Source organism: Serratia sp. Ae19-1 (genome assembly GCF_059801225.1).
Genome location: NZ_JBCHWD010000008.1, coordinates 57,672 through 113,828 on the forward strand (window position 1 = coordinate 57,672; position 56,157 = coordinate 113,828).

Annotated in this window: 57 protein-coding genes (2 of these 57 running past the window's edge); 18 read left to right on the forward strand and 39 right to left on the reverse strand. The window is 60.9% G+C overall.

Annotation, left to right across the window (positions count from 1 at the left end):
* Positions 1-787, reverse strand: the 5' portion of a protein-coding gene (gene lrhA / locus AAIE04_RS20535) for a transcriptional regulator LrhA (protein ID WP_498577615.1). 158 nt of this gene lie to the left of the window's left edge; the window shows 787 of its 945 coding nt (coding positions 1-787); it begins with the start codon at positions 785-787; the stop codon falls past the left edge of the window.
* Between the two features lie 856 nt (positions 788-1,643).
* Between lrhA and AAIE04_RS20540 the strand changes: the two genes are divergently transcribed.
* Both AAIE04_RS20540 and yfbR read left to right on the forward strand, forming a co-directional pair.
* On the forward strand, positions 1,644-2,858 hold the full coding sequence (locus AAIE04_RS20540; protein WP_019453720.1) for a pyridoxal phosphate-dependent aminotransferase: 1,215 nt from the start codon (positions 1,644-1,646) through the stop codon (positions 2,856-2,858).
* Between the two features lie 107 nt (positions 2,859-2,965).
* A complete protein-coding gene (gene yfbR, locus AAIE04_RS20545; RefSeq protein WP_015378582.1) occupies positions 2,966-3,565 on the forward strand; it encodes a 5'-deoxynucleotidase in 600 nt (199 codons plus the stop codon).
* 27 nt (positions 3,566-3,592) lie between these two features.
* On the opposite strand, the gene AAIE04_RS20550 is transcribed toward yfbR, so the two are convergent.
* The 4 genes from AAIE04_RS20550 to yfbV all read right to left on the reverse strand — a co-directional run bounded on the left by AAIE04_RS20550 (position 3,593) and on the right by yfbV (position 7,290).
* Positions 3,593-5,443: an SLC13 family permease gene (locus tag AAIE04_RS20550; RefSeq protein WP_498577616.1), complete on the reverse strand. Its 1,851-nt coding sequence runs from the start codon at positions 5,441-5,443 to the stop codon at positions 3,593-3,595.
* A gap of 79 nt (positions 5,444-5,522) precedes the next feature.
* Positions 5,523-6,179, reverse strand: a complete 657-nt coding sequence (locus tag AAIE04_RS20555; RefSeq protein WP_063919782.1) for a sugar phosphatase — start codon at positions 6,177-6,179, stop codon at positions 5,523-5,525.
* Positions 6,180-6,196: 17 nt separating this feature from the next.
* Positions 6,197-6,691 (reverse strand): YfbU family protein, encoded by a 495-nt coding sequence (locus tag AAIE04_RS20560; protein ID WP_019453723.1) that lies wholly within the window; start codon positions 6,689-6,691, stop codon positions 6,197-6,199.
* Between the two features lie 143 nt (positions 6,692-6,834).
* Positions 6,835-7,290, reverse strand: coding sequence for a terminus macrodomain insulation protein YfbV (yfbV, locus tag AAIE04_RS20565; protein WP_004936061.1), 456 nt, complete (start codon positions 7,288-7,290; stop codon positions 6,835-6,837).
* A gap of 358 nt (positions 7,291-7,648) precedes the next feature.
* Here yfbV and ackA point away from each other — a divergent pair, with 358 nt between their 5' ends.
* The 3 genes from ackA to AAIE04_RS20580 all read left to right on the forward strand — a co-directional run bounded on the left by ackA (position 7,649) and on the right by AAIE04_RS20580 (position 11,937).
* Positions 7,649-8,851, forward strand: a complete 1,203-nt coding sequence (gene ackA / locus AAIE04_RS20570) for an acetate kinase (RefSeq protein ID WP_004936063.1) — start codon at positions 7,649-7,651, stop codon at positions 8,849-8,851.
* Between the two features lie 74 nt (positions 8,852-8,925).
* Positions 8,926-11,088: a phosphate acetyltransferase gene (gene pta / locus AAIE04_RS20575; protein ID WP_025160167.1), complete on the forward strand. Its 2,163-nt coding sequence runs from the start codon at positions 8,926-8,928 to the stop codon at positions 11,086-11,088.
* Positions 11,089-11,418: 330 nt separating this feature from the next.
* Positions 11,419-11,937: a hypothetical protein gene (locus AAIE04_RS20580; protein WP_498577617.1), complete on the forward strand. Its 519-nt coding sequence runs from the start codon at positions 11,419-11,421 to the stop codon at positions 11,935-11,937.
* 79 nt (positions 11,938-12,016) lie between these two features.
* Here AAIE04_RS20580 and AAIE04_RS20585 read toward each other — a convergent pair whose 3' ends face one another.
* The 5 genes from AAIE04_RS20585 to AAIE04_RS20605 form a co-directional block, all read right to left on the reverse strand.
* Positions 12,017-12,979 (reverse strand): transketolase family protein, encoded by a 963-nt coding sequence (locus AAIE04_RS20585; RefSeq protein ID WP_498577618.1) that lies wholly within the window; start codon positions 12,977-12,979, stop codon positions 12,017-12,019.
* Complete coding sequence (locus tag AAIE04_RS20590) at positions 12,972-13,823, reverse strand: transketolase (protein ID WP_198636296.1); 852 nt, start codon at positions 13,821-13,823, stop codon at positions 12,972-12,974. The genes AAIE04_RS20585 and AAIE04_RS20590 overlap by 8 nt, the downstream gene beginning before the upstream one ends.
* Positions 13,824-13,836: 13 nt before the next feature.
* A complete protein-coding gene (locus AAIE04_RS20595; protein ID WP_019453728.1) occupies positions 13,837-15,216 on the reverse strand; it encodes a PTS ascorbate transporter subunit IIC in 1,380 nt (459 codons plus the stop codon).
* 23 nt (positions 15,217-15,239) lie between these two features.
* Positions 15,240-15,521, reverse strand: coding sequence for a PTS sugar transporter subunit IIB (locus tag AAIE04_RS20600; protein WP_019453729.1), 282 nt, complete (start codon positions 15,519-15,521; stop codon positions 15,240-15,242).
* A gap of 92 nt (positions 15,522-15,613) precedes the next feature.
* The gene (locus AAIE04_RS20605; RefSeq protein ID WP_498056761.1) at positions 15,614-16,057 is read right to left on the reverse strand and encodes a PTS sugar transporter subunit IIA; all 444 of its coding nucleotides are present in this window, start codon (positions 16,055-16,057) and stop codon (positions 15,614-15,616) included.
* Positions 16,058-16,367: 310 nt separating this feature from the next.
* Between AAIE04_RS20605 and AAIE04_RS20610 the strand changes: the two genes are divergently transcribed.
* Positions 16,368-17,387: a LacI family DNA-binding transcriptional regulator gene (locus tag AAIE04_RS20610; RefSeq protein WP_025160165.1), complete on the forward strand. Its 1,020-nt coding sequence runs from the start codon at positions 16,368-16,370 to the stop codon at positions 17,385-17,387.
* 54 nt (positions 17,388-17,441) lie between these two features.
* On the opposite strand, the gene yfcD is transcribed toward AAIE04_RS20610, so the two are convergent.
* Both yfcD and yfcE read right to left on the reverse strand, forming a co-directional pair.
* Positions 17,442-17,987, reverse strand: coding sequence for an NUDIX hydrolase YfcD (gene yfcD, locus AAIE04_RS20615; RefSeq protein ID WP_019453732.1), 546 nt, complete (start codon positions 17,985-17,987; stop codon positions 17,442-17,444).
* Positions 17,988-18,086: 99 nt separating this feature from the next.
* Complete coding sequence (gene yfcE, locus AAIE04_RS20620; RefSeq protein WP_154746569.1) at positions 18,087-18,638, reverse strand: phosphodiesterase; 552 nt, start codon at positions 18,636-18,638, stop codon at positions 18,087-18,089.
* Between the two features lie 233 nt (positions 18,639-18,871).
* On the opposite strand from yfcE, the gene yfcG reads away from it, so the two are divergent.
* The 3 genes from yfcG (at position 18,872) to AAIE04_RS20635 (ending at position 20,915) form a co-directional block, all read left to right on the forward strand.
* Positions 18,872-19,501, forward strand: coding sequence for a GSH-dependent disulfide bond oxidoreductase (gene yfcG, locus AAIE04_RS20625; protein ID WP_063919785.1), 630 nt, complete (start codon positions 18,872-18,874; stop codon positions 19,499-19,501).
* A gap of 111 nt (positions 19,502-19,612) precedes the next feature.
* Positions 19,613-19,984 (forward strand): dihydroneopterin triphosphate 2'-epimerase, encoded by a 372-nt coding sequence (folX, locus tag AAIE04_RS20630; protein WP_019453735.1) that lies wholly within the window; start codon positions 19,613-19,615, stop codon positions 19,982-19,984.
* A gap of 16 nt (positions 19,985-20,000) precedes the next feature.
* A complete protein-coding gene (locus tag AAIE04_RS20635) occupies positions 20,001-20,915 on the forward strand; it encodes a TIGR01777 family oxidoreductase (RefSeq protein ID WP_498577619.1) in 915 nt (304 codons plus the stop codon).
* A 7-nt stretch (positions 20,916-20,922) separates the two neighbouring features.
* On the opposite strand, the gene hisP is transcribed toward AAIE04_RS20635, so the two are convergent.
* The 15 genes from hisP to AAIE04_RS20710 form a co-directional block, all read right to left on the reverse strand.
* Positions 20,923-21,696 carry a histidine ABC transporter ATP-binding protein HisP gene (hisP, locus tag AAIE04_RS20640; RefSeq protein WP_019453737.1) on the reverse strand — a complete coding sequence of 258 codons (774 nt, stop codon included), beginning with the start codon at positions 21,694-21,696 and terminating at the stop codon, positions 20,923-20,925.
* Positions 21,697-21,717: 21 nt separating this feature from the next.
* Positions 21,718-22,422, reverse strand: coding sequence for an ABC transporter permease (locus AAIE04_RS20645; protein ID WP_019453738.1), 705 nt, complete (start codon positions 22,420-22,422; stop codon positions 21,718-21,720).
* A complete protein-coding gene (locus tag AAIE04_RS20650; protein WP_019453739.1) occupies positions 22,419-23,105 on the reverse strand; it encodes a histidine ABC transporter permease HisQ in 687 nt (228 codons plus the stop codon). The genes AAIE04_RS20645 and AAIE04_RS20650 overlap by 4 nt, the downstream gene beginning before the upstream one ends.
* Before the next feature lie 82 nt (positions 23,106-23,187).
* On the reverse strand, positions 23,188-23,970 hold the full coding sequence (gene hisJ, locus AAIE04_RS20655; RefSeq protein ID WP_019453740.1) for a histidine ABC transporter substrate-binding protein HisJ: 783 nt from the start codon (positions 23,968-23,970) through the stop codon (positions 23,188-23,190).
* Between the two features lie 303 nt (positions 23,971-24,273).
* Complete coding sequence (locus AAIE04_RS20660; protein ID WP_019453741.1) at positions 24,274-24,846, reverse strand: UbiX family flavin prenyltransferase; 573 nt, start codon at positions 24,844-24,846, stop codon at positions 24,274-24,276.
* A 131-nt stretch (positions 24,847-24,977) separates the two neighbouring features.
* The gene (purF, locus tag AAIE04_RS20665) at positions 24,978-26,495 is read right to left on the reverse strand and encodes an amidophosphoribosyltransferase (RefSeq protein WP_019453742.1); all 1,518 of its coding nucleotides are present in this window, start codon (positions 26,493-26,495) and stop codon (positions 24,978-24,980) included.
* 21 nt (positions 26,496-26,516) lie between these two features.
* A complete protein-coding gene (cvpA, locus tag AAIE04_RS20670) occupies positions 26,517-27,017 on the reverse strand; it encodes a colicin V production protein (RefSeq protein WP_004936119.1) in 501 nt (166 codons plus the stop codon).
* 234 nt (positions 27,018-27,251) lie between these two features.
* The gene (dedD, locus tag AAIE04_RS20675) at positions 27,252-27,995 is read right to left on the reverse strand and encodes a cell division protein DedD (protein ID WP_498577620.1); all 744 of its coding nucleotides are present in this window, start codon (positions 27,993-27,995) and stop codon (positions 27,252-27,254) included.
* Positions 27,996-29,261: a bifunctional tetrahydrofolate synthase/dihydrofolate synthase gene (gene folC / locus AAIE04_RS20680; protein ID WP_498577621.1), complete on the reverse strand. Its 1,266-nt coding sequence runs from the start codon at positions 29,259-29,261 to the stop codon at positions 27,996-27,998.
* A 191-nt stretch (positions 29,262-29,452) separates the two neighbouring features.
* Positions 29,453-30,361: an acetyl-CoA carboxylase, carboxyltransferase subunit beta gene (gene accD / locus AAIE04_RS20685; RefSeq protein ID WP_004936126.1), complete on the reverse strand. Its 909-nt coding sequence runs from the start codon at positions 30,359-30,361 to the stop codon at positions 29,453-29,455.
* A 232-nt stretch (positions 30,362-30,593) separates the two neighbouring features.
* Positions 30,594-31,256 carry a DedA family protein gene (locus AAIE04_RS20690; RefSeq protein ID WP_019453745.1) on the reverse strand — a complete coding sequence of 221 codons (663 nt, stop codon included), beginning with the start codon at positions 31,254-31,256 and terminating at the stop codon, positions 30,594-30,596.
* 78 nt (positions 31,257-31,334) lie between these two features.
* On the reverse strand, positions 31,335-32,156 hold the full coding sequence (gene truA, locus AAIE04_RS20695; RefSeq protein ID WP_019453746.1) for a tRNA pseudouridine(38-40) synthase TruA: 822 nt from the start codon (positions 32,154-32,156) through the stop codon (positions 31,335-31,337).
* Positions 32,156-33,166 (reverse strand): aspartate-semialdehyde dehydrogenase, encoded by a 1,011-nt coding sequence (locus AAIE04_RS20700; RefSeq protein WP_063919787.1) that lies wholly within the window; start codon positions 33,164-33,166, stop codon positions 32,156-32,158. The genes truA and AAIE04_RS20700 overlap by 1 nt, the downstream gene beginning before the upstream one ends.
* A 124-nt stretch (positions 33,167-33,290) precedes the next feature.
* Entirely contained in the window at positions 33,291-34,412 is a 1,122-nt protein-coding gene (pdxB, locus tag AAIE04_RS20705) for a 4-phosphoerythronate dehydrogenase PdxB (protein WP_019453748.1), read from the reverse strand.
* 53 nt (positions 34,413-34,465) lie between these two features.
* Positions 34,466-35,239, reverse strand: coding sequence for an AraC family transcriptional regulator (locus AAIE04_RS20710; protein WP_019453749.1), 774 nt, complete (start codon positions 35,237-35,239; stop codon positions 34,466-34,468).
* A 117-nt stretch (positions 35,240-35,356) separates the two neighbouring features.
* Between AAIE04_RS20710 and AAIE04_RS20715 the strand changes: the two genes are divergently transcribed.
* The gene (locus AAIE04_RS20715) at positions 35,357-36,277 is read left to right on the forward strand and encodes a DMT family transporter (protein ID WP_498577622.1); all 921 of its coding nucleotides are present in this window, start codon (positions 35,357-35,359) and stop codon (positions 36,275-36,277) included.
* On the opposite strand, the gene AAIE04_RS20720 is transcribed toward AAIE04_RS20715, so the two are convergent.
* From AAIE04_RS20720 to AAIE04_RS20730, 3 genes are all read right to left on the reverse strand, one after another.
* The gene (locus AAIE04_RS20720) at positions 36,274-37,692 is read right to left on the reverse strand and encodes a sensor histidine kinase (RefSeq protein WP_498577623.1); all 1,419 of its coding nucleotides are present in this window, start codon (positions 37,690-37,692) and stop codon (positions 36,274-36,276) included. The two genes, AAIE04_RS20715 and AAIE04_RS20720, sit on opposite strands and share 4 nt — an antisense overlap.
* Positions 37,679-38,353, reverse strand: a complete 675-nt coding sequence (gene tctD / locus AAIE04_RS20725) for a transcriptional regulator TctD (RefSeq protein WP_019453752.1) — start codon at positions 38,351-38,353, stop codon at positions 37,679-37,681. Before tctD ends, AAIE04_RS20720 begins: the two co-directional genes overlap by 14 nt.
* 167 nt (positions 38,354-38,520) lie before the next feature.
* Entirely contained in the window at positions 38,521-38,850 is a 330-nt protein-coding gene (locus tag AAIE04_RS20730; RefSeq protein WP_198636287.1) for a hypothetical protein, read from the reverse strand.
* A gap of 275 nt (positions 38,851-39,125) precedes the next feature.
* Here AAIE04_RS20730 and AAIE04_RS20735 point away from each other — a divergent pair, with 275 nt between their 5' ends.
* Genes AAIE04_RS20735 through AAIE04_RS20745 form a run of 3 tightly spaced genes read left to right on the forward strand, consistent with a single transcriptional unit; the run spans position 39,126 to position 42,082 of the window.
* Complete coding sequence (locus AAIE04_RS20735; RefSeq protein WP_498577624.1) at positions 39,126-40,106, forward strand: Bug family tripartite tricarboxylate transporter substrate binding protein; 981 nt, start codon at positions 39,126-39,128, stop codon at positions 40,104-40,106.
* Between the two features lie 15 nt (positions 40,107-40,121).
* Positions 40,122-40,553, forward strand: a complete 432-nt coding sequence (locus tag AAIE04_RS20740; RefSeq protein WP_019453755.1) for a tripartite tricarboxylate transporter TctB family protein — start codon at positions 40,122-40,124, stop codon at positions 40,551-40,553.
* 11 nt (positions 40,554-40,564) lie between these two features.
* On the forward strand, positions 40,565-42,082 hold the full coding sequence (locus AAIE04_RS20745; protein ID WP_004936157.1) for a tripartite tricarboxylate transporter permease: 1,518 nt from the start codon (positions 40,565-40,567) through the stop codon (positions 42,080-42,082).
* 34 nt (positions 42,083-42,116) lie between these two features.
* On the opposite strand, the gene AAIE04_RS20750 is transcribed toward AAIE04_RS20745, so the two are convergent.
* A complete protein-coding gene (locus AAIE04_RS20750; RefSeq protein WP_498577625.1) occupies positions 42,117-42,746 on the reverse strand; it encodes a CatB-related O-acetyltransferase in 630 nt (209 codons plus the stop codon).
* Positions 42,747-42,902: 156 nt separating this feature from the next.
* Positions 42,903-43,898 carry a DMT family transporter gene (locus tag AAIE04_RS20755; RefSeq protein WP_498577626.1) on the reverse strand — a complete coding sequence of 332 codons (996 nt, stop codon included), beginning with the start codon at positions 43,896-43,898 and terminating at the stop codon, positions 42,903-42,905.
* Between the two features lie 172 nt (positions 43,899-44,070).
* Here AAIE04_RS20755 and pdxR (AAIE04_RS20760) point away from each other — a divergent pair, with 172 nt between their 5' ends.
* Positions 44,071-45,537, forward strand: coding sequence for a MocR-like pyridoxine biosynthesis transcription factor PdxR (pdxR, locus tag AAIE04_RS20760; RefSeq protein WP_498577627.1), 1,467 nt, complete (start codon positions 44,071-44,073; stop codon positions 45,535-45,537).
* Here pdxR (AAIE04_RS20760) and AAIE04_RS20765 read toward each other — a convergent pair.
* Genes AAIE04_RS20765 through AAIE04_RS20780 form a run of 4 tightly spaced genes read right to left on the reverse strand, consistent with a single transcriptional unit; the run spans position 45,534 to position 49,188 of the window.
* Positions 45,534-46,034 (reverse strand): protein disulfide oxidoreductase, encoded by a 501-nt coding sequence (locus AAIE04_RS20765; protein ID WP_019453759.1) that lies wholly within the window; start codon positions 46,032-46,034, stop codon positions 45,534-45,536. The two genes, pdxR (AAIE04_RS20760) and AAIE04_RS20765, sit on opposite strands and share 4 nt — an antisense overlap.
* Positions 46,027-46,743 (reverse strand): DsbA family protein, encoded by a 717-nt coding sequence (locus AAIE04_RS20770; RefSeq protein WP_019453760.1) that lies wholly within the window; start codon positions 46,741-46,743, stop codon positions 46,027-46,029. Before AAIE04_RS20770 ends, AAIE04_RS20765 begins: the two co-directional genes overlap by 8 nt.
* Entirely contained in the window at positions 46,740-48,776 is a 2,037-nt protein-coding gene (locus tag AAIE04_RS20775) for a protein-disulfide reductase DsbD family protein (protein WP_498577628.1), read from the reverse strand. The genes AAIE04_RS20770 and AAIE04_RS20775 overlap by 4 nt, the downstream gene beginning before the upstream one ends.
* Positions 48,777-48,825: 49 nt before the next feature.
* The gene (locus AAIE04_RS20780) at positions 48,826-49,188 is read right to left on the reverse strand and encodes a hypothetical protein (protein WP_019453762.1); all 363 of its coding nucleotides are present in this window, start codon (positions 49,186-49,188) and stop codon (positions 48,826-48,828) included.
* A 205-nt stretch (positions 49,189-49,393) separates the two neighbouring features.
* Between AAIE04_RS20780 and flk the strand changes: the two genes are divergently transcribed.
* A complete protein-coding gene (gene flk / locus AAIE04_RS20785) occupies positions 49,394-50,422 on the forward strand; it encodes a flagella biosynthesis regulator Flk (protein ID WP_498056770.1) in 1,029 nt (342 codons plus the stop codon).
* A gap of 4 nt (positions 50,423-50,426) precedes the next feature.
* Here the strand turns inward: flk and AAIE04_RS20790 are convergent, their stop codons facing one another.
* Positions 50,427-50,882 (reverse strand): rhodanese-like domain-containing protein, encoded by a 456-nt coding sequence (locus tag AAIE04_RS20790; protein ID WP_019453764.1) that lies wholly within the window; start codon positions 50,880-50,882, stop codon positions 50,427-50,429.
* A 93-nt stretch (positions 50,883-50,975) separates the two neighbouring features.
* Between AAIE04_RS20790 and pdxR (AAIE04_RS20795) the strand changes: the two genes are divergently transcribed.
* Positions 50,976-52,412 carry a MocR-like pyridoxine biosynthesis transcription factor PdxR gene (gene pdxR / locus AAIE04_RS20795; RefSeq protein WP_498577629.1) on the forward strand — a complete coding sequence of 479 codons (1,437 nt, stop codon included), beginning with the start codon at positions 50,976-50,978 and terminating at the stop codon, positions 52,410-52,412.
* A gap of 26 nt (positions 52,413-52,438) precedes the next feature.
* Here the strand turns inward: pdxR (AAIE04_RS20795) and AAIE04_RS20800 are convergent, their stop codons facing one another.
* The gene (locus tag AAIE04_RS20800; protein WP_498577630.1) at positions 52,439-53,335 is read right to left on the reverse strand and encodes an endonuclease/exonuclease/phosphatase family protein; all 897 of its coding nucleotides are present in this window, start codon (positions 53,333-53,335) and stop codon (positions 52,439-52,441) included.
* Positions 53,336-53,552: 217 nt separating this feature from the next.
* Between AAIE04_RS20800 and pepT the strand changes: the two genes are divergently transcribed.
* The gene (gene pepT / locus AAIE04_RS20805; RefSeq protein WP_498577631.1) at positions 53,553-54,800 is read left to right on the forward strand and encodes a peptidase T; all 1,248 of its coding nucleotides are present in this window, start codon (positions 53,553-53,555) and stop codon (positions 54,798-54,800) included.
* Here pepT and AAIE04_RS20810 read toward each other — a convergent pair.
* Entirely contained in the window at positions 54,797-55,909 is a 1,113-nt protein-coding gene (locus AAIE04_RS20810) for an SLC13 family permease (RefSeq protein WP_197668088.1), read from the reverse strand. The two genes, pepT and AAIE04_RS20810, sit on opposite strands and share 4 nt — an antisense overlap.
* A gap of 154 nt (positions 55,910-56,063) precedes the next feature.
* Here AAIE04_RS20810 and apbE point away from each other — a divergent pair, with 154 nt between their 5' ends.
* A protein-coding gene (gene apbE, locus AAIE04_RS20815; protein WP_063919796.1) for an FAD:protein FMN transferase ApbE crosses the window boundary here: on the forward strand, positions 56,064-56,157 show its 5' end (the start). 938 nt of this gene lie beyond the right edge of the window; only the first 94 of its 1,032 coding nucleotides appear in the window; it begins with the start codon at positions 56,064-56,066; its stop codon lies off the right edge, out of view.

Consider the following 56,157-nt stretch of genomic DNA (forward strand, 5'->3'; position numbering starts at 1 on the left):
GGGTATCCGGCAACGCCGGCAACCCTTCCGCCGCGCCCAGCACCCGCAGGTCGGGGCTCATCATCTCGATAGGCCGCGCGGTGACGCCCAGACCGGCCTTGCAGGCCGCCCGCACTGCGGACAACGTAGAGGCGACGTAGGCGATGCGCCACGGAATACCGGCTTCGTCCAACTGTTTGATCGCCAGCGCGCGGAACGGGCTTGGCTCGTCCATCACCACCAACGGGATCGGCTCGCCGGCCTGGTAGTGGTAATCAGCGGCGCAGTACCACAGCGTCGGCGACGTGCGCAGCACAATGTGCGGATGCCCTTCGGGATCGGCCGTGGTCACTGCCAGATCGATCTGCCCTTCTTCCAGCAGGTCGACCATCGTCGTGCTGCGCTTCACGCGCACGTCAATAGCCAGCTTGGGATAGATGGCGGTCACGCGGTTCAACAGGAAAGGCAGAATGGTATCGGCGGTGTCGTCGGAAGCGCCGATGGTCAGAACACCTTTAATATTGTTGTACATCAGAGAGGTACAGGCTTCATCGTTAAAGCGCAGGATCTTCCTGGCATAACCGAGAAGCTGAATACCGTGCTCAGTCAGGAGTTTGTTACGCCCATGGCGGGCAAACAGTTCTTTGCCGACCAGTTGCTCTAATCGCTGCATTTGTTGGCTGACGGCTGATTGAGTACGGCAAACGGCGACGGCCGCCGCCGCGAAGGTATTCAAATCAGCAACAGCAACAAAAGTTCTTAGCAGATCGAGGTCGAGATTAAGTATCGGACGATTTGCAGTTGTCATAGTGTATTCTTCACTTTTTTAAATTCTAATTTACGAACTACTACCCTGGTGTGTTTCTCAGACGCCGTTGAAAAAGGGCGGCGCCTGTTATGACAGTACCCCACTCATAAGTGGAGGGCAAAAAAATTACTTATGTTTCGTTACCTCTATCGCTTTTTAAAATGCAACCTATCGATAATGCTTATAGGACGCAGGGAGTTAAATACCGATGGAAAGGGCTTATTCCCACCGAACCTAAGATTTTACTCATTCATACTGCCTGATTTCCACTCCATTCGTGCTACTGAGAACCCTTATCAACGGGGGTTTAGACAGCATTTCAGAGCAAAAAAGATAAATAATTAACAGCGCCGGCTTCGTAGCCCTACTCAATGAATTTAATAAATTCAATCAGTAAGATTTTTACTTTAAATAATAATCTCATACCCACATTAACAATGCTTAAGACAAAATATAAAGTAAAGCTAATGTAAATATGCCTTTTTCTTAGTGTGGTGCGCCATCCGACAACCGGCTATCAGACAAGTCCGGTATTATCGTTCCTTTACAGTTTATTGACACCCATCCTTCCTTCCCGCTTATCAGTTCTCTGCCGCCGGCCGCGCTCGCCGGCGCATCGCGTTTCCCGGCTCACATTTTTTCAGAACAAAACCCTACTAAAATTATAGTTCATGACATTATGAACCACAAAATAACTTTACCTTTACTTATCATAACTAAAATCCCCCGTTACGACATGCGTTTGCACCAAAGGCGTGCAAAACCCTTCAAAAGCAACTACGCCAGGAGTACATTGGGCGGGTTGCGGCGTTCCACGGTAGGAGCGCCCCTATCCCAGCAAAAGGCTCAACTTTTTATGTCCCCCATTGAGAAATCCAGCAAACTGGACAACGTCTGCTATGACATTCGCGGCCCGGTGCTTAAAGAAGCTAAACGTCTTGAAGAAGAAGGCAACAAAGTCCTGAAACTGAACATCGGCAACCCCGCCCCGTTCGGCTTCGACGCCCCGGACGAAATCCTGGTCGACGTGATCCGCAATCTGCCCACGGCGCAAGGTTACTCCGATTCCAAAGGCCTCTTCTCGGCGCGTAAAGCGATCATGCAGCACTATCAGGCGCGCAACATGCGTGACGTGACCGTTGAGGATATCTACATTGGCAACGGCGTCTCGGAGCTGATCGTCCAATCCATGCAGGCGCTGCTCAACAGCGGCGACGAAATGCTGGTGCCGGCGCCGGACTACCCGCTGTGGACCGCCGCGGTCTCGCTGTCCGGCGGCAAGGCCGTGCACTACCTGTGCGATGAGCAGGCCGGCTGGTTCCCGGATCTGGACGACATCATCAGCAAGATCACTCCGCGCACCCGCGGCATCGTGATCATCAACCCGAACAACCCGACCGGTGCGGTTTACAGCAAAGCGCTGCTGGAGCAGATCGTCGAGATCGCCCGTCAACACAACCTGATCATCTTCGCCGACGAGATCTACGACAAGATCCTGTATGACGAAGCCGAGCACCACTCGATCGCCGCACTGGCGCCGGATCTGCTGACAGTGACCTTCAACGGCCTGTCGAAGACCTACCGCGTGGCCGGCTTCCGCCAGGGCTGGATGGTGCTGAACGGGCCGAAAAAGCACGCCAAAGGCTATATCGAAGGGCTGGAGATGCTGGCTTCGATGCGCCTGTGCGCCAACGTGCCGATGCAGCACGCCATTCAGACCGCGCTGGGCGGTTATCAGAGCATCAGCGAATTCATTCAGCCCGGCGGGCGTCTGTATGAGCAGCGCAACCGCACCTGGGAACTGCTCAACGATATCCCTGGCGTCTCTTGCGTGAAACCGCAGGGCGCGCTGTACATGTTCCCGCGCATCGACGCCAAGCGCTTCAACATCCATGACGACCAGAAGCTGGTGCTGGATCTGTTGCTGCAGGAAAAAGTGCTGCTGGTGCAGGGTTCCGCATTCAACTGGCCTTACCCGGATCACGTGCGCATCGTCACCCTGCCGCGCGTAGACGAGCTGGAAATGGCGGTCGGCAAGCTGGGCCGCTTCCTGGAAGGCTACCACCAGTAATCGCCTGAGGCGCAGCGGCTTGCTGCGCCCTTCCCTCACAGGCCGGTTGCAAAATTCGCCGTCACTGCTTCACAATGGGGCCCTCACTTGCCGTTAAAGAGAGCACCATGAGCCAGAGCCATTTCTTCGCCCATCTGTCCCGCCTGAAACTGATCAACCGCTGGCCGCTGATGCGCAACGTGCGTACCGAGAACGTCTCCGAACACAGCCTGCAGGTGGCTTTTGTCGCCCACGCGTTGGCGGTGATCAAGAACCGCAAATTCAACGGCAACCTCAACGCCGACCGCGTTGCGCTGCTGGCGATGTACCACGACGCCAGCGAAGTGATCACCGGCGACATGCCGACGCCGATCAAGTACTACAACCCGCAGATCGCCCACGAGTACAAGAAGATCGAAAAGATCGCCCAACAAAAGCTGCTGGACATGATCCCGGCGGAGCTGCGCAACGACTTCCGCACCATTCTCGATGAGCATTACTACAGCGAAGATGAAAAGCAGGTGGTGAAACAGGCGGACGCACTGTGCGCCTACCTGAAATGCCTGGAGGAGCTGTCCGCGGGCAACAACGAATTCACCCTGGCCAAGGCGCGGCTGGATAAAACGCTGGAGCAGCGCCGCAGCCCGGAAATGGACTACTTCATGGAGGTGTTCATTCCCAGCTTCAGCCTGTCGCTGGACGAAATCAGCCTCGACAGCTCGCTGTAACCCGCCGGCGCAGCCTTCGCTGCGCCGTTAAAATCCGTAAAGCCACGGCACCACCAACACGCTGACCGCCATCACCAACAGGGTGAACGGCACGCCAAGACGCACGAAATCGCCGAACTTGTAATTGCCCGGCCCCAGCACCAGCGTGTTGACCGGCGAAGAGACCGGCGTCATAAAGGCGGCGGACGCGGCGATAGCGATAATCATCGCGAACGGGTACGGCGAGACGCCCATTTCGCGCGCGGCGGCGATGGCGATCGGCGCCATCAGCACCGCCGTCGCGGTATTGGAAATAAACAGGCCGATGGTGGCGCACAGCACGAACAGGCACAACAGCATCACGCGCGGCCCCGCGCCGCCGGCGACGTCCATCAGCCCGCGGACGATCAGATCGACCCCGCCGGTCTTTTGCAGCGCCTGCGCGAACGGCATCATGCCGACGATCAAAATGATGCTCGGCCAGTGGATCGATTTATAGGCGCTCTCCATGTCGATGCAACGGAACTTGCCCATCAGCAGGCAGGCGATCAGCGCCGCGATCGGGTTGGGGATTTCGTCGGTCAGCATCATCGCCACCATCAGCGCCAGACAAAACAGCGCGTGCGGCGCCTGGGTGATGGCCGGCGCCACTTCATCCACTTCGGCCGGCAGATTGAGCACGATAAAGTCGTGGGTTTTGGCCTGCAGCTGACGGATGGCCTTCCAGTCGCCGATCACCAGCAAAATGTCGCCCAACTCCAGCGGTTCGTCCACCAGCTTGCCGCTCAGCGTCTCGCCGTGGCGCCGGATGCCCACCACGTTCAGATCATAGCGGCTGCGGAACGCCGCTTCGCGCAGGCTTTTGCCCAGCAGCGCCGAGTCCGGGATCAGCGAGACCTCCGCCATGCCGACGTTGCGCGACTGTTCAGAGAAATAATCACCACGCAGCACCATTGGCTCCAGCTGCTGCTCGCCGCAGAATTCACGCAGATCGACCTGGCTGTCCGACATGTCGATCAGCAGGACATCGCCCTCGCGCAGTTCGGTGCTGCCGGAAGCGCTGACCATCACTCGCCGGAAGCGTTTCCAACGCTCGATGCCCACCACGTTGGCGCCATAGCGCGCGCGCAGGTGCAGCTCATCCAGAGAACGCCCGATCAGCGGCGAAGCGCTACGGACAGCCAGCCGCCGCGCGCGGCCGGTCAGTTTGTAATCGCGGATCAGATCGCGGAAAGTGCGCCGCCGCCAGTCGTCGCCGGCTTTGCCCGTTTCACCGCTGCCCAGCCAACGGCGGGCGATCAGCATGTAGCCGACGCCCAGCGCCAGCACCGCCAGGCCGATGGGCGTCACGCTGAAGAAGCCGAAACCATGAATGCCTTCGCGCACCAGTTCGCTGTTGACCACCATGTTGGGCGGCGTGGCCACCAGCGTCATCATGCCGCTGATGAGCCCGGCGAAGCTGAGCGGCATCATCAGCCGCCCCGGTGCGATCTTCATTCTCGCCGTCACGCTGAGCACCACCGGGATAAAGATCGCCACCACGCCGGTCGAGCTCATGAACGCTCCCAGCCCGGCGACCGTCACCATCAGCAGCATCAACATTTTGGTTTCGCTGCTGCCGGCCACTTTCACCAGCCAGTCGCCGACCTGATAGGCCACGCCGGTGCGCACCAGCCCTTCGCCGATCACGAACAGCGCGGCGATCAAAATCACGTTGGGATCGCTGAAACCGACCGTCGCCTCCTGCAGGCTGAGCGTGCCACTCAACACGAAAGCGATGATCACCAAAAGCGCCACCACGTCCATGCGCAGCTTGTTGGTGGTAAACAGCACAATGGCAATCAGCAGTAAACTCAGCACCCACAGTAATTCGCTGTTCAAAACGCCCTCATCCGGCAAATGTCCAAGGGGTTAAAAAATAGCATAAAAAAACCCCGCCGAGGCGGGGTCTAATCAATTAGGGTGAAGATAATGCCGCTCAGGCCAGCCGGCGAACGATCGCCCCGTGCGCCGTTTTCTCGACGGCGATCTGTTCCAGCGACCCCAGCCGCAGGTCGACCTGATCCAGCTTCGGCGCATCCGCCGGCGCGTTGACCGCGATCACCTGGCAGCCCGCCGCCAGACCGGAAAGAATGCCGGCCGGTGCGTCTTCGACCACCACGCACTCGTGCGGCGCCAGGCCCAGACGCTCGGCGCCCAGCAGATAGGCGTCGGGCTGCGGTTTACCGTGTTTAACCTGCTCGGCGGTGATAAACACCGCCGGCTGCGGCAAACCGCCGGCCTGGCGACGGGCGCCCGCCACCGGCACCGAACCGGAGGTGACGATCGCCCAGGGAATGTCGAGCGCGTTCAGGCGATCCAGCAATGCAATGGCGCCAGGCAGTGCGCGAACGCCATCGGTATCCTGCGCTTCCCTCTGCTCCAGCAGTTGGAACTCGCGCTGAATTTCCGCTTCGCTTTCGCCCGGCATGAAGTGGCGCAGAGAAGTAATGGCCTGTTTACCGTGAATGAAGTCCAGCACGGCTTGCGGGTTGACGCCGCGGCGCTCGGCCCAGTGCGTCCAGGCGCGCTCTACCGCCGGCAGCGAATCCACCAGGGTGCCATCAAGATCGAACAGAAAACCCTTACACTCCACAGAAAACCTCTTTTTAATCAAGCATTGATGATTTGCGCTATCTCAACGGCGCTCAAGTGATACTGGCGCGGGCAGGCCAGCCAGATCGCCAGCATACGCTGGTATTTCTCCCACATTTTGGTCTGGGCGTTGAAACCGTGGCTGCCGGAATCGAAGTGAGTATAACGCCCCTCGGTGCTGACCAGGAAACGCACGTAGCTCAGGTAGCGCGCCTCGGTGGCGGCATCGAAACCGAGAAACGCCAGGCGGCGTTCGTCCAGATCCTGTTTCTCTTTCAGGTTGCCCCAGGAAACCTGCAGCGCATGATGCATCTCCATCACGTTGATGATGGTGCGGCACACCTCTTCGCTCAGTTCGCCGAAGTCGCGATCCAGCTCGCGCATTTGCAAACCGAAGCCGCGTTCGACGATGGTTTGCAACCGGCGATAACGATCGCTGTTGTCCGGATCGAGCAGGGTCATCATCTTGTACTGATTCGACAGGATCAGCCGCTGGGCGTTGGTCATTTCCATCAGGATTTCCTCATTTCTGTGTGATGGCGGGAGCATCGCACAGCGCAAGAACGCAGGAAATCACAACTCGACCGTTCTTTGATTTAAACCGGGGTTATTGGCGCTTAGACGAAAAAGGCCGCATCAACGCGGCCTTTTTTCAGTTACAGATCGTCAAGGAAGGTTTTGTCCAGCTGCTTGAACGCGCGCTTGAGCAGATCGGCCAACGTCTGATAAGTCGGCGTACCTTCGAGCGGCGCCACCGCCTGCCCCGCTTCCGTCAGCTTGTTGCGCACCTCGTGGAACCATTGCAGCAGCGTCGGCGGCAGTGGCGTGACCGAACGGCGCCCCAGCCACCACAGCCCCTGCATCGGCAGGCTGCAGGCGAACAGCGCGGTGGCGATCGCCGGGCCGAGCTGGCCGCCGAGCGCGATCTGCCAGGTCAGCGTGAAAATCGCCAACGGCGGCATGAAGCGGATGGCGAAACGGGTAGCACGCGCAACGCGGTTCTCCGGAAAGACCGGTGCCAGACGTTTGTCTGACGGCCAGGTTTTCATATAATGCTGCCCGCGCTGGAAGACCTGAAACCAGCTTACGGAACCGGACGGTTTGCTCGTCATTGCGTACCTCAACGTCACGTAAAGAAACTCACAGCGTGCTGCCAGAGACAATACTAAAAAATTTGAAGCTTTAAATTTATTTTGTGTTTGCACCGGGCTATCGGTATCCTAAGCCGGCCTTGTGGCCGGTAGAAGATGACGTAAATTTTGTCAACTTTTAGCCCTATAAAAATCAAGATTATTTAAACCGCAGAGAAATCATCGGTTTTTCCATCATCCTGTGATTTGTGCACTTCACATGATGTTAATCATAAATGTCATCGGCACTATGCGCTACGCTTGTTGTCTGATTGACGATTAATTCACCACGTGTGTTCGATTTTCTTTTAACAACACGACTATTTAAGTAGGTACTTCCATGTCGAGTAAGCTAGTACTGGTTCTTAACTGCGGCAGTTCTTCTCTGAAATTCGCCATCATCGATGCCGTTAACGGCGACGAATTCCTCTCCGGTTTGGCCGAGTGTTTCCACCTGCCTGAAGCTCGCATCAAGTGGAAAATGGACGGCGCCAAACACGAAGCTGCCCTGGGGGCCGGCGCTGCACACAGCGAAGCGCTGAACTTCATTGTTAATACTATTCTGGCACAAAAACCAGAGCTTTCCGCGCAGTTGACCGCTATCGGCCACCGCATCGTGCACGGCGGCGAGAAGTTCACCGCCTCCGCCGTGATCAACGACGAAGTTCTGCAGGGTATCAAAGATTCCGTACCGTTTGCACCACTGCACAACCCGGCTCACCTGATCGGCATCGCGGAAGCGCTGAAATCCTTCCCTCACCTGGCTGACAAGAACGTTGCCGTGTTCGACACCGCGTTCCACCAGACCATGCCGGAAGAATCCTACCTGTACGCCCTGCCGTACAGCCTGTACCGCGACCACGGCGTTCGCCGCTACGGCGCGCACGGCACCAGCCACTTCTACGTGACTCAGGAAGCCGCGAAGATGCTGAACAAGCCGGTGGAAGAAGTGAACGTGATCACCTGCCACCTGGGCAACGGCGGTTCCGTTACCGCAGTGCGCAACGGCCAGTGCGTTGACACCTCCATGGGTCTGACCCCGCTGGAAGGCCTGGTGATGGGCACCCGCAGCGGCGACATCGATCCGGCTATCATCTTCCACCTGCACGATTCTCTGGGCATGAGCGTTGACCAGATCAACAAAATGCTGACCAAAGAATCCGGCCTGCTGGGCCTGACCGAAGTCACCAGCGACTGCCGTTACGTTGAAGACAACTACGACAGCAAAGCCGACGCCAAACGCGCAATGGACGTGTTCTGCCACCGTCTGGCCAAATACGTCGGCGCCTACAGCGCGCTGATGGAAGGCCGTCTGGACGCGGTGATCTTCACCGGCGGCATCGGCGAGAACGCCGGCATGGTGCGCGAGCTGACCCTGAACAAACTGGGCCTGCTGGGCTTCGAAATCGACCACGACCGCAACATGGCCGCTCGCTTCGGCAAATCCGGCGCCATCACCAAAGACGGCAGCCGCCTGGCGCTGGTGATCCCGACCAACGAAGAGTTGGTCATCGCGCAGGACGCATCCCGCCTGACCGCGTAATGCTCTCAAAACACCGTCAGCCCAGGCTGACGGTGTTGTTTTAGCCTCATGTTAATCGTGAAGAGGACTATTCTGTGTCACGTACTATTATGTTGATCCCCACCGGCACCAGCGTCGGCCTGACCAGCGTCAGCCTGGGTGTCATCCGCTCCATGGAGCAAAAAGGCGTTCGTCTGAGCGTGTTCAAGCCTATCGCTCAACCGCGCTCCGGCGACAATGCGCTCGACCAGACCACCACCATCATCCGCAGCAGCAACTCTACCATTACGGCGGCCGAACCGCTGCGCATGGACTACGTTGAGGGCCTGCTGAGCTCCAACCAGCAAGACGTGCTGATGGAAGAGATCGTGGCGCGCTACCACGAGAACACCAAAGACGCGGAAGTGGTGCTGATCGAAGGCCTGGTGCCGACCCGCAAGCACCAGTTCGCCAACGCGCTGAACTACGAGATCGCCAAAACCCTGAACGCCGAGATCGTCTTCGTGCTGGCGCTGGGCAACGACTCCCCGGCACAGCTGAAAGAGCGCATCGAACTGGCGCGCACCAGCTTCGGCGGCAGCAAGAACAAGAACATCACCGGCGTTATCATCAACAAGCTGAACGCACCGGTCGACGATCAGGGCCGCACCCGTCCTGACCTGTCCGAAATCTTCGACGACTCCACCAAAGCCAGCATCGCCCATGTCGATCCTGCGCAGCTGTTCGCCAACAGCCCGCTGCCGGTTCTGGGCTGCGTGCCATGGAGCTTCGATCTGATCGCCACCCGCGCCATCGACATGGCTCGCCACCTGAAGGCCCGCGTGGTCAACGAAGGCGACATCATGACCCGCCGCGTGAAGTCCGTGACCTTCTGTGCGCGCAGCATTCCGCACATGCTGGAACACTTCCGCCCTGGCTCCCTGCTGGTGACCTCCGCAGACCGCCCTGACGTGCTGGTCTCCGCCTGCCTGGCGGCGATGAACGGCGTGGAAATCGGCGCCATTCTGCTGACCGGCGGCTACGCCATCGACGAGCCGATCAAGAAGCTGTGCGAACGCGCCTTCCAGACCGGCCTGCCGGTGTTCATGGTCGACACCAATACCTGGCAGACCTCGCTGAGCCTGCAGAGCTTCAACCTCGAAGTGCCGGCGGACGACCACCAGCGCATCGAGAAAGTGCAGAACTACGTGGCCAGCCACATCAACACCGAGTGGATCGACTCGCTGACCGCCACCTCCGAGCGTTCACGCCGCCTGTCTCCACCGGCGTTCCGTTACGAGCTGACCGAGCTGGCGCGTAAAGCCGGCAAGCGCATCGTGCTGCCGGAAGGCGACGAGCCGCGCACCGTGAAAGCGGCGGCCATCTGCGCCGAACGCGGCATTGCGGAATGCGTGCTGCTCGGCAACCCGGACGAGATCCAGCGCGTAGCGGCAGCGCAAGGCGTTGAGCTGGGCAAAGGCATCGAAATCGTCGATCCGGTCGCCGTGCGTGAAAACTACGTGCCGCGTCTGGTTGAACTGCGCAAGAGCAAGGGCATGACCGAAGTGGTCGCGCGCGAGCAGTTGGAAGACAACGTGGTACTCGGCACCCTGATGCTGGAACAAGGCGAAGTCGACGGTCTGGTTTCCGGTGCGGTTCACACCACCGCCAACACCATCCGTCCGCCGTTGCAGCTGATCAAAACCGCGCCGGGCAGTTCGCTGGTGTCCTCCGTGTTCTTCATGCTGCTGCCTGACCAGGTTCTGGTCTACGGCGACTGCGCGATCAACCCGGATCCGACCGCCGAGCAGCTGTCTGAAATCGCCATCCAGTCTGCGGATTCCGCCGCCGCCTTCGGTATCGAGCCGCGCGTAGCGATGATCTCCTACTCCACCGGCAACTCCGGTGCGGGCAGCGACGTAGAGAAAGTGCGCGAAGCGACCCGTCTGGCGCAGGAAAAACGCCCGGACCTGATCATCGACGGCCCGCTGCAGTACGACGCCGCCATCATGGCCGACGTTGCCAAGTCCAAGGCGCCGAACTCACCGGTAGCCGGCCAGGCGACCGTGTTCATCTTCCCGGATCTGAACACCGGCAACACCACTTACAAAGCGGTGCAGCGTTCCGCTGACCTGGTCTCCATCGGGCCGATGCTGCAAGGCATGCGCAAGCCGGTGAACGACCTGTCGCGCGGCGCGCTGGTAGACGATATCGTCTACACCGTCGCACTGACGGCGATCCAGTCTTCCCAGGCTGACGCTGCCGCCGCCAAGGCCTGATAGCCCATTGACGCCCCGTCCCGGACGGGGTGGTGGATAATGAGTATTGGCGTAAACAATAAAGCACCGCTCAAGCATATTGAGCGGTGCTTTTTTTATTCTCAAGAGAAGGTCATGTCTCTCTCAAGCGGGCGAAGCTCGCTGCCTTCCCCACGCTGAATGCGCACCAATTTCCGTAGAAACAAACAAATAGCCGCAATATCGCCAGCGAGACACTCCTGTTCCGCCGCAAGATAAGAATACTCTCAATTAAAGGCCCGCCTTATTCTGATGACTGGGTTTTGTGCTAGACACTATGCACACTCATAAAAAAACCTGAAGGTTTACCCTATGGCACACACTGGTCAGTCCGTTGAGAAAATAGCCAAAACGCTCATTGACAATGCCATTAATTACGATTCCTACCTCTGGAAGATCGACCGGCTCGGCCCCACAACGAACAGAATGCTGGCGCTGGCTTTCTCTCTGACGAGGGGAAAAAGAGAGGTATCGGGATTAACCCGCTTCGTGGGCCACAGCGCAGGCATCACGCATGACGCCTCCCTATTTGACCGATATATTGCAGAACTGCAGGCGAAAGAGAAAAAAAGCCAGCGGCTGATTCTGCCGTGGAGCGGTAAAAAGGAAGTTGAAGCGCGGCCTTTTACCGCATGTGCCGAAGCCCATGTATGGCTTGAGCTTTATGCTCGCAATCTGCACCCGCGTCATTACTACTGCGTTGCTTTCAACGGGGATGGGAGGATCGCGCCGTGTTGCAATAACTGCAAAATGTGGGTCCACAACGCGTTTTTCGGCGTTGTCACGCCCAATACCGAATATAACAATCGACACACCTATTCTCCGCGTTAAGGTGCGCGTTGCCTCGGCGACGTTTCATGGCCTTATCCATCAGGCAACGCCGGTCATTGACCGGCGTCTTGGCCCTTTTCTAATGCTGCGCCAGCAGCTGCTTGGCGGCCTCCAGAATATGCTCCGCGGTCAGGCCATACTCCTGCTGTAAAAACGCCTGGGTGCCCACCTGGCCGTAACGCTCCTTCACCCCCACGCGCCGCATCGGTGTCGGGCACTCCTCCGCCAGCACCTCCGCCACCGCCGACCCCAGCCCGTTATGAATGCTGTGGTTTTCACAGGTGACGATGCGTCCGGTCTTGGTCGCGTAGGTTTTGATCAGTTCACGGTCGATAGGCTTGAGGGTGAACATATCGATTACCGCCGCGCTGACGCCCCGCTGCGCCAGCATCTGCGCCGCCTTCAGCGCTTCGGCCACCATGATGCCGTTGGCGATCAGCGTGACGTCGTCGCCGTCGCGCAGCAGGTTGCCCTTGCCGATGGTAAAGCGCGAGCCCTCCTGATAGATGCGCGTCGCCTGCTTGCGGATGGTGCGCACCCAGTAGAAACCGCGCAAGTCCATCAGCTGACGCAGAATGTCGGCGAACATGGTGGCGTCAGTCACCTCCAGCACCACCGAATGCGCCAGCCCGCGCACAATGCCCATGTCTTCGAACGACATGTGGGTGCCGCCGTTGTGGCAGGCGCTCACCCCGGCGTCGGAGGCGATCACCTTAACGTTGTTGCGCTGGTAATCCAGCGACATGAACAGCTGATCGAAGCAGCGGCGGCTGGCGAAGGCGGTAAAGGTATGCACGAACGGCACCCGGCCGGTGAGCGACAGCCCGGCGGCGACGCCGATCACATTGGCCTCCATGATGCCGCAGTTAATCACGTGCTGCGGGTGATCCTTGTGCACGCCGTCCATCGCCATCGAACTCATCAGATCCGCCTCCAGCGCGATGATCGGCGCGCCCGCTTCAATCTGCCGCCGCACCGCGCCGGCGTAGACTTTGCGCATTTCGACGGCGTCGTTTTCCAACTGCGTCACTACGTTAAACATGGGCGGCCTCCAGTTCGGCGATGGCTTTTTCGATCTCCAGCTGCACGTCCGGCGTCAGGCGCAGATGGTGTGAGTTGGACAGGTTTTCCAGATAGCTCACGCCCTGTCCCTTGATGCTGTCGAGCACGATCGCCAGCGGCCGCTGTTCGCCGCCGCGCGCCGGCGCCACCGCCGCCAGCAGCGCTGCGATGTCGTCGCCCTTGATGGTCTGCACCTCAAAACCAAAGGCGCGGAACTTGGCGGCCAGATCGAACGGTTGGATCACCTCATCCAGCGCGCCGTCCAGCTGCTGTTTGTTGTAATCGATAAACAGCGTCAGGTTGTTCAGATTGTGGTGGGCGATAAACTGGAACGCCTCCCAGCACTGCCCTTCGTTCAGCTCCCCGTCGCCGAGGATGCTGAACACCCGGTTGCGCCGCCCCGCCAGCCGGTGGGACAACGCCATGCCGGCGGCGATCGACACGCCCTGCCCCAGCGAACCTGTGGTCGCGTCCACGCCGCGCGTGCGCAGCCGGTCCGGGTGGCTCGGCAGACGCGTGCCGTTCTGGTTGAGGGTCTTCAGCTCCGCCAGCGGGAAGTAGCCCTTGATCGCCAGCGTGCTGTACAGCGCCGGGCCGGCGTGCCCTTTCGACAGCACGAAGTCATCGCGCTCCGGCCAGTCCGGATCCGCCGGATCGATGCGCATCACGCCGCCGTACAGCACCGCCAGCGTCTCCACCACCGACATGCAGCCGCCGTAGTGGCCGAAGCCCAGCCCGGTCAGCGCCTTCAAGGTTTCCAGACGGATCGCACGCGCCAGGGCGCGCAGCTCTCTCATTTCCGTTTCGCTCGTTGTGTCATTCATCTGTCTGCCCTCGTTATTTCTCGACGCGGTCAGCGGCCGGTGCGCCTTTGCGTTTTCCCAGGAAGTTATGCGCCACCAGCAGCGCGAACACGGCGACGATCGCCAGCATGATCATCTCTTTCGACATAAAGCGCGCCATATTGCCCAGCAGGATGCCGACTACGCCGAAGTCGGCGTCGGAGAAGGTGGTGTTGGCGAAGCCCAGCGCCCCCAGCACCGGCAACAGCAGCACCGGCAGGAAAGTGATCAGCAGGCCGTTGGCGAAAGCGCCCAGCATCGCGCCGCGCCGCCCGCCGGTGGCATTGCCGAACACCCCGGCAGTGGCACCGGTGAAGAAGTGCGGCACCACGCCAGGCAGGATCAGCACCATCTTCAGCTGTCCCAACAGAAACAGCCCGGCCAACCCGCCGAGGAAACTGAACAGGAAGCCGATCAGCACCGCGTTGGGGGCATAGGGATACACCACCGGGCAATCCAGCGCCGGCCGCGCGTTAGGCACCAGCTTTTCCGAGAAGCCGGTGAACGCCGGCACGATTTCCGCCAGAATCAAGCGCACGCCCTGCAGGATGATGAACACCCCGGCGGCGAAGGTAATGGCCTGGATTATCGAATACACCAGGTAGTTCTGGCCGCCGCTGAGTTCGCTTTCCACATAGGCCCGCCCGGCACAGATCGCCAGGATCAGGTAGATGACGATCATGGTCATCGAGATCGAAATGGAGCTGTCGCGCAGGAAGCTGAGGTTTTTCGGCAGGTTCATCTCTTCGGTCGAGCGCGAGTGTTTCCCCACCTTCGAACCGATCCAGCCGGACAGCACGTAGCCCAGGGTGCCGAAGTGGCCGAAGGCGATGTCGTCGTTGCCGGTGATACGCCGCATATAGCGCTGGGCGATCGCCGGGAAGAACGCCATCACCAGCCCCAGGGTCAGCGCGCCGGTGAACACCAGCTGCACGCCCTCAAAGCCCGCCACCGTCAGGATGATGCCGATCATGCAGGCCATGTAGAACGTGTGGTGGCCGGTGAGGAAGATGTATTTCAGCCGGGTGAAGCGCGCCACCACGATGTTCGCCACCATGCCGAACGCCATGATCAACGCGGTGGAGGCACCGTATTTCTCCAGCGCGATAGAGACGATCGCTTCGTTGTTCGGAATGATGCCCTGAATATTAAACGCGTGCTCGAACATGCCGCCCAGCGGATTGAGCGATCCGACCAATACCGTGGCGCCGCCGCCCAAAACGATAAAGCCGAGAATGGTTTTTACCGTGCCTTTCACCACATCGGAAAAGGATTTCTTTTGCGCCAGCAAACCGATCAGCGCAATAAGCCCGACCAGCACCGAAGGCACCTTTAATATATCCACCACAAACTTGAGCGTTTCCTGGATAAACATATCCACCTCGCCAATCGTTTTATTCAGAGGATTGAGTGGGCTTCGAAGTAAGCGCGCAGCTTGGCTTCCAGCTCATTGATGTCGATGATGTTACTGATCACCACCAGCTGATCGGCCGGCACGCTGGCGCTGTCGGCGATGTCTTTCGCCATCACGAACACGTCGGCCGCGCCGGGAGTGGCCGACGACAGATCGGAGTGTTCGACCTCGGCCTCCACGCCCATCTTTTTCAGCACCTTTTTAATGTTCATTTCCACCATAAAACTGCTGCCGAGACCGGAACCGCAAATCGCCATGATTTTCATGATATCCACCTGTTGAATTTAGCGTGTAGGGTAGCGCCGCCGGTCATATTCCCGGCGTTGTTAGCATTAATAGTGTTCCTGGTGATTAAGCGTTAATAGCGGGCGATAATATCCTCAATTTGCCGTTTATCTTTGGCGTGAAATAACGCCTCCATCGCCTGATTGTCTGAAAATAATTCCGCCAGCTGCGAAATCAATTCGATGTGGCTGTCGCCGTCGGGCGCAGAAAGCATCACCACCACCTGAACCGGATCGTTATCCGCAGAGTGGAAATTCACCCCCTGATGGATCTTCAACAGCGATAACCCCAGCGCGTTGGCGCCTTCCTCCGGCCGGGCGTGCGGCATGGCAATGCCCGGCGCCAGGACGAAGTAAGGGCCGAGCTTCTCCTGCTGATGAAAGATGGCCGTCAGGTAATTCGGCGTAATCACGCCGCCTTCCAGCAGCGGTTGTGCGCTCAGCGTTACCGCCTGGCGCCAGTCCTCCACCCGTTCGCACAGCTGTATATGATCGGCGGTCAGCCACTCTTTCAGCACATTACCCTCCCAAGCGTTGATGGTTTCGGCCGGTGATTAATTCACCGACGACGGTAAAACTTTAATCAACCCCTCTCGGCTGCACAGTGACTGGCATCACAAAGATAGCGCTACCAAAGCGCTATCATGCAGATCTGTGATAGCGCTATCAAAACACCGCGCCGCGGCATGGCGTTAACCACAATTTTTTCTCGCTCTTTCGGCTAACGGGGTAGAATGTGCCGCATACGGGGATCGTCGAAGCCGCCTCGTCGGCTTCCCACCCCTACCATTTTTATGCGCCGCGCGCGCATTTCAGTCGGGATTACGCATGTCGATCGGTAAAAAACGACGCAGCACAGGCAGGGTGACGTTGGCTGACGTGGCGCAGCTGGCGGGCGTCGGCACCATGACGGTTTCGCGCGCGCTGCGCACACCGGAGCAGGTTTCGGACAAACTGCGCGAGAAGATCGATGCGGCGGTGAGCGAACTGGGCTATCTGCCCAATCTGGCCGCCAGTTCGCTGGCGTCGGCCTCGTCCTACACCATCGCCATGGTGGTGCCCAGCCTGTCCGAGTCCGGCTGCGCCGAGATGTTCGCCGGCCTGCAGAAAGTGCTGCAGCCGGCCGGCTATCACATCATGCTGGCGGAGTCGCAGCATCACCTCGAACGCGAAGAGAAGCTGCTGGAGACCCTGCTCTCTTACAACCTGGCAGCGGCGGTGCTGCTCAGCGTCGAGCATTCGCAGAACGCCCGCAACGCGTTGATCGCTGCCAACATCCCGGTGGTGGAGATCGGCGCCGTGCGCGCCGATCCGATCGACATGAGCATCGGCATCGATTACGTGGCGGCCATGTATCAGCTGACGCAAACGGTGATCGCCAGCGGCTATCAGAATATCGGGCTGCTGTGCGCTAACCAGGAGCAGTGGATTTTCCAGCAGCACCTGCAGGGCTGGCACAAGGCGCTGCTGCGCAACCATATGTCGCCGCATCGGGTGATTAACGCCGCACAGCCCGCCAGCTTCAGCACCGGCGCACAGCAGCTGCCGGAATTTTTGCTGGCCTGGCCGGAGCTGGACGCGCTGGTGTGCGCATCGGACGAACTGGCGGGCGGCGCGCTGTATGAATGCCAGCGGCGGCGCATCAAGGTGCCGGACAATCTGGCTGTGGTGGGGTTCGGCAACAGCGAGTTCAGCCGGGTGTGTCAGCCGCCGCTGACCACCATGACCATTCCGCATCGCGACATCGGCATTCAGGCCGGCCAGGCGCTGCTGGCGCGACTGAACCAGCAACCCTGGCTGCCGGAAGGCTCCCTGCCCGCCACGCTGTGCCGCCGCGACAGCTGCTGAATCCGCACCATAAAAAAAGCCGGTCGATGACCGGCTTTTTCATGCGTTGGCGTCTCAGTGGTTATCGATCGGCTTGCCGTAATCCTGCTCGTTGTTGCGCGTCAGCCACAGCGACAGCGCCTTCAGCGAATCCGGGGTAAACTCGTCGCAGCGCGCGGTGATCTCTTCCGGCGTCAACCAGCACACTTCGGCCACTTCTTCTTCCTGCAGCGCGAACGGGCCGTGCGACACGCAGCTGAACAGCGCACCCCACACCCGGCACTGCTCTTCTTCAAAGTAGAACAGACCGTGCTCGGCGAAAGGCACGCCGGCGATGCCCAGCTCCTCTTCCGCCTCGCGGCGCGCCGAATCCAGCACGTTTTCACCGCTTTGCACTACGCCGCCCGCCGTCGCGTCCAGCCAGCCCGGGTAGAAATCCTTGATCTCGGTGCGACGCTGCACCAGAATTTTTCCCATCCCATCATGCACCACAATATAGGTAGCACGATGGCGCAGCCGCTCCGCCCGCATCTGTTGACGACTGGATTGAGCAATCACCTCGTTTTGTTCGTCGACGATATCAACCCATTCGGTATCTGCAGCCTGACCCTGTTCCGCCATCCTCTAAAACCTTCTATTTTGGCGCGATGCATCCCGCGCGCTGGTTAATCAATGAGTGTTTTTCAAAGATTTTTATTGTGTGTGTATAAATTAGTGCGTTTAGCGTGTTAACGCCACCTCCGCGACGACCTTGCCGTCGTCGAGCGTCAGCACGCTCAAAGTGCCACTATCCAACATGCCGTAGCTGGCGGGAAAGCCCCCTTTCGGGATGCTGACCGAGCCTGGATTGAAGCAGTAGATCTCCCCCTGCCGCTCCGCCTGCGGCAGATGCGTATGGCCGTAGGCCAGGACGTCTCCGCGGGATAACGGCGGCAGTGCCGAGGGATGATAAAGGTGACCGTGGGTCAAAAACAATCGTCTTTTTTGCAGTAAAACCTGTTGCCAGGGCGCTTCGATGGGGAACGTCAGCAGCATCTGATCGACCTCGCTGTCGCAATTGCCGCGAACGGCGATGATCTTGTCGCTATAGCGGTTCAATCGTTCGGCAACCTGAGCGGGCTGATACCCGGCCGGCAGCGCGTTGCGCGGGCCGTGATTCAGCAAATCACCCAGAAGAATCAGCCAGTCGGCGCGGTTTTGTTCGAACAATTCCAGCACGCGTTCGGCAGCAGGCAGCGAACCGTGAATATCCGAGGCGAACATCAGCTTCATAACCTTGTCCTATAGAGGGAAATAAGCGTCATTTTACCGCGCCGGCGCCGTGCGGCAAACCGCCGCCCGCCCCGGTGGAGAATTGTGATCCAACCGCGCAGATAGCATCGGACGAATCCCACATAGCCTGCTATCCTTAGCTGCTATTGTTGGATCTCTGATATACCTTTGTGCGCGGCGAAGACCGCAGCAACGTGTAATGAATTACAGATCACCTTACCGCAGGAGGCAACATGATTGACCTGTATTACGCGCCTACTCCCAATGGTCACAAGATCACCTTGTTTTTGGAAGAGGTCGGCTTACCCTACCGTATCCATCGCGTAAACATCAGCGCCGGCGAGCAGTTCAAACCGGACTTTCTGAGCATTTCTCCCAACAACAAAATCCCGGCGATCGTCGATCAGCAACCGGTGGACGGCGGCGCGCCAATCAGCCTGTTCGAGTCCGGGGAAATTCTGCTGTATCTGGCGGAGAAAACCGGCAAGCTGCTGAGCAAAGGCCTGCGCGAACGCGCCGCCACTCTGCAGTGGCTGTTCTGGCAAGTGGCCGGATTCGGGCCGATGCTCGGGCAGAATCACCATTTCAATCACTACGCGCCGCAGCCGGTGCCTTACGCCATCGAGCGTTACCAGCTGGAAACCAAACGGCTGTATGGCGTGCTGGAAGCCGAGCTGCAAAAACACCCGTATCTGGGCGGCGACAACTACAGCATTGCCGATATCGCCACCTATCCATGGGTGGTGTCGCATCCGCGCCAACGCATCGATCTGGCGGATTACCCGGCGGTACGCAACTGGTTCGAGCGCATCAGCAACCGTCCGGCGACCGAACGCGCCTACAAGCTGGCCGAACAGGCCTAAGCGGCTCTTCCGACTCCCCGCCGAACGGGGAGTCGCATCGTCCCTGCGTTATCATTTCCCTACTTTCCGTGTATTCTGAACGTCAATAATCAGACCTATGGAGAATCTCTGATGTCTTTCAGTCAACCCGACGCCGTTATTCGCATCAAAAACCTGCGGCTGCGCACGTTCATCGGTATCAAGGAAGAAGAAATCAACAACCGACAGGACGTGCTGATCAACGTGGTGATCCACTACCCGGCGGACAAAGCGCGCAACAGCGAAGACATCGCCGATGCGCTCAACTACCGCACCATCACCAAAGCGATCATCCGCCATGTGGAAGATAACCGTTTCGCGCTGCTGGAAAAATTAACGCAGGATGTGCTCGATATCGTAAAAGATCACGCCTGGGTGACCTATGCTGAAGTGGAGATAGATAAACTTCTGGCCCTGCGCTATGCCGATTCGGTTTCCATGACCATGAGCTACCGCCGGGACTAACTCAGGGAGGTCGACCATGCGGATCCTGATCACCGGCGCAACGGGATTGATAGGCAGCAGCCTGACGGCCAGGCTGCTGGCGCTTTCTCACCACATTACGGTGCTGACGCGAGACGAACGGCGGGCCCGGGCCCGGCTCGGCGACCAGCCGAGCTATTGGCAAACGCTGGACGACGTGCAGTCGCTGGATGGCTTCGACGCGGTGATCAACCTGGCCGGCGAGCCGATTGCCGACAAGCGCTGGAGCGCGCAGCAAAAGGAGCGGCTGTGCCATAGCCGCTGGGATCTGACCGAACGCCTGGCGCAGCTTATCAAGGCAAGCAGCACGCCGCCCGGCGTACTGATTTCCGGTTCCGCCGTCGGCTACTACGGCGATCAGGGGCAGGCGGTGGTGACCGAAGAGGAACCACCGCACGACGAATTCACCCACCGATTGTGCCAACGTTGGGAAGCGCTGGCGCTGCAGGCGCAAAGCGACGCCACTCGAGTCTGCCTGCTGCGCACCGGCGTGGTGCTGGCGCCGCAGGGCGGTGCGCTGGCCAAAATGCTGCCGCCGTTCCGCTTCGGACTGGGCGGCCCGATCGGCGACGGCCGCCAATACCTGCCGTGGATCCATCTCGAAGACATGGTCAACGGCATTATTTATCTGTTGGATCACGCGACCCTGACCGGCCCGTTCAACATGGTCGCGCCCTACCCGGTGCATAATGAACAGTTCGCCGCCCAATTGGCCAACGTGCTCGATCGCCCGGCGTTTCTGCGGGTGCCGGCGTTCGTCATGCGGCTGTTGATGGGGGAAGCGGCGGTGCTGGTGCTCGGCGGCCAACGGGCGGTGCCGAAACGCCTGGAAGAAGCCGGTTTTCACTTCCGCTATCTGGAGCTGGAACAGGCGTTGGATGACGTGATCAATCAGCGGGCCGAAGCCCGCTGATCTGAGGTTACTTCAACGCGCCGGACAGGAACTGCTGCAGGCGCGGGCTTTTGGGGTTGCCGAACAGCTCGGCCGGCGGCCCCTGCTCTTCAATCAACCCTTTGTGCAAAAAGATCACGTGGTTGGAGACGTGGCGCGCAAACTCCATTTCGTGTGTCACCACCACCATGGTTTTCCCCTCCTCCGCCAGCTTCTGCATGATGCGCAGCACCTCGCCCACCAGTTCGGGATCCAGCGCCGAGGTCGGCTCGTCAAACAGCAGCACTTCCGGCTCCATCGCCAAGGCGCGGGCGATAGAGACGCGCTGCTGCTGACCGCCCGACAGGTGTACCGGGTATTTGCCGCGAGCCCGCTCATCGATGCCCACTTTGTCCAGGTAGCGCACCGCACGATCGTGCGCTTCGGCCTTGCTCAGCCCCAGCACCTGCACCGGCGCCTCCATCACGTTCTCAAGCACCGTCATGTGGCTCCACAGGTTAAAGTGCTGGAACACCATGGTCAGGCGGGTGCGCAGCAGCTGCAGCTGCTTCTTGTCGAACACCTTCAGCTGGCCGTCCTTGTCGCGCACCATGCGAATGTCCTGGTTGTTCAGGCTGATCGAGCCTTCGCTCGGCTTTTCAAGGAAGTTAATGCAGCGCAGAAAGGTGCTTTTGCCGGAGCCGGAGGAGCCGATGATGCTGATCACATCCCCGGCGTTGGCCGCCAGCGAAACGCCCTTCAGCACTTCGTGATCGCCATAGCGTTTGTGCAGTTCCGTGACGGCTAATTTATTCTCAGACATGGTTTTTCTTCCCGTCATTTATCAGTGACTAACGTGGGCCATCCAGCGTTTTTCAGCTTTGCGGAACAGGCTGATTAACACGTAGGAGATGATCAGGTACAGCACCGCCGCAATGCCGAAAGCGTAAAACGGCTGATAGGTCGCGGCGTTGATATCGCGCGCGATCTTCAGCAGATCCGGCACGGTGGCGGTAAACGCCAGCGCGGTGGAGTGCAGCATCAGGATCACTTCGTTGCTGTAGGCCGGCAACGCGGTGCGTAGCGCCGAAGGCAAGATGATGCAGCGATACATTTTGAAGCGCGAGAAACCGTAGGCGTTGGCGGCCTCGATTTCACCGTGCGGCACCGAGCGGATCGCCCCGGCGAAGATCTCGGTGGTATAGGCGCAGGTATTGAGCGTCAGCGCCAGAATGGTGCAATTGAGCCCGCTGCGGAAAAACGCATTGAGAAACTCGCTGCCGCGCACGATCTCAAGGCTGTACATGCCGGAGTAGAACACCAGCAGCTGCACGTACAGCGGCGTGCCGCGAAACACGTAGGTATAGAGCCACACCGGAAAACGCACCCAGCGAATGGGAGACACGCGCGCCACCGCCATCGGGATCGCCAGCAGCCCGCCCATCACCACCGAAGCGATCAGCAACCACAGCGTGACCGCCACGCCGGTAAAGCGATAGCCGTCGCTCCACAGCAGCGACTGCCAGTACTGTTGCAGGATATCGATCATAGTTCGGCCCTCTTGACGCCCAGTGAGTAACGCCGTTCAAGCCACAGCAGCACGCCGTTGGAAACGGTAGTGAAAACCAGGTACACCACGCCGGCCACGATGGCGAAGAAGAACGGCTGATAGGTGCCTTTCCCCGCCAGCTGCGTGGCTTTCACGACGTCGTTCAGGCCAAGGATCGACACCAACGCCGTCGCCTTCAGGATCACCTGCCAGTTGTTGCCGATGCCCGGTAAGGCGAAACGCATCATCGCCGGGAACAGAATGCGCCGAAAGATCTGCGCGCCGCTGAAGCCGTAGGCCGTCGCCGCTTCGATCTGCCCTTTCGGCACCGCCAGATAGGCGCCGCGGAACGTCTCGGTAAAATAAGCGCCGTAGATAAAGCCGAGGGTTATGATGCCGGCGCCGAGCGGATCGATATCGATCTGCGCGAAGCCCAGCAGCGTGGTGATATTGTTCAGCGCGATTTGCAGACCGTAAAAGATCAGCAGCATCAGCACCAGATCGGGCACGCCGCGGATCAGCGTGGTATAAGCGCCGAACAGACCGGAGATAAAGGGGTTATGAGACAATTTGCCACCGGCGCCGATCAGACCGATCACCACCGCCAGCACTACGGAACTGAGGGCCAGCTCCAGCGTCACCAGAGCCCCCTCTAAAATCAGTTGGGAATAGCCTTGCAGCATCTACTTCACCCTGTGGTCTAGGATCCGAACCATCGGGGCCGGCGCACCGGCCCCGCAGTCACAGCATGGAACGGGAAGCGGATTACCCGCCGTAGACGTCAAAGTCGAAGTACTTTTTCGCGTATTTATCGTAGGTGCCGTCTTTACGCATCTCGGCGAAGGCTTTGTCCAGCGCCGCTTTCAGCTCGGTATCGGTCTTGCGCAGCCCCATGCCGGTGCCGACGCCGAAGAACTTGTCATCTTTCACCGATTCACCGGCAAAGGCATAGTCTTTGCCCGGCGGCTGTTTCAGGAAGCCGTCGCTGCCTGCCACTTCATCCTGGAAGGCGGCGTCGATGCGGCCGGAGGCCAAGTCGGCATAGGCCAGATCCTGGTTCTGGTAAGGCACCACGGTGACGCCCTTCGGCTGCCACATGGCGTTGGCGTAAGCTTCCTGGGTGGTGCCCTGCAGCACGCCCACGCTCTTGCCTTTCAGCGCTTCAGCGGTCGGCAACAGCTTGGAGCCCTTCGGCGCGATCAGACGCGCGTTGGCGGCATACAGCTTGTCGGTAAAGGCGATTTCCTGCTGGCGTTTTTCAGTGATGGACAGCGAAGAGATGATGGCGTCGATCTTCTTCGCCTTGAGGGATGGGATCAGCGCGTCAAAGTCGCTCTCCACGAAGGTGCATTGGGTATTGATGCGTTTGCACAGCTCTTTGGCCAAATCGATGTCAAAGCCGACCAATTCGCCTTTGGCGTTTTTGGATTCAAACGGTGCGTAAGTCGGATCGGTGCCAATCTTCAGCGTTGAAGGAATGGCGGCAAAGGCGCTGCTGGCGGCGCTCAAAGCCAGAACTAACGGCAGAATCAAAACCCGCTTTTTCATAAATTACCCTCAAATTGATTTTTTTGATGCCACTACGGGCATTACTTTCCCCACCAAATCAATTTGCAGTAATCGTGCCACATTAGGTGCTACGGCAGGAGGGAACGGCTCCGGCCTTCACAATACTGTTTCCTGGGACGATAACCGCAAAATTAAATCGGCCGGTCAGGGCCGCGTCACTGGCAGCCGCGACAAGACGGCGCCATGAAACAGTGAGCGTGATGAAGTAGGATCATTATGGTGCATGCGCCGCCCCAATTCAGTGCGGTGTTGCACAAATGTACCAATTTAGGGATAAAACTGTTAATTAGCACCCTGCCAGCGGGTGAACAGATCGGTCGGCAGTTCGATATCAAACTGGTCGATCACCCGATTGACGGTCTGATCGATGATGTCTTCCACGCTTTTCGGCTGGTGGTAAAACGCCGGCACCGGCGGCATGATCACCGCGCCCATCTCCGCCGCCTGGGTCATCAACCGCAGGTGTCCCAGATGCAGCGGCGTTTCGCGCACGCACAAGACCAAACGGCGGCGCTCTTTGAGCACCACGTCGGCGGCGCGGGTCAGCAGCCCGTCGCTGTAGCTGTTGACGATGCCGGACAGCGTTTTGATCGAGCAAGGCAGGATGGCCATGCCCAGGGTTTTGAAGGAGCCGGAGGAGATACCGGCGGCGATATCGCGCGCATCATGTACCACATCGGCCAACGCCTGCACTTCACGCAGGCTGTACGGCGTTTCCAGCGCCAGCGTCTGCCTTGCCGCGTTGCTCATCACCAGATGGGTTTCCACCTCTGCGACGTCGCGCAAAACCTGTAACAGGCGCACGCCGTAGATCGCGCCGCTGGCGCCGGAAATGCCGATGATGAGTCGTTTCATGGAAAATGGCCTCTGCCGTAAAAAGTAAGATCAGGCAGACTTTGCCGCAATGGCGAGGGATAAGCAAGTCACAGGAGCAAGGTGCAGCGCCGCAAACGCGGCGCTGCACCTTGGGGGAGCAACGCGGGCGATTAGCCTTCGTTGTGCAGTTCCAGATTTTCCGCTTCGGTTTGCACCCGCAGCGCCTTGGCGTCGTCGCTGCGCAGCGACTCCAGGTATTCCAGGTAGCTTTGGTCGACGTCTTTGGTCACGTAGATGCCGTTGAACACCGAGCATTCGAACTGGGTGATATCCGGGTTCTCTTCGCGCACCGCTTCGATCAGATCGTCCAGGTCCTGGAAGATCAGCCCGTCAGCGCCGATGATCTGGCGGATTTCATCCACTTCACGCCCGTGGGCGATCAGTTCGTTGGCACTCGGCATGTCGATGCCGTAGACGTTAGGGAAACGCACTTCCGGCGCGGCGGAAGCCAGATAGACGCGCTTGGCGCCCGCTTCGCGCGCCATTTCGACGATCTGCTCCGAGGTGGTGCCGCGCACGATGGAGTCATCCACCAGCAGCACGTTCTTGTCGCGGAATTCGGCGCGGTTGGCGTTCAGTTTGCGGCGCACCGACTGACGACGCGCCTGCTGGCCCGGCATGATGAAGGTGCGGCCAACATAGCGGTTCTTCACAAAGCCCTGGCGGTATGGCTTCTCGAGAATGCGCGCGATCTCCAGTGCGATATCGCAGGAAGTTTCCGGGATCGGGATCACCACGTCAATATCCAGATCTTCCCATTCGCGGGCGATCTTCTCACCCAGCTTCTGGCCCATGCGCACGCGGGCGCTGTAGACCGAGATCTTGTCCATAAAGGAATCCGGGCGCGCGAAATAGACGTATTCGAACAGGCACGGGTTGGTTTTCGGGTTCTCTGCACACTGGCGAGTGAACAGCTGGCCTTTGGTGGTGATGTACACCGCTTCGCCCGGCGCTACATCGCGCAGGAACTCAAAGCCCAGGGTATCCAACGCCACGCTCTCGGAAGCCACCATGTACTCGCTGCGGCCATCCTCCAGCGTACGCTTGCCGATCACCAGCGGGCGAATGCCGTTCGGATCGCGGAACGCCAGCAGGCCGTGGCCGATGATCATCGCCACACAGGCGTAAGCGCCGCGCAGTTGCTGATGCATCGCGGCGACTGCGGTAAAGATGTTGTCGGCCTCCAGCGGATAGTGCGGGAAGCGATCCAGCTCGCTGGCCAGCACGTTCAGCAGGATTTCCGAGTCGGAGGTGGTATTGACATGGCGACGGCCGCTTTCGAACAGCTTTTGGCGCAGCTCATGGGCGTTGGTCAGATTGCCGTTATGGGCCAGCGTAATGCCGAACGGCGAGTTGACGTAGAAAGGCTGGGCCTCAGAGGCGCTCGAGCTGCCGGCCGTCGGGTAACGCACATGGCCAATGCCCATGTTGCCCTGCAAGCGTTGCATATGGCGCGCCTCAAACACATCCTTCACCAGGCCGTTGGCTTTACGCAAACGGAACCCGTTGTGGGCGTCAATGGTGACGATGCCTGCGGCATCCTGGCCACGGTGCTGGAGCACCGTCAGCGCATCATAAATCGACTGGTTTACCGGCATGAAACCGGCGATACCGACAATACCGCACATGTTGTCTTTTCCTCATCAGCGCTACCGCCCCGGCAATTGGGTCGGCAAGAAACTCGACGTGCTCTGCAGGTAGTCAAAGAACCACCTGATGACGTAACTGAACTGGGGAATGAGCTGCGACTGTTTCCAGTCGGCGCTTTGTGAGAAGCCGGTAAAGGTATCCAGGAAGAACAGGATCGCCGCGACGATCAACACTCCGCGCAGCGCGCCGAAGCAGATGCCCAACACGCGGTCGGTGCCCGACAACCCGGTTTTCTCTACCAGTGAGCTAATCACATAGTTAACAATAGCCCCTACGATCAAGGTCGCGATGAACAAAATCGCGATCGCGATGCCGTTTCGCACCAGTTCATCTTCAAAACGAGTGAAATAGACCGCAAGGTAAGAGTAGAAATGGCTGGCAACAAAAAACGCACATCCCCATGTCACAAGTGACAATGCTTCGCGAACAAACCCTCGGATCAGGCTCACCAGAGCCGAAAATCCAATCACCGCTATAATGACGTAATCAATCCAGACCATGAACTATTCCAATAATGAATCGCCCCTGCATCCAATTCGCGGCGAATTCTAACAGAAAAAGAAAACGTTTGCGTAGGGGATTTCCTACCACGTTACAAATAAAAAGCGGCGATCAAAAAATTCCTAATCGCCGCGCCTACATAGGTGATTTCGCCTGCAAAAGGCGCGGTTTTTCTCGCTTTCTCTCCACCACTCCTTAATTCAGGGGCGCATCGTGCTGCGCCCCTGCGAGGTTTAACGGCCGTACGGCTTCACCTGCCCGCTCAGCCCGCTGATCGAATTCAGCGACGGCAGCGCCGCCTGCAGCTTCTGCTTAGAGGCATCCGGCCCGACGTAGATACGGGTGATCTGCCCCTGCACCGGCGTCGACGGCACGGTAAAGGCACGATAGCCCGAAAGGCGCAGCGAGGCGACAATCTCGTTCGCCTTGGCGGCGTTTTTCAACGCGCCGAGCTGCACGACATAGGCTTGCCCGGCCGGCGCTTTTTCTTCCGCCGGTTTCGGCTGCGGCGTCGGTTCAGGTTTCGGCTCCGGCTTAGACTCCGGTTTCGGTACCGGCTTCACTTCCACCGGCTTCGGCTGCGGCGCCGGTTTCGGTTTCACTTCCACCGGTTTGGTTTCTACCGGCTTCGGCTTAGGCTGCGGCGCCGGCTGAGGACGCGTCTCGACCGGCGGTGGCGCCACCAGCGTCGGTTGCTGAGCATTCTGCCGCGCCGCCTGTTGCGCCGCCGCTTCGTTGGCCGCCTGCTGCTCAACCAACGCGCCCGCCCCTTCCGGCGGCTGCGCCGGCAACGGCTGCGTCACCGGCGGTAGCACGTCGTTCTCTTCGACGTCGCCCGGCTTCGGCACCAAAGGAATGGCCGCGAATTCGTCCTCGTAATGCTTCTTCTTGCCGTCCAGCAACCCTGGCAGGATGATTACCCCCAGCGCCACCAGAATCACGGTTCCGACCAGTCGGTTCTGAAATTTACTCGCCACTCACACTCCCCGCATCTCGTCTAACGCCGCCATCACCTGCGCAACGGTGTGGAACGATCCACAGACGATCACAATATCCTGTTTATCAGCATCCTGCATAGCCTGCCGCCAGGCAGTTTCGACATCGGCAAAACGGCGCGGTTCCGTCAGATGTTGCGCCAGCTGTTCGACGCTGGCACCGCGCGGCCCGTCGAGCGGCGCGCAGTACCATTCATCCACCTGCTCGCTCAGGCAGGCCAACGTGCCGGCGATGTCCTTGTCCGACAGCATGCCCACCACCGCGCGCACCTTGCCGCCTTCGCGCGGCAGGCTGGCCAGGCGCCCGGCCAGATAACCGGCGGCGTGCGGATTGTGCGCCACATCGAGGATCAGCGTCGGCTCCCGCCGCACGATCTGGAAGCGCCCCGGCAGCGTCGCCTGCTGCAGCCCGGTGAAGATCGCCCGTTCGTCGATTTCCAGCGGGGAGCAGTTCAGCGCCGCCAGTGCGGTAGCGGCATTGGCCAGCGGCACGTTCGGCGTCGGCAGATCGGTCAGCAGCGTATCGCCGCCCTGCCACTGCCAACGATCGCCCTGCTCGCTGAAGCGCCAGGCTTCACCGCGGCGATACAGCGGCGCGCCCAGCGTTTCGGCGACCTGGCGAATGCTGTCCGGCATGTCGGGTTCGCCCACTACCGCCGGCTTGCCGCGGCGGAAAATACCGGCCTTTTCACGGCCGATGCTTTCACGATCGTCGCCCAGCCAATCAGTGTGATCGAGCGCGATGCTGGTGATCACCGCCACGCTCGGATCGACGATGTTGGTGGCATCGAGACGCCCGCCCAGGCCCACTTCCAGGATCACCACGTCGAGCCGCGCCTGTTTGAACAGCTGCAACGCCGAAAGGGTGCCAAATTCGAAATAGGTCAGCGAAGTTTCGCCGCGGCTGGCTTCAATGGCAGCGAACGAGCGGCTGTGCTCCGCTTCGCTCAGCTCTTCCCCTTGAATGCGCACGCGCTCGGTATAGCGCACCAGATGTGGCGAACTGTAGACGCCGACGCGCAGGCCGGCGGCCAGCAAAATAGCTTCGAGAGTGCGACAGGTGGTGCCTTTGCCGTTGGTGCCGGCAACGGTGAACACCGTAGGAGCGGGAGTCAGTAAATCCAGATGCGCCGCGACGCGCTGTACGCGCTCAAGGCCGAGTTCGATCGCCTGGCTGTGCAGACGTTCCAGATAGTAAAGCCACGAGCTCAATGGCGACGTGGCTTGGGGAATTTGGTGGTTTTGCATGAGTCCCGTCACTGAACTTGGGTTCATTAATCCATCAGGGCACCACCCTCACCGCGGTAAAGGCGATGCGCTTCGTTACCGCCGCCAACCGGCCTGCCGCGGCGTAATGAACCGCGGCCGGCAGGAAACGGGCTTCAGCCGTCACTTAGCCACAAAGTGGCGGCTGAACCCGGGCGGGATCTGTCTTTGCCTCAGGCGTCGGCCTGCTGCTCCGGTTCAATCACCGGCGCGGCCTCATCGAAATGCGGCTGCGGCTGGTTAGTCAGCTTCGACAGAATGCTCGCCAACGTTTGGCGCATTTCCGGACGGCGAACGATCATGTCGATCGCGCCTTTTTCGATCAGGAATTCGCTGCGCTGGAAGCCCGGCGGCAGTTTCTCGCGCACGGTCTGCTCGATCACGCGCGGGCCGGCGAAGCCGATCAGCGCTTTCGGCTCGGCGATGTTGATATCGCCCAGCATCGCCAGACTGGCGGAAACGCCGCCCATGGTCGGGTCGGTCAGCACGGAGATGTACGGCAAGCCGCGCTCCTGCATTTTGGCCAACGCCGCGCTGGTTTTCGCCATCTGCATCAGCGACATCAGCGCTTCCTGCATACGCGCGCCGCCGCTGGCGGAGAAGCACACCAGCGGACAGTTGTCCTCCAGCGCCTGCTCAACCGCGCGCACGAAACGCGCGCCGACCACGGAAGACATCGAACCGCCGATAAAGGCGAACTCGAAGGACGCCGCGACGATCGGCATGCCGTACAGCGTGCCCTTCATCACCACCAGCGCGTCTTTCTCGCCGGTCGCTTTCTGTGCGGCGACCAGGCGATCTTTATAGCGTTTGGAATCCTTGAATTTCAGAACGTCTTTCGGCTCCAGATCGCTGCCCAGCTCCACTTCGCTGCCTTCGTCCAGCAGGGTATGCAAACGCGCGCGCGCGCCCATACGCATGTGGTGGTCGCACTTCGGACACACTTCCAGATTACGCTCCAGCTCGGCGCGGTAGAGAACCTGGCCGCAGCTGTCGCATTTGGTCCAGACCCCTTCAGGAATGCTCGCCTTACGGGTTTGTGTGATATTGCTCTTGTTAAGAATTCGTTCAATCCAGCTCATCGATGACCTTTCTGTTTGAACCTGGCACACGCCAGTCCGCTGTTCATGCTTTAACAATCCCCCCGAAAACACCCCAATGAAAAAATGCCCGTTCGCGGCGCGGCAAGCGCGGCGACTGAGGCATCGGCTTCAGGGTTGTTCGCAGGAACAGACCATAATGTCGCTCATTAAACCATATCGGCCCGACGCTGTGGACAAAAAACTGGTCGAACCGACAGGTTGAGCGATGTTTTTACTGTTTTTGCTGGCGGGCGGCCGCGCGCTTGTGGCGCCAAATTTCAATCACGCCCGGCAGAATCGAAACGATGATGATCCCGACGATCAGCAGTTTCAGGTTCTCCTGCACCACCGGCAGATCGCCGAACAGGTAGCCAGCATAAGTGAAGAGCAGCACCCAAACCAGTGCGCCAATCACGTTGTAGGCGGCGAAGTGGCGATAGGACATATGCCCCATACCGGCGACGAACGGCGCAAAAGTGCGCACGATCGGCACGAATCGCGCCAGAATAATCGTTTTCCCGCCGTGCTTCTCATAGAACTGATGCGTCTTGTCCAGATAGCTGCGGCGGAAGATTTTCGAATTCGGATTGCTGAACAGCTTCTCGCCGAACAGCCGCCCGATCGTATAGTTCACCGCATCGCCGAGGATCGCCGCCACCACCATCAACGCCACCATGGTGTGCACGTTCAGATCGTTGGTCGGCAACGCCGCCAGCGCGCCGGCGACGAACAGTAAAGAATCCCCCGGCAGGAACGGCGTCACCACCAGACCGGTTTCGCAAAACAGGATCAGGAACAGAATAGCGTAGACCCACATGCCGTATTGTGCGACCAGTTCGGCCAGATGCACATCAATATGCAGAATGAAATCAATAATAAACTTGATGATATCCATAAATTCTCTCATTGATGCCGAGTGTTTCAATCACCCGGCAGAAGCACAAGGGAGCGACGCTTTCAGGCGTGCCGGCGTTTAATCGTCGGGTAAAAACAGCGGCCCCATCGGCGGCCGTGGTATGCCAAAGTGGTCGGGATAGTCCACGGAAACCAGATACAGCCCCTCGGCTCGCGCCGTCGCCGCCGCCAGATTGCGATCCTTCAGCGCCAGCAATTCGGCCATCCAGTTCTCATCCTGATTGCCGCAGCCGATCTCCATCAGGCTGCCGACGATATTGCGAACCATGTGATGCACAAAGGCATTCGCCTTGATATCTACCACAATATATTCGCCGTAGCGCGTAACCTTAACGTGTTTTACGAAGCGCCACGGGGTGCGCGACTGACATTGCACCGCGCGGAACGAGGTGAAATCGTTCTCGCCCAGCAGCGCCTGCGCCGCCCGATGCATGCGATCGGCGTCCAGCGGGTGATAAAAATGCGTCACCCCCTGCTGAAGCACCGCCGGCCGGTAGCGATGGTTGAAAATAATATAGCGGTAACGGCGCGCGGTGGCGCTGAAACGCGCGTGAAAATCGTCGGCGACCGGGCTCACCCAGCGCACCGCGATGTCCGGCGGCAGATGGGTGTTCACCCCCATCGTCCAGGCGGCGTCCTTGCGGCGCGCGGTAGTTTCGAAATGCACCACCTGCCCGGTGGCGTGCACGCCGGCGTCGGTGCGCCCGGCGCACAGCACGTTGATCGGCGCATCCGCCACCTTGCTCAACGCCTGCTCCAGCCGCTCCTGCACGCTGGCCACTTCTTGCTGCCGCTGCCAGCCGTAATAACGGCTGCCGTCATATTCGATGCCCAGCGCGATCTTCAGCGTCGGCTGAGCGGACGAGACCACCTCAGACATCAGTACATCTGCTCCTGCACCAGACGCTCGGCGGTTTCGACAGCCATCAACGCGCCGCCGAAGCGCACGTTGTCCGCCACCGTCCAGAACTGCAGCAGCTCTGGGATACCGTAATCGTTACGCAGGCAGCCGATGCTGAGCGCATCGCTGCCGGAAGCATCGGTGACCTGCGTCGGGTAATCGTCTTCTTCGCTCAGCTGAATGTCCTCGACCTCTTCGAGCTCGCTGCGCGCCTCCTCGGCGGACAACGGACGCAGCGCTTCCAGGTGCACCACCTGCGCGTGGCCATAAAACACCGGCGACTGCACGCAGCTCACCGAGATCGGCAAACCTTCATCCTGCAGCACCTTGCGCACCTGATCGACGATCAGGCGCTCTTCGCGCACGCTGCCCTGTTCGTCGGCAATCAGCGGCAGCAGGTTGAACGCCAGCTGTTTGCCGAAGACGCCCTCCTCGGCCGGGATGCCGTTCAGCAGACGCGCGCTTTGGCCGGCCAGATCGTCCACCGCCGCCTTGCCGCGCGACGATACCGACATCAGCGTGGTGACGTGCAGACGCGACAGCCCCGCCTGTTCGGTCAGCGGTTTGATCGCCGTCAGCAGTTGGCTGACCATGCTGTCGGCCACCGCGACGATATTGCGGTTGCGGTAATCCGCCAGCACCTGCGGGTTAACGCCAGGCACCACCAGCGGCACATCCGGCTCCATGGCGAACAGGCCGCTGGTGTCGATCACCAGACAGCCCATATTGCCGGCTTCTTCGGCATAGCGCGCGGAAGCTTCGCTGCCGGCGACGAAGAAGGCCAGCTGCGCCTGCGACCAGTCGAACTCTTCGGCGTTTTGCACCAGAATGGACTTGCCGTTGAAGCGCACATTGGCGCCCGCGCTGCGCTCGCTTGCCAGAGGATAGAGCTCACCCACCGGGAACTGGCGTTCCTGCAACAATTCCAGCAACGCTTCACCTACCGCGCCAGTGGCGCCGAGCAGCGCGATATTCCAGCCGTCAGACATTGGGGTTTTCTCCAGAGTATTTCATTCATAAAAGCAGACGGGCAGTGCAGCCACCGCCCGATAATCTTTGCCGCTCACTGTAGCGGCGTTGGCTTAAGACAACCTTACGCGTTGACGAGATGGCCTACGCCACGCTGAAGCCCAGCTTGCCGAGCAGCTCGGCGCTGGCGCTGTCATCGCATTGCACGACCAACGAAGACCACTCGCGGCGCTCCTGGTAGTGCTTGCGCAGGCGATCGAACTCGCCCGGTTGCCCGGCGACTTTGCGCAGCGGCGCATCATCGCGGCGCACATCATACACCAAGTGCATCAATCGTTTTAACCGCGCTTCATCCAGCGGCCCGTTGAGGCGGATCTGGCTGAACTCGGGCGGCGGCAGCAGCGAGGCCAGCGCTACCTGCTGCGGCTGCCCCAGATGACGGCTGAAAGCCTCGAACACCTGGGTGGTGCCGCGTGCCTTGCCTTCCAGCGTATACCCGGCGATGTGCGCAGTGCCGATATCCACCCGCGCCAGCAGCGGCAAGGAGAGGTCCGGCTCCGGTTCCCACACGTCCAGCACCGTGCTCAGTTTTTTGCCCTTTTCCAACGCCTGCAGCAGCGCGGCGTTATCCACCACCGGCCCGCGACAGGCGTTGATCAGAATGCGGTTGTCCGGCAGCGCCGCCAGCAGGTCGGCATCCGCCAGATGCAGCGAATGGTATGGGCCGGATTTATTCAGCGGCGTGTGGAAGGTCAGCACGTCGGCTTCGGCCACCAGTTTCTCCAGTGGCAAAAATTCCCCGGCGTCGCCGCGATCGGCGCGCGGCGGATCGCACAGCAGCGTGCGCACGCCCAGTGCTTTGAGGCGTGCGTCCAGGCGCGAACCGACGTTGCCCACGCCGACGATGCCGACGGTTTTATCCCGCAGGTGGAAACCGTCGCGTTCAGCCAGCAGCATCAAGGCGGAGAACACATACTCAACCACCGCGATGGCGTTGCAGCCCGGCGCGGCGGAAAAACCGATGCCCTGCCGCTGCAGCCAGGCGTCATCGACGTGATCGGTGCCGGCGGTGGCGGTGCCGACAAAGCCAATGCGGCTGCCGGCCAACAATTCTTCATTTACCTTGGTGACCGAACGCACCATCAGCGCGTCGGCACCCGCCAGCGCCTCGCGCGGGATCGGGCGGCCAGGCACCGCCTGCACATCGCCCAGGCGGCTGAACAGCTCGGCCGCATACGGCATATTTTCATCAACCAGAATCTTCACTGCGTTCTCCGACGGTTTACGGCTATTGGTCTGCGAAATAGTGTGCCACTGAATCAGGCACGGCGAAAGCGCTCAGGGGTGGTGCCGGCGATCTGCTGGAACATGACGATAAACGCCGAGGCGGAGCTGTAGCCGACGTCCAACGCCACTTCCTGCACGGTTTTTCCCTGTTCGAGCAGCGACACGGCGTGCAGGAAACGCAGGCGCTGGCGCCATTCGCTGAACGACATGCCCAGATCCTGCTGGCAGCGGCGCGACAGGGTGCGCTCGGTGGTGTAGACCCGAGCCGCCCAGGCCGCCAGCGAGGTGTTGTCCGCCGGGCAATGCTCCAGCGCTTCCAGCACCGGGGCCAAAAACTTGTCGTCCGACGACGGCAGATAGGTTTGTTGGCGCGGCGACAGGCGCAGCTGATCGATCAGCACCTGACAGAGGCGCAAATCCTCTTCCGCCTGTGGGATGTACTGCTTGCGCGCATAGAAATCCTCGGCGATGGCGCGGAATATCGGCGTCACGCTCACCAGACAAGGGTCGGCCGGCATGCCGACGCACAGCGCCGGCGTGATGTCCACCATGCGGCACTGCGCCAGCCGCTGGTTATAGCAGGAGTGTTCGATGCCGGCCGGCGCCCACAGCACGAATTCCGGCGGCGCCAGAAAGCGCTGCCCGCCGATGCGCAGCACCATCACCCCGGCTTTGACCCACATCAACTGGCCCCAGGTATGGCTGTGCGGCTGGAATTCGGTGCGTGCGTTAAACTCCTCGCAGCGGAACTGCACCGGGTTGGGTGCCGGGATCAGCGACTCGGGGAAATGGCGGATTTCTGGCATGGTTTCGTCCCGTGATTTGTCTTGTTTACACCGATTTTTGTCTGGATATCGCTATATATGATAAACCGGACACGCGTAGACTAGCCAGCATGTTGGACGTTATTGAGAATAATTATCATGAATATGCTCTTCCCGCTGTTGGCCGTGCTGATTTGGTCGATTAACGCCGTCGTCAGCAAACTCTCCGCCACCGCCATCGATCCGGCGGCCATTTCACTTTACCGCTGGTTGCTGGCGCTGATCGCGCTGACGCCGTTCGTGCTGCCGGGCGTGTTGCGCAACTGGGCGCAGGTGCGCGCCAACTGGTGGAAACTGATGATCCTCGGCTTGCTGGGCATGGTGCTGTATCAAAGCCTAGCCTATTACGCGGCGCACAGCGTCAGCGCGCTGTTTATGGGCATCATCGTGTCGCTGATCCCGCTGCTGACCATCCTCATCAGCATCGTACTGCTGCGCATTGCGCCGACCGTCGGCGTGTTGCTCGGCAGCATACTCTCCTTCTGCGGTTTGATCTGGCTGGTCAGCGGCGGCCAGCCCGGCGTGCTGTTGCAACATGGCATCGGCAAGGGGGAATTGATGATGCTGCTCGCCACCGCCTCTTACGCGCTGTATGGCGTGTTGACCAAACGCTGGGCCATCGCGCTGCCGAACTGGCAATCGCTGTACGTGCAGATCCTGTTCGGCGTGCTGCTGTTGCTGCCTAACTTCCTGATGGCGCAGGATGTTGGACTGAACGGCCATAACCTGCCGCTGGTGCTGTTCGCCGGCATTCCGGCTTCAATCATCGCGCCGTTCCTGTGGATCCAGGGCGTGATGCGACTGGGCGCCAATACCGCCTCGATCTTCATGAACCTGGCGCCGGTGTTCACCGCCGCCATCGCCGTGCTGTTCCTGCATGAGCAGCTACACGGTTACCACCTGATCGGCGGCGGCATCACCCTGCTGGGCGTGATCCTGTCGCAGCGGCTGCGCACGCCGCTGACGCGTAAAGCCAAAGCCCTGGCGGCCAACGCCGAATCCTGCAAAGAACAGGCTTAAGGCAGCAACCTGAAACGCACCCGCACCAACAGGCCGCCCAGCGCGGCGGAGCTCAGCAGCTCCGGGCGGGTGCCGTGATACGCGGTGATGTCTTTCACCAACGCCAGCCCTAAACCGGCGCCCGGCTGATCGCCCACGTTGTCCAGCCGGTGAAACGGCTGCAGCGCCAAGGCCTTGTCCTGCAAGGCGATGCCGGGGCCGCTGTCTTCAATCTCCAGTACGCCTTCCCCCGCCGCCTTATCCTGAGTAAGACGAGCGGTCACCACGCCCTGACGCGGCGTGTATTTCAGCGCGTTGTCCAACAGGTTGGCGCACAGTTCGGCCAGCAGCAACGCCTCTCCTGCCACCTGACACGCCGCCTCGCCTTCGAAACCGAGATCGATCTGCTTACTGCGCGCCTGCGGCAGGCGAGAGAAGCAGGTGTCGCGCAGCACCTGCACCAGATTGACCGGCTGCAGTTTACGCTCGGCCTGGTGCTCGCTGGCCTTCAGGCGTGAAAGGTGCAGCAGCCGGTCGGTCAGCGCCACGGTATTATCCAGCGTCGCGCTCATCGCCTGCAGGCTTTCACGCCACTGCTGCGGCCGATCGCTGGCCAGCGCCACCCCGACCTGGGTCTTCAATACCGTCAACGGCGTGCGCAGCTGGTGGGAAGCATCGGCGCTAAAGCGCTCCTGACGCGCCACCATCAGCCGTAGCCGTTCGATGTAACGATTGAACGCCACCAGCAGCGGCTGCATCTCCGACCACGGAAGAACCCGCGGCAAGGGCGTCAGCTCGCCCGGATCGCGCCGCAGCATGATGCCGGAGAGTTTGCGCATCGGCTTCAACACTCGCTTGAGCAGCGCGAACGCCAGGATCAGAGTCAACACCACCACCGTACCCTGGCTCAACAGCGCCGCGATCATCATCTGTCGCGCCAGGTAACGGCGCGATTCCAGGGTTTCCGCCACCAGGATGGTCGCCATGCCGCTTACGCCCGACTCGTTGACCGGTTGAAACAGCGCCGCCACGCGGATCGGCCGGCCGAGGTATTCCGCATCATAGAAATGCACCAGCGCCGGGTAGAGCGTGGAGCGCGGGATGTGGGGCGGCAGCGACGGCAGATCGTCATAGCCCGAGATGCTTTGCCCCTGCGGCGAGATCACCTCGTAATAGAGCTGATCGTTCATGTTGCGCTCGAAGCTGTCGAGCACCACATAGGGCACATCGACCGCCAGCTTGCCTTCGCGCACCACCAGTCGCTCCGCCACGGTGCGCGCCGACGCCAGCAGCGTGCGATCGTAAGCCAGGGTGGCGGCGCTCATGGCGCTAAAATAGTGGGTGTAGATAGAGATGCCGCCCAACGCCAGCAGCGGCAGGCCAAAAAACAGCAGCAGTTGATAGAACAGCGAACGCGGCGCGTTAAACCACCGCATTGCACAGTTCCAGGCTGTAGCCCAGACCGCGCAGCGTGACGATCGCCACGTCGCTGCCCTGCAGCTTTTTCCGCAAACGGTGTACGTAAAGCTCGATGCTCTCCGGGTTAGCCTCGTCGGACAACGTAAACACCTGCTCAAACAGCTGCTGCTTGGCCACCGGGCGGCCGCGCCGGTGCATCAATGCGGTCAACACCGACAGTTCGCGCGGCGTCAGCGCCAGCGGCCGGCTCTCCAGCAGGAAGTAGCCTTCGTCGTGGTAGGTCAGCGCGCCATACTGCAAAGCCGGCTGCGCGGCGCCGACACTGCGGCGCAGCAACGCCCGAATGCGCGCCTCCAGCTCGTCCAGTTCGAACGGCTTGGTGAGATAATCATCCGCTCCCAGGTTCAGGCCTTTCACCCGATCGGTCACGTCGGTGCGCGCCGTCAGCAGCAGCACCGGCAGATCCTGCCCGCGCTTGCGCAGACGCGCCAGCAGCTCCAGCCCGTTCAAACGCGGCAGCGCTACATCCAGCACCGCCAGCGCATAGCGTTCATTGAGCAACAGGTGGTCGGCCGCCACGCCGTCCGGCGCGACGTCGACGGCAAACCCGGCGCCGGTCAGCGCTTTTTGCAACCAGTGAGACAGCTCGGGGTGATCTTCAACCAATAACAGTCGCATGTTCCCATTCCATTGATTTACCTGAACAACCCGACGCCGATGCAGCGCCTGTTAACAGGCCGATAACAGAGAATGGCATGGAAAATAAGGGGATAAAAGAGCGCTGCGCCGCCAGTTTTGGGAGCTGGCACACAATTATGCGTAGTGGCGCGCGATCGTAGGTGGGGTCAGATCAGCGGGATGGGGCTATCGGCAAGAGCAATATCCAACACCGGGCGCAACTTGTCGGCGGTAAACGGCGAAGACACCAGCACGGAGCGGTTGTTGGCGGCAAACACCAGATCGATGCCGGTCACGCAGGCGCTCATCTGGCAGGCATATTTTTCCCCGTCGGCGTTGACAAAATGCAGTTCGAATACGCCTATATCGGCGCGCAGGCGCTTCAAACGACACTGCGCGTTTTCTCCGGCCATCTCGGCATAGACTTCAGGCAACCGTTTAATCGCGCACACTTTGGCACTGTCTCTGCCGCCAAACAATTTCCCTAACGAAAACATATCACTGCGTCTCTATTCATTTCAGTGCTCATGATTATATCGCGAAAGCAAAACGCCGAACCTGATATTACGCAGGGTTTTAGCCGGTTTTGCGCCCTGTTCTTCTCTTCCTTTCTATGGTAGCCCACCCACTATTCGCTCGCGGCAAGAGACCCCAATCACAGACTGGAAACTTTTCCGTCCGCTGAAAGGTAAATGAAAGGTTGTTGTTTTAACAATCCTGCAACCGCACCCGGCGGGATCCACAACCAGAACAATACCGAGGGCAAGTCACAATGAAAAAAATAATGACCCGTACCTTTACCGCCGCCGCCCTGCTGCTGGCGGCCACTCAGGCCTTTGCCGTGGAAGCGCCCAAACGCACCGAATGCATCGCGCCGGCCAAGCCCGGCGGCGGCTTCGATCTGACCTGCAAGCTGATTCAGGTATCGCTGCAGGACACCAAGGCCATCGATAAACCGATGCGCGTCACCTATATGCCCGGCGGCGTCGGCGCGGTGGCCTACAACGCCATCGTCGCTCAGCGCCCGGCGGAGTTCGGCACCGTGGTGGCGTTCTCCGGCGGCTCGTTGCTCAACCTTTCTCAGGGCAAGTTCGGCCGCTACAACGTGGACGACGTGAAATGGCTGGCGGCGGTCGGCACCGACTACGGCATGATCGCGGTGCGCGCCGACTCGCCCTACAAAACGCTGAAAGACCTGATGGACGCCTTCCATAAAGATCCCAACAGCGTGGTGTTCGGCGCCGGGGCCTCCATCGGCAGCCAGGACTGGATGAAAACCGCGCTGCTGGCGCGCGAAGTCGGCGTAGATCCGCGCAAGATGCGCTACGTGGCGTTTGAAGGCGGCGGCGAGCCGGTGACCGCGCTGCTGGGCAACCACATCCAGGCGGTCTCCGGCGACCTGAGCGAAATGGTGCCTTACCTGCAGGGCGACAAGATCCGCGTGCTGGCGGTGTATGCCGAGCAACGCCTGCCGGGCCAGTTGGCCGACATTCCCACCGCCAAAGAGCAGGGATACAGCCTGGTGTGGCCAATCATTCGCGGCTTCTACGTCGGGCCGAAGGTCAGCGATGAGGAGTATCAGTGGTGGATCGACACCTTCCAGAAAATGATGGCGACCGACGAATTCAAGCAGCAGCGCGATCTGCGCGGCCTGTTCGAGTTCAACATGACCGGCAAAGAGCTGGACGCCTACGTGAAGAACCAGGTTGCCCAATACCGTGAGCAGGCGAAAGTGTTCGGCCTGGCCAAATAACCGCAGGGGAAAACCATGAGCGATCGTATTTTTGCCGGCTTTTGGCTGCTGCTGTGTATCGGCGGGCTGTTCATCGGTTGGGGCATCCAGAGCGAATACAGCTATGAACCGCTGGGGCCGCGCCCGTTCCCGCTGGCGATCCTCAGCCTGATGGCGCTGTGCGCGGCCCTGCTGTTGCTGCGCCGCCCGCAGGCGGTGGAGTGGCCGCACAACAAGGTGCTGCAGCGGCTGCTGGTGCTGGTGATCACCCTGGTGCTGTATGCCTGGGGCTTTGAATGGCTGGGCTTCCCGCTGGCGACCGCGCTGCTGACGTTCAGCATCGGCCTGCTGTTTCAGGCCAGCCTGCCGGCGGCGGCCATCTCCGGCGTCGTCATGGGCGCCGCGCTGTATTACGCCTTTGACCAACTTCTCGATGTCACACTGCCGCTCGGCGCCTGGCTGAGCTAACGGGAGCGATGATGGATACCTGGATGTATTTGACCCAAGGGTTCGAAGTGGCGCTGGTGCCGCAGAACCTGATTATCGCCCTGATCGGCTGCTTTGTCGGCACCATCGTCGGCCTGCTGCCGGGGCTGGGGCCGATCAACGGCGTGGCGATCCTGCTGCCGCTGGCGTTCGCCCTCAAACTGCCGGCCGAATCGGCGCTGATCCTGCTGGCGACGGTGTATATCGGCTGCGAGTACGGCGGACGCATCTCGTCGATTCTGCTCAACGTGCCGGGCGACGCCGCGGCGATCATGACCGCGCTGGACGGCTACCCGATGGCCCAGCAGGGGCGCGCCGGCGTGGCGCTGTCCATCTCGGCGGTCAGCTCGTTCGTCGGCTCGATGATCGCCATCGGCGGTATCATCCTGTTCGCGCCGCTGCTGGCACGCTGGTCGCTGGCCTTCGGCCCGGCGGAGTATTTCGCTCTGATGGTGTTCGCTATCGCTTGTCTCGGCAGCATGATGAGCCAGAACCCGCTGAAATCGCTGCTGGCGGCGCTGATCGGCCTGGGGCTGGCGACGGTAGGCGTCGACGCCAACACCGGCGTTTACCGCTTTACTTTCGACAGCGTGCACCTTTCCGACGGCGTGCAGTTTATCGTGGTGGTGATCGGCCTGTTCTCGGTCAGTGAAATCCTGCTGATGCTGGAGAGCACCAGCGCCGGTCAGAAGTTGGTGCGTAAAACCGGCCGGCTGCTGTTCAACCGCAAAGAGGCGGCGCAGTGCGCAGGCCCTACCCTACGTTCGTCGGTGATCGGCTTCTTCGTCGGCATTTTGCCGGGTGCCGGCGCCACCATCGCCAGCGCGCTGACCTACATGACCGAGAAGAAAATCAGCGGCAACAGCGACACCTTCGGCAAAGGCGATATCCGCGGCGTCGCGGCGCCGGAAGCGGCCAACAACGCCTCGGCCTGCGGTTCGTTCATTCCGATGCTGACGCTGGGGGTGCCGGGCTCCGGTACCACGGCGGTGATGATGGGCGCGTTGACGCTGTACAACATCACCCCCGGCCCGGCGATGTTCACCGAACAGCCGGATATCGTCTGGGGGCTGATCGCCGCACTGCTGATCGCCAACGTCATCTTGCTGATCATGAACCTGCCGCTGGTCGGTCTGTTCACCCGCATGCTGACCATCCCGCTGTGGTTCCTGGTACCGGCGATCGCCGCAGTGTCGGCGGTGGGAGTTTATGCGGTGCACAGCACCACCTTCGACCTGCTGCTGATGGTCGGATTGGGGGTATTCGGCTACATCCTGCGCAAAATGCATTTCCCGATGTCGCCGCTGATTCTGGGCTTTGTGCTGGGTGAGATGTTGGAGCAAAACCTGCGCCGCGCGCTGTCGATCAGCAACGGCGAATTCGGCATCCTGTGGAGCAGCAGCATCGCGCAAACGCTGCTGGTGCTGGCGGTGGCCGTGCTGGCGCTGCCGCCGCTGTTGCGCCTGATGCGCAAACGCCGCCATCTGGCGACCGAGGCCAAGGCCGAGTAATGCGAAACGGGCGGGGATCCCCCGCCCGTTATGTTTAACGGCCTAAGGCCGCCATTCCCCTTTCCAGCGCCCCGATATCGTTATCGGCAAGCAACGGCTGGATCGCCGCAAACTCCGCCTCGGACAAGTCATAGATGCGCAAGGCAAGCAAACGCGCGATGATTTCCGGCGCGAATCGCCAACGGATAAACCTCGCCGGATTGCCGCCGACGATGGCGTAAGGCTCCACGTCGCCGACCACCACGCTGCCGGCAGCGACGATCGCCCCTTCGCCTATCGCTACCCCCGGCATCAACATCGCCCGCATGCCAATCCAGCAGCCGTCGCCCAGCCGGGTATCGCCTTTGGGACGGTATGCCTGTTGGATGGTTGCCATAAACGGGTACAGGCTCAGCCAGTCGATGCGGTGGGTGTGGTTGCCCCCCATCAGGATCACTGCTTCGGCCGCGATGCATACATAATCGCCGATCAGCAGGCGGTCTATTTCACCCAGCGGCTGCCATTGGCGGCTGACCGCATCGCCGTGCAGATAGCGCACCACCGAGCGTTCGAAGCCGCTATCCCAGCAATCGCTGTAGTAGCTGTGGGTGCCTTTGACGATGATATTCGGGTTGGTCACCGTCTGATGCAGCAGTTCGGTTTGAGACCAGTGTTTTTCGGACATGGCGTATTCTCTTGTTGCGGGAATAAAAACCACGGAACGGAGTGTCTGTGGCCGTGTTGTCGTTCACTCAACACGGCAGCTCAAGCGATAAGCGCTCGTTTCAATCTCGGGTTATTCATCATTAGTGCCTCTCTTGCGAGGCGCAATGGTAACCCATCACGCCTCAGCGGTCTTGCTTTTCAACAGCAACACGCCCCCCATCACCAGCGCGCTGCCCAGCAGCTGCAGCTGATTCATGCTTTCCCCCAGCAGGAAATAGGCGATCACCGCGGTGAACACCAGCTCCAGCGACAGGATCAGGTTGGCCACCGCCAGCGGCAGCGTTTTCAGACTGATGTTATACAGCCCGAAACCCAACAGCGTCGGCCCGGCGGCCAATGCCAGCAGCAACAGCCAACCGCTCCACTGGATGCCCTGTGCGCCGTGCGACAGGAACCACAGAGAACCAGCCATGCCGTGAAACGCCGCCAGCGGGAACGCCGTCAGCGCCGCGTTAAACGCCAGCTGGTACAACGCCGAAAAACCGAACACGTACAGGATGGTGTTCCACACCGGATAGCCGCGTTCGCTGGCCACCCGCCCGCCGAGGGTATACAGGGTATAGCCGATGCCCGACAGCATCCCCACCAACAACCCCAGCAGATCGAAGTGGCTGTTGCCCATGCTGTCGCCGTTGCTGACCAGGAAGCAGCCGCCCAGGCTGATGGCGATCACCAGCAGCTGGCGCAGCGTCAGGCGTTCGCTGTACATCACCCAGCCGAGGAACACGGTAAACCCCACCGAACAGTAGGTCAGGATCGTCGCCACCGACGCGCCGTTCAACGCCACCGACAGCGTCCACAGGCTGTTGAACAGCGCCAGCAACAGGCCATAAAGCGCGTAAAACACCACCTGTTCACGGCGCAGGCGCGCCCACTGCGGCTTCACCAGCAACAGCAGCGGCAACAGCACCAGCGCCACCAACGCCGCACGCCAGAACGCCAACACGAAGGTCGGCAGGTGATAGTACTCGGTCAGCGCACGGATGATGATGGCGGTAAAAGCCAGCAGCATAGCGCTGATAATGGCGATGACGTACCCCTGGTGGCTGCCCTGCAAGAGACGCGCGCCGGGCAGCGCCGACCGGGCGGAAACGCCTGACGGTAATGACATGGGATCCTCGGAAAAATGGCGACAAACATACTCAGGCACACAGTGTAACGCGGCCATTTTTTCCCACTATAGCCACTTTACGGCGTTGTCATGCAGGCCACTTTTCGGCGCTTGAAGGCTTGTTGACATGGGGTATAGTAAAAATCACTCTCCATAACCGAGCCAATTTCGCATGCATATCCCGTTAGATCGCGAGCAGGATGTTCCGCTCTATTTGCAGATCGAAGAAGCGTTGCGGCGCGCCATCCTCACCGGCGTGTTCGTCGATGGCGACAAACTGCCCTCGACGCGCACGCTGGCGGCCGAACTGGCGGTCAGCCGTTTGACGGTGGATAACGCCTACGCCGAACTGGCGGCCAAAGGATTTCTGCACCAGCGGCGCGGCAGCGGCGCCTATGTCGCCCATCCGCAGACGCAGGCGCGCCCGACCCGGCCGAGCAGCGATACGCCTTTCCCGCTGGAGAGTTTCACCACCCTCACCTCGCGGCTGGACGGCTACGCCGACGCGCCGCTGCCGGAGGGGCTGATCAACTTCGCCGCCGGCGTCGGCAGCCCTAAGGTGTTTCCGCTGGAGGCGTTTCGCAAAGTGCTGCTGTCGGTGCTCAGCCGCCATGCGGAAGAGGCCTTCAGCTACGGCGAATACTGCGGCTACTACCCGCTGCGCGATACGCTGAGCCGCATCCTCAGCGCCCAGGGCATCCCCACGCAGGCGGAACAGGTGCTGATCACCAACGGTTCGCAGCACGCCATCAGCCTGGTGGTGCAAAGCCTGCTGGCGCCGGGCGATACGGTGATCGTCGAAGAACCGACCTACGCTGAAGCACTGGGCCTGCTGCGCCAGCACCGCATCAATATCGTCACCGTGCCCGGCGACCGCCACGGCATGCGGGTGGATTTGCTACCGGAGTTGTTGGAACGCCACCGCCCCAAACTGATCTATACCATCCCGAACTTCCACAATCCGACCGGCCGCTGCCTGAGCGAGGCCCGCCGGCGGCGCCTGCTGGCGATCGCCCAACAGGCCGGCGTGGTGATCCTGGAGGACGACTTCGTCGGCGATCTGCGTTATCAGGGCAAACAGCTGCCGTCGCTGCGCGCGCTGGCGCAGCCGGGCGCGGTGATCTACGTCAGCACCTTTTCCAAGATGCTGCTGCCCAGCATGCGCATCGGCTATCTGGTGGCGGACAGCGAACACTATCAGCGCTTCGCGCGGCGCAAGCACGTCGATAGCTTCACCAGCTCCAGCCTGATCCAGCGGGCGCTGGACGCCTTCGTCACCGTCGGCCGTTACGACAAACAGCTGCGGCGCGCCGGGCGCGTCTATCGCCGCCATCTGGACGTGATGGTCGACGCGCTGCAACGACGGTTGCCGCCGGGGTGCCGCTTCGAAACGCCGCAGGGGGGATTGTTTATCTGGCTGACGCTGCCTGAGGCGGTGACCACCGCCGAACTGATGCCGGTGGCCTGGCGGTACGGCGTCACCTTCGCGCGCGGTGAATGCTTTTACGCTCAGGAACAGCTGGGCGCACACGGCCTGCGGCTGAACTTTGCCGCCAACTCGCCGCCGCAGATTGAAGAAGGAATCGCCCGGCTGTGCCGGGCGATTGAGGAGGTAATAACGGAGAAAAACGCCGGTTAGACGGCGGCCCACCACAGCCGTAGCTTCATGCCCCAGTAGCTGGTCCAGCCGGTGGTGCTTTGCACCACCTTGCCCTGCGAGATCACCACGAAGGTCGGCGTGACGCCAATCCGCCACTGCGCCGACAGCGCGCCGGCCGGATCGTTGACCACCGGCAGCGCCAGCCGTTTGCGCGCCAGCCACTGCTTCACCTGGGCATCGTCACCCGAGCGCAGCGCGACGGTCAGCACGTTGCCGCCCGCCGCCTGCAAGCGGGCGACGTCCGGCGTGGTGAAGCGGCAAACGCCGCACCAACTGGCCCAGAAGTAAACCAGCAGCGGCCGATCGTGGCTGAGCTGCGCCAACGACACCTTCTCGCCGTCCAGCGTGGTCAGCGTCTGGGCATCGAAGGCCGGCGGCGCCTGCGGCGCGTTCAGCCAATCCATCACCGTCACCACCGCCAGCGCGATCAGCGCCAGCAGCAACAACTCGCGCCCCCAGCGCTTGAGCTTAGCCATTTTTGGCCTTCGCCAGCTGCTGTTTCACCATCGCTTCCAGCTCTTCATACGACACCGCTCCCGGCAACATCCGATCGCCGATCAGCGTCGCCGGCGTCCCCTGCACGCCCAATTGCTCCGCCAATTCCATATTGGTGCGCAGCGTGGTCATGCTCTGTTCGCTGGGCGCCACCGCCTTGACGCCGGTTTTCTCTTGCGCAGCGGCGATGCTGGCGTTGTCATGGAAGCCTTTTTTCGCCATCAGCCGCTGGTGCAAGGCCCAGAATTGATCCGGGTGCTGTTGCCAGGTGGTGAGCGCCACGCGCGCCGAACTGACCGAGCTTTCGCCCTTGAACGGCAGCAGTTTCACCACCAGCGCCACATCCGGGTATTGCTTGACAATCTTCTCCAGCATCGGATCAAAACGCTTGCAGTACGGGCAGTTATAGTCGGTAAAGGTCACCAACGTCAGTTTGGGATTGGCGGCGCCCAGACGCGGGCTGGCCGGATCCTGGTACAGCGTTTTGGCATTCTGCTTGATAGCCTGGCTGATTTGCTCGCCAGCGGTTTGCTGCTGCCAGGCGTCCACCGCCTGCGCCAGAATGTCCGGATTGGACACCAGCGTTTCACGGATCATCTCTTTGATACGCGCCTCTTGCGCCGGAGTGAAAGGTTCGGCGGCCCACGCCGGGGCGGCGATAATCATCAGTAAAATCAGTAATTTTTTCATTTTTCGGTTCCTTTGGCATCGGAAAGCGTTTGCAGCACGGCGTCACGGGTCAACAGCGGGGATAACACCACGCCGTCCGGGCTGCCGGGGCCATAGATTTGGTTGAAGGGCACGGCGACGCTGCCGCGCTTTTGCAGAAAGGTGCTGATGTCGGCCGACGGACGGCTCCAATCGCCGCGCAGCGCAACCACATCGTCGGCGCTCAGCGCTCGCTGCACGTCATCACGCAACAGCACATTGAATTTGTTGGCCTTACAGGTCACGCACCAGTCGGCGGTCACATCGACGAACACTCGCTTATGCTGGCCCAGCGCCTCGGTAATCGCCTGTTCGCTCAGCGGTTGCCACGGCACCCGATCCTGCAACGGCTGGCGCCACAGGCCGGCGGTCAGCGATCCCGCCAGCAGGGCCACGCCCGCCAACACCAACGTGCCCACCGCCAGTTTGGCCGCCAACCGCGCCCCCTGTTGACGCCATACCGCCAACAGCAACGTCAGCAGCGCCAACGCCCCCAGCCACAGCGTGGCCTGCGCGCCGATATGATTGCTCAGCAGGCTCAGCAGCCACAGCGACGACGCCAGCATCAGCAGCCCCATCGCCAGCTTGACGGTATTCATCCAGCGGCCGGGGCGCGGCAACCGCAGCGCCAGCGACGGCCAGGCGGCAATCAGCAGCCACGGCAGGCTCATGCCGATGCCGAGCGCAATGAACATGCCCCACAGCACCGGCAGCGACGCCGCCAACGCGAAGGCCACCGCCGTGCCGAGAAACGGCGCCGAGCACGGCGTCGCCAGCAGCGTAGCGAAAGCACCCTGCCAAAAATGGCCGCTCAGACCGTGCCCGTTATGGGTCGCCAGTGACGTATTCAGATCGGACGAGAGGCGCAGATGGAACAGACCGAACAGGTTGGCGCTGAACAGCAGCGTCACCAGCACCATAAAGCCGATAAACCACGGATTCTGGAACTGAATGCCCCAGCCGAGCGCATGGTTGCCGAGCCGCAGCAGCGTCATCAGCAAGGCCAGCGCCATAAACGAGGCGACGATGCCCAGCGACGACGCCAGGAACTGCAAACGCACGCTGCGCCGATCGCGCCGCTCCACCTGCAGGATCGAACCGAGTTTGATGCCCAGTACCGGCAGCACGCACGGCATCAGGTTGAGGATCAACCCGCCCGCCAGCGCCATCAATACCGCCTGCCATAGCGGGAACGCCGCAGCGGCGGGCGCGACCAGCGGATCGCCAATCGGCAGCGTGATCTGCTGCGCCATACCGCCGTTGTCGATCACCAACGTCAGCGTTTTGCCGCGCAGATCCGGCGCCGCATCGCCCCAGCCATCGCTGACCGGCACTCGCGCCAGCAGTTGAGCACCGTCGGTCTCGACCTGCGGCTTGCCGAGATCGGCATCCGCCAGCGTATCGAAGAACAGCGCAGGCTGCCGCCAACCGGCGGCGCGTTCGGCGGCAATCTGCAGCTCGCCGCTGCGGTAACCGGCCTTGACGCTCTCCACCACCCCGGCGGCGATCGGCACCTGCCCCATCGCCTGTGCGAAGTCGTGGTTAAACTGAGGATCGTTCGGCGTCGTCAGATCCAGGCTGAACGGGTAGTCGGTCAGAATGCAGACATTGCTGCAGGTGGATAGCGTCAGGGTGCCCGCCAGCGGGCCGGATACCTGACCTGGCATCACGATCGGCAGCGTGACCCGATCGTGATAGCCCTGGGTGGAAATGCCGGCCACCTCGAAACGCTGCGGCGTCGGCCAGTGCCAGGTCGCCGGCGGCGGGTTGCCTTGCCAGACTATCGCCGGCGCGATGCCGCCTTCGCCCGGGGAGCGCCAATAGGTTTTCCAGCCTTTTTGCAGCTCGACCGACAGCAGCAGACGGGTCTCCCCCGGCTGTGACGTGTCGGCACGCAGCCGCACCTTGGCATGATCGTTGGTTGGATTTTGCAGCCAGCCGCTGTCCGCCGCCTGTGAAGCAGGCAGCCACAGCATAAACAGGCAAGCGCAGGCCAGCCTGATGATTTTCAACATGTTAATTCTCCATAAATGATTAATTCACCGCGAAAAACGGGCGATTAACTCATTCACGGAAGACGCATAATCGAAGGTGCACCCTGAGGGTGGGCGGTGAAATGGCGCGAGGAGGAGGAATGCGCAGGCGCGCAGCGATGGTCGGTGCCAACAGAACCAGCAGCAAGCCCAATCCGAACAGCACGGCTTCGAACATCACCGGCGGCGCGGCCAGCAATGACTTGGCGCTCAGCTCACAGGGCGTCGGCTGCGCTTCGGCGGCCTCATCGCCGGATTGAACGGCGGTGGCGGCCGGGATCCCCAGCGTTTGCTGCAGCGCATGCAGGCCAGCCATGCGCTGGGTCATGCACGTCAGCACCACCAGACAAGCCAGGCATAAAAACCATTTTGCAATCCGCTGCCGTTTAACCATGCCATCCTCACGTTCAGGTCTGCGGTTATCTTAGCGGCGCAGGCGCGATTAGCAACGTTTTGTCGGTAAAGAAATGTCTGGGCGGCGGTATTGATGGTGGCGATTTACAGGTATCATAGTCAGTAAGCCTGCGCTTTTCGCCGGGTACCATGATGATTCTCTCCTCCAGGCACCCTGCGGGGATACACAGCGAAGGACTGGTGATATGCAACCTTTGAGTGGGCCGGGCGCCCCAATCGCCGGCGAACGCCCTCCCTCCCCGGGCAAAACGGCGGCCACTGACGATCAACCCCTCTCTCCGGCACAGCGCACGACGCTGGAAAAGCTGATCGTGAAAATCATGACGCTCAGCCCGACAAAATCGGCCGAGATCTGGGCCTCGCTGCGCCACGATCTCGGCGCCGACAACGGCGGTGAACTGCTGGCGCGCCATTTTCAACCCGCGGAACAGCTGCTGCAAACGCGCCTGGCACAGGCGCAGCAAAACCATGCCGGGCGCCAGCTGCTGCAACAGCTGGCCGAATTGCTGCCGCAGGGCAACAATCGCCAGGCGGTCAGCGATTTTATTCGTCAGCAGTTTGGCCACACGGTGCTGAGCCAATTGAGCCCACCGCAACTGCAGCAGGTGCTGAATCTGCTGCAGACCGGCGGCCTGACCATTCCCCAGCCGCAGCAAACCGCCACCAGCGATCGCCCGCTGCTGCCCGCAGAGCATCAAAGCCTGCAACAGCAGGTCACCAAACTCAGCGCCGCCACCGGCGAAGCGCCGGCTAAAATCTGGCAAACGCTGTTCGATCTGGCGGGCGTAAAAACCAACGATCCGCTGCCGGCGCGCCACTTCCAGCTATTGAACCAGTTCTTGCAGGTGAAGGTGGCACTCAGCCCTCAGAGCGCGCCGACGCTGAACAACCTGTTGGCGGCGCTCAAACAGCCGGCGGATGAACAAGAGCTGCAGCAGATGAACGACTACTGCCAGGTGCGCTTCAACTGCGGCGCCAATGCGCCGCTGACGCATCCGCAAATGAGCGACGCCATTCATCAGCTGTTTGCCCGCCGTCTGGATAAGGCCGGCCAGGCCCAGCCTATCGTCAGCCACTCTGTCGAGCCGCAGCCGCTGCTCAATCCGCTGATCGCCGCCCTGCCTCTGCCGCTGCAAAAAGCGCTCAGCAAGCCCGCCGTGGCGCTGATCCTGCTGCTGCTGGCGCTGGCGGTCGTGCTGGCGTTGGTGTTTTAACGCCTCAGGCGCAGCCGCAATCCACGGCGGCCGCCCTATCACGCAGCGATCCCGGCTGCTCGCCGATGGCCAACGGATGGCCGTCGCGCAGCCAGAAATCCAACCCGCCGATCAGCTCCTTGACCCTGAACCCCAGCTTCGCCAGCTTGTAAGCGCCTTTGGTTGAGCCGTTGCAGCCGATGCCGTCACAGTAGGTCACATACACCTTTTGGCGATCCAGGTGCGCCGTGCCGGCTTGGTCCATCAGGCGATGCGGCAAACTGAACGCGCCGGGGATATGCCCGGCGGCGTACAGCGCCTCCGCGCGGGTGTCGATCACCACTATCCCATCCTCGCCATTGCGCAGATCTTCCGCCACGTCCCAGGCATCCGCATAGCGGCTCAATTTAGCCGCCAGGTAGGCCAGGCTCTCTTCCGGCTCCGCCGGCGGAAAAGCCAGCACCAATGATTCTTTCGACATTCCGCTCACTCCCACGCATCAAGACAGATGACAATAGTGCCCCATTTTGGTCTTATGATTGATACCCATTTATCACCCATGACAAGACCCATTATGCGGCACACGCTGATCACGCTGTTTCAGCAATCGCCCCACGCTGCCGGCACGCTGCGCGATCGCCTGTGCGGCGCATTGCGGCAGGCCATCCATCACGGCGCATTGGGCGTTGGGCAACGGCTGCCTTCCAGCCGGGTGCTGGCGGGCGATCTGAACCTCTCAAGGGTGACCGTCGAAGCCGCCTACGGCCAGCTGGAGGCAGAGGGATACTTGCAGCGCCGCGTCGGCCAGGGAACGTTCGTGGCGATCCGCATCGCCAAATCGCCGACGACGACGGCGCGCGGCACCGGCATGCCGCGCCTTTCGCGGCGCGGCCAACAGATCGTGCAAACCGGCGGTTGCCGCGATCCGCAACATCCCCAGGCCTTCGCTGCCGGCTCGCCGGACCTGCGTGCGTTTCCGCTCGCCTTGTGGAAGCAACTGACCGCTCAGCGCCTGCGTCTTCAGGGAGAAAGCCTGCTGCGCTACGGCGATCCGCAGGGCTATTTGCCGCTGCGCGAAGCGATCGCCGCCCACGTTAACCAAACGCGCGGCGTAGTCTGCGATGCACGGCAGGTTATCGTGCTGACCAGTTCACAGCAGGCGCTGCAGCTGATCGCCACGTTGTTGCTGGACGGCGGCGACAGCGTCTGGATGGAAGAGCCGGGCTACGCCGGAGCAAGAAACGCCTTTATCAGCGCCGGCGCGGCCCTGACGCCGGTCGCGGTGGACAGCGACGGTCTGCGGGCTGAGCCGCCCTTGCCCGATCCGCGTTTGATTTACCTGACGCCCTCGCACCAATACCCAACCGGCGCGGCGCTCAGCCTGGCGCGTCGGTTGGCGTTGCTGGCGCTGGCCGAACGGCAACAGGCCTGGATCATCGAGGACGATTACGACAGCGAGTTTCACTATGACGGCCTGCCGATACCGGCGATGCAGGGCCTGGATCGCTGCGGCCGGGTGCTGTATCTCGGCACCTTCTCCAAGTCGCTGTTCCCTTCCCTGCGGCTGGCGTATCTGATCGTCCCGCCTGCGCTGGTCGCCCCCTTTGTCACCGCGCGCACGGTCTATGACGGCCACAGCGCGCAGCTGATGCAGGCGGTTACCGCCGAGTTCATCCGCCAGGGGCACTTCGCCGCGCATATCCGCTACATGCGCCAGCTCTACCGCAGCCGGCGCGATGTGTTGCTGGCGGAAATGCGCGAAAAACTGAGCCACTTCGCCACGCCCATTCCCGCCGCCGGCGGCCTGCAGCTCAGCGTTTGGCTGCCACCTGGCCAGGAGTCGGCGCTCAGCCGGCAGGCGCGACGGCTCGGCATTCTCACGCCCGGGCTTTCGGCGCAGTACCAAACGACGCAGGCGCAGCGCGACGGGTGGCTACTGGGCTTTTCGGCTCTCACGCCGGGCGAGATCCGCAGCGCCGTCGAGCGGCTGGCGCGGATCGCCGTGGATTAGCCAGGCCCGACGGGGAGCCGGCCGGCTTATTGCTCGGTCAGGCGCATCTCCGCCACCAACGGCAGGTGGTCGCTCACCGCCGGCCAGTGAATGCCATTCCAATCGCCGCCGGCGTTCGGCACCGTCAGGCTGTCCAGATGCCAACGCTGCGCATTGCCGCTAAAGATGTAATCCACCTTGATTTCGGCGTTTTCCGCCGGCCAGCTGCGGCCATCCTGCCCGTTAGGCATGATGTCGTTCCAATAGCGGCTCAGCTCCAGCCAGGTCACGCTGCCCGGCACGTCGTTCATGTCGCCGAACAGCAGCTTGATGCCGCGCACTTCGATGGTGCGATCGTTCAGCTCCCGCACCTGATCCAGGCGCATCGTCGGATCTTCCTTGGTATCGAGGTGGGTGTTGAACAGGGTGATCGGCGCCGGGAATTCCGGCACGTCGACCTTGGCGCTGAAGGCGATGCGCTGTTCGCGCTGGCCGGACGGCAACGGATAGATCACGGCGTCGTGCAGCGGATACTTCGACAGAAACGCCAGGCCATATTCACCGCCGTCGAAATCGATCGCCCGGCCGAACACAGCCTGCATGCCGGTCAGCTTCGCCAATTCCGCCGCCTGATCGACACGGCCGCTGCGGACGGTGAGTTTATCCACCTCTTGCAGCGCCACCACGTCGACATTCATAGCGCGAATCGCCTTGGCGATGGCGGTCATGTCGCTGACCTTGCCGGCGGCGATGTTGAAGCTGGCGACGCGGATCTTCGGCGCCTGCTCCAGTTCGTAAGTTTTATTTTTCAGGCCGCCCAACGCGCTGGCCACTTCGCGGCTGTTGGCGTTGCTGTTGGCGTGCCCGGTATCGGCGGACGACCAGGCGCTGTGAGAGATGCCCAGGGACAGTAAGGTGATGAGCAAAGCGTGACCGGTGTGCATGAATTCTCCTTGAGGGACAGATAAGTGTTATGCGGGCGCTTCCCGGCCCACAGCTAACACCGATTTTGCCGCAGAAACCTGCGACTATTTCCTAGTTGCGCCGCTATTTTTCGTTTCTGCGCGATGCTTCGCATTCTGATGGTTTACGCATTGCACCGTTGGACAAACGGCTGATTTCGTTTTAAAACCGGTAGATTGCCAACCGCGAGGAGTCCCGATGACCAGCCCGATTGCCGAACAGCTCACCGAACGTTTCTTCCGCTACCTGGCGGTGACCAGCCAAAGCGATGCCACCGCAACCGCCCTGCCCAGCACGCCGGGGCAACATGAGATGGCGCAACTGCTGGCGGACGAACTGCGCCGGCTCGGCCTGGCCGACGTGCAGATCGACGAGCACGCCACCGTGACCGCCCGCAAGCCCGGCACCCAACCCGGCGCGCCGCGCATCGGCTTCATCACCCATATCGACACCGTAGACGTTGGCCTGTCACCGGAGATTCGCCCGCAGCGCCTGCGCTTCACCGGCGAAGATTTATGCCTGAACGCCGAGCAAGACATCTGGCTGCGCACCGCCGAGCATCCGGAGATCCTGCCCTACCGGAACGAAGAGATCCTGTTCAGCGACGGCACCAGCGTGCTGGGCGCCGACAATAAGGCGGCGGTCACCGTGGTGATGACGCTGCTGGCCAACCTGACCGCAGCCGATCGCCACGGCGACATCGTGGTGGCGTTCGTGCCGGACGAAGAGATCGGCCTGCGCGGCGCCAAGGCGCTGGATCTGCAGCGTTTCGCCGTCGATTTCGCCTATACCATCGACTGCTGCGAACTGGGTGAAGTAGTGTACGAGAACTTCAACGCGGCGGCGGCGGAGATCCGCATAGAGGGGGTAACCGCGCACCCGATGTCGGCGAAAAACGTATTGATCAACCCGATACGCATCGCCAACGACATCATCAACCGATTTGACGTGCACGACACCCCGGAACACACCGAAGGGCGCGAGGGTTATTTCTGGTTCACGGATCTGGCCGCCAACGCCAATCAGGCGACGCTGAAGGTGTCGATTCGCGACTTCGATCGGGCGGCGTTCGAGGCGCGTAAAGCCCGCCTTGAGGAAACGGTGCGTCAGGTGGCGGCCAACTATCCGCGCGCCAATGTCAGCTGCCGCGTCAGCGACATCTACAGCAACATCAGCAACGCCATCGGCGAAGACCGGCGCGCGATCGATCTGATCTTCGGCGCCCTCGCCGCCCACGGCATCCCGCCGAAGGTGATCCCGATGCGCGGCGGCACCGACGGCGCGGCGCTCTCGAGCCGCGGAATCCTGACGCCCAATTATTTCACCGGCGCGCACAACTTCCATTCGCGCTTCGAGTTTTTACCCGTCAGCGCCTTCGTGAAATCCTATCAGGTGACCCGCAGCATTTGCCTGCTGGCCGCGCGGCAGAGCGGCAATCAGGGTTAGCTTAACAGCCAACCGATCAGGGCGGCCCACGCCAGCAGCGGCAGCGAGTAGTAGTGGAAACGCAGCCAAATCTTGCGCTCCCCCGCCATTCGCAGCGCAATCAGGTTGGCGAGCGATCCGATCGCCAACCCGAAACCGCCGGCGTTGACCGCATAGGCCAGCTGCGCGCTGGAAGGCACGTAGTTGAGCAGCAAGATTGTAGCCGGCACGTTGCTGACGATCTGCGACAGCCCGACGCCCAGCGCATATACCCCGCCGTCGTTCAGCCCGGCGATGGCGGCGAACGCCGGTTGAAGCGGCGGCAAGCGGGTGAACAGGCCAACATCGATGAACATGGCGGCGAACACGAAAATCAGGCTCCAGTCGATCTGCAACAGCACCCGGCGCGCCAGCAGCAAAAAGCCGGCGAATACCGCCAGCAGCCCATACAGCGGCAGACCGATATCGAGGCACAGCAGAAAGATCGCATACAACGCCACGCAGCTCAGCAACAGCGGCCGTTGATAGGGATAACCCTCGGTATTCGGCGTTTTCACGATCTCGCGCGCCGGGAAGCTGAACCAGGTCAGCGCCAGCAGGCTCAGCATCATCGCGGTGCCAAACGGCGCCATCTGGCCGATGAAGCCGAGGAAAGAGAGGCCGGAGCGGCTCCACAGCAGGATATTTTGCGGGTTGCCGATCGGCGTCAGCAATGAGCCGGCGTTCACCGCCAGCGCCTGGAAGATGATCAAACGCCCAATCGGCAGCGCCGACAGCTTCTTCAGCGTGATGGTGAGCGGAATGACGATAAACAGCGCCACGTCGTTGGTTAGAAATGACGACAGCAGCGCGGCGGAAAACACCAGGAACAGCGCCAGCCGCCGTTCGCTGTGCAAGCGGTTGATGATCTTGCGGCCGACGAAGTCGAAATAGCCGCTGACCTCAACGCCCTTGGTCAGCAACATCAGCCCCAACAGGGTGATGATAGTGCGGCCGTCGATAAAATCGCTCAGCGCCGACAGCGGCTGCGGATGAAAGGCGAACATCGCTGCGCCAGCCAGCAGCAACGCATGCAGGAAACGGTCTTTGACAAAGGGATGGATAAGCCGGGAAATGGCGGTTGAACTCATGGCGGCAGCTCGAAACCTCAGCGAAAAGCATGGGCAAGACGTTAGCTCAGGCGCGGCCTCAGCGCCAGTAAAATGCTATTTTACCTTTATCCGCTTTCCATTTGCCGCGCTTTACTTTATTTGTAGCGGCTTTCCCGTTTTCAAAGGACATGTTATGGCTTCCCTGTTCGCCAAAGGGGCGCTGCTGAGCGCCTTATGCGCCCTGCTCGCCGCCTGCGACGATGCCTCCACCCGCCCGCAAATCGATA

Coding starts and splice junctions, on each gene's coding strand:
- AAIE04_RS20800 (WP_498577630.1), bottom strand. CDS start 53,335: ATGCACACCGGTCACGCTTTGCTCATCACCTTACTGTCCCTGGGCATC.
- AAIE04_RS20650 (WP_019453739.1), bottom strand. CDS start 23,105: ATGCTGCAAGGCTATTCCCAACTGATTTTAGAGGGGGCTCTGGTGACG.
- pdxR (WP_498577627.1), top strand. CDS start 44,071: ATGCATATCCCGTTAGATCGCGAGCAGGATGTTCCGCTCTATTTGCAG.
- AAIE04_RS20735 (WP_498577624.1), top strand. CDS start 39,126: ATGAAAAAAATAATGACCCGTACCTTTACCGCCGCCGCCCTGCTGCTG.
- hisP (WP_019453737.1), bottom strand. CDS start 21,696: ATGTCTGAGAATAAATTAGCCGTCACGGAACTGCACAAACGCTATGGC.
- AAIE04_RS20720 (WP_498577623.1), bottom strand. CDS start 37,692: ATGCGGTGGTTTAACGCGCCGCGTTCGCTGTTCTATCAACTGCTGCTG.
- AAIE04_RS20580 (WP_498577617.1), top strand. CDS start 11,419: ATGGCACACACTGGTCAGTCCGTTGAGAAAATAGCCAAAACGCTCATT.
- yfbR (WP_015378582.1), top strand. CDS start 2,966: ATGAGCCAGAGCCATTTCTTCGCCCATCTGTCCCGCCTGAAACTGATC.
- AAIE04_RS20775 (WP_498577628.1), bottom strand. CDS start 48,776: ATGTTGAAAATCATCAGGCTGGCCTGCGCTTGCCTGTTTATGCTGTGG.
- folX (WP_019453735.1), top strand. CDS start 19,613: ATGTCTTTCAGTCAACCCGACGCCGTTATTCGCATCAAAAACCTGCGG.
- AAIE04_RS20590 (WP_198636296.1), bottom strand. CDS start 13,823: ATGAATGACACAACGAGCGAAACGGAAATGAGAGAGCTGCGCGCCCTG.
- AAIE04_RS20755 (WP_498577626.1), bottom strand. CDS start 43,898: ATGTCATTACCGTCAGGCGTTTCCGCCCGGTCGGCGCTGCCCGGCGCG.
- folC (WP_498577621.1), bottom strand. CDS start 29,261: ATGCAAAACCACCAAATTCCCCAAGCCACGTCGCCATTGAGCTCGTGG.
- AAIE04_RS20595 (WP_019453728.1), bottom strand. CDS start 15,216: ATGTTTATCCAGGAAACGCTCAAGTTTGTGGTGGATATATTAAAGGTG.
- purF (WP_019453742.1), bottom strand. CDS start 26,495: ATGTGCGGTATTGTCGGTATCGCCGGTTTCATGCCGGTAAACCAGTCG.
- AAIE04_RS20690 (WP_019453745.1), bottom strand. CDS start 31,256: ATGGATATCATCAAGTTTATTATTGATTTCATTCTGCATATTGATGTG.
- pepT (WP_498577631.1), top strand. CDS start 53,553: ATGACCAGCCCGATTGCCGAACAGCTCACCGAACGTTTCTTCCGCTAC.
- AAIE04_RS20740 (WP_019453755.1), top strand. CDS start 40,122: ATGAGCGATCGTATTTTTGCCGGCTTTTGGCTGCTGCTGTGTATCGGC.
- AAIE04_RS20635 (WP_498577619.1), top strand. CDS start 20,001: ATGCGGATCCTGATCACCGGCGCAACGGGATTGATAGGCAGCAGCCTG.
- AAIE04_RS20790 (WP_019453764.1), bottom strand. CDS start 50,882: ATGTCGAAAGAATCATTGGTGCTGGCTTTTCCGCCGGCGGAGCCGGAA.
- AAIE04_RS20560 (WP_019453723.1), bottom strand. CDS start 6,691: ATGGAAATGACCAACGCCCAGCGGCTGATCCTGTCGAATCAGTACAAG.
- ackA (WP_004936063.1), top strand. CDS start 7,649: ATGTCGAGTAAGCTAGTACTGGTTCTTAACTGCGGCAGTTCTTCTCTG.
- AAIE04_RS20660 (WP_019453741.1), bottom strand. CDS start 24,846: ATGAAACGACTCATCATCGGCATTTCCGGCGCCAGCGGCGCGATCTAC.
- AAIE04_RS20700 (WP_063919787.1), bottom strand. CDS start 33,166: ATGTCTGACGGCTGGAATATCGCGCTGCTCGGCGCCACTGGCGCGGTA.
- cvpA (WP_004936119.1), bottom strand. CDS start 27,017: ATGGTCTGGATTGATTACGTCATTATAGCGGTGATTGGATTTTCGGCT.
- yfcG (WP_063919785.1), top strand. CDS start 18,872: ATGATTGACCTGTATTACGCGCCTACTCCCAATGGTCACAAGATCACC.
- accD (WP_004936126.1), bottom strand. CDS start 30,361: ATGAGCTGGATTGAACGAATTCTTAACAAGAGCAATATCACACAAACC.
- truA (WP_019453746.1), bottom strand. CDS start 32,156: ATGTCTGAGGTGGTCTCGTCCGCTCAGCCGACGCTGAAGATCGCGCTG.
- yfcE (WP_154746569.1), bottom strand. CDS start 18,638: ATGAAGCTGATGTTCGCCTCGGATATTCACGGTTCGCTGCCTGCTGCC.
- AAIE04_RS20765 (WP_019453759.1), bottom strand. CDS start 46,034: ATGGCTAAGCTCAAGCGCTGGGGGCGCGAGTTGTTGCTGCTGGCGCTG.
- AAIE04_RS20745 (WP_004936157.1), top strand. CDS start 40,565: ATGGATACCTGGATGTATTTGACCCAAGGGTTCGAAGTGGCGCTGGTG.
- AAIE04_RS20770 (WP_019453760.1), bottom strand. CDS start 46,743: ATGAAAAAATTACTGATTTTACTGATGATTATCGCCGCCCCGGCGTGG.
- AAIE04_RS20600 (WP_019453729.1), bottom strand. CDS start 15,521: ATGAAAATCATGGCGATTTGCGGTTCCGGTCTCGGCAGCAGTTTTATG.
- flk (WP_498056770.1), top strand. CDS start 49,394: ATGCAACCTTTGAGTGGGCCGGGCGCCCCAATCGCCGGCGAACGCCCT.
- AAIE04_RS20750 (WP_498577625.1), bottom strand. CDS start 42,746: ATGTCCGAAAAACACTGGTCTCAAACCGAACTGCTGCATCAGACGGTG.
- AAIE04_RS20810 (WP_197668088.1), bottom strand. CDS start 55,909: ATGAGTTCAACCGCCATTTCCCGGCTTATCCATCCCTTTGTCAAAGAC.
- hisJ (WP_019453740.1), bottom strand. CDS start 23,970: ATGAAAAAGCGGGTTTTGATTCTGCCGTTAGTTCTGGCTTTGAGCGCC.
- AAIE04_RS20610 (WP_025160165.1), top strand. CDS start 16,368: ATGTCGATCGGTAAAAAACGACGCAGCACAGGCAGGGTGACGTTGGCT.
- AAIE04_RS20710 (WP_019453749.1), bottom strand. CDS start 35,239: ATGCCAGAAATCCGCCATTTCCCCGAGTCGCTGATCCCGGCACCCAAC.
- AAIE04_RS20645 (WP_019453738.1), bottom strand. CDS start 22,422: ATGATCGATATCCTGCAACAGTACTGGCAGTCGCTGCTGTGGAGCGAC.
- AAIE04_RS20715 (WP_498577622.1), top strand. CDS start 35,357: ATGAATATGCTCTTCCCGCTGTTGGCCGTGCTGATTTGGTCGATTAAC.
- yfcD (WP_019453732.1), bottom strand. CDS start 17,987: ATGGCGGAACAGGGTCAGGCTGCAGATACCGAATGGGTTGATATCGTC.
- AAIE04_RS20730 (WP_198636287.1), bottom strand. CDS start 38,850: ATGTTTTCGTTAGGGAAATTGTTTGGCGGCAGAGACAGTGCCAAAGTG.
- AAIE04_RS20540 (WP_019453720.1), top strand. CDS start 1,644: ATGTCCCCCATTGAGAAATCCAGCAAACTGGACAACGTCTGCTATGAC.
- AAIE04_RS20585 (WP_498577618.1), bottom strand. CDS start 12,979: ATGTTTAACGTAGTGACGCAGTTGGAAAACGACGCCGTCGAAATGCGC.
- pdxR (WP_498577629.1), top strand. CDS start 50,976: ATGCGGCACACGCTGATCACGCTGTTTCAGCAATCGCCCCACGCTGCC.
- tctD (WP_019453752.1), bottom strand. CDS start 38,353: ATGCGACTGTTATTGGTTGAAGATCACCCCGAGCTGTCTCACTGGTTG.
- yfbV (WP_004936061.1), bottom strand. CDS start 7,290: ATGACGAGCAAACCGTCCGGTTCCGTAAGCTGGTTTCAGGTCTTCCAG.
- AAIE04_RS20780 (WP_019453762.1), bottom strand. CDS start 49,188: ATGGTTAAACGGCAGCGGATTGCAAAATGGTTTTTATGCCTGGCTTGT.